Source organism: Streptomyces sp. R-07 (genome assembly GCF_049913175.1).
Classification (GTDB): domain Bacteria; phylum Actinomycetota; class Actinomycetes; order Streptomycetales; family Streptomycetaceae; genus Streptomyces.
Genome location: NZ_CP183978.1, coordinates 5,138,535 through 5,195,341, shown reverse-complemented (window position 1 = coordinate 5,195,341; position 56,807 = coordinate 5,138,535). Strand labels below are relative to the sequence as shown.

Here is a 56,807-nt window from a genome sequence, read left to right as displayed (position 1 = left end):
GCGGGGGTTCGGTTCGGTGACCGGGGTCATGGTGATGCGGTCCTCAGCTCAGTGACTGCTGGTGCAGTGGGTCTGGAGGGTGTCGTAGGCGCGCACCGCACGGTGCGGGACGTCGTTCTGGCAGACGGTGGTGGCCGGGTCGAGGCCGTCGCGGGAGGGCCCGTAGCAGGAGGTGGCGGCCGAGGCCGGGGAGGACGCGAACAGCAGGCCGGACGCGGCGAGCGCGAGGGCCGAACCGACGGTGGCGAGCTTGCGGGTCAGTGCGTTCACGGGTGACTCCTCGTCCGGAAGTCGTGGGCGGCGGGCGGCCGTTGGGCTGTGCTGGGGCACACGCTGCCAGTCCCGCCCGCTGTCCCGGGCGTCCCGGCCGTACCGTCTCCGTCCCGTCGGCGGGGCCGGTACGGCCGGGGGTCCCAACGTTCGAGGCAGCGGGAACGGACGGGAGACGACGTCCCGTCGGGTTCACGGGACGGGCCCGGGGGGCGAGACAGGAACGGGACACCCGTACGCCCGTGCCGTGGGACGTCCCCGTCGCCCGTCGTCCGTCGCCGTCGCCCGTCGCCGTCGCCCGTCGCCGTCGCGCGGGAAGCGCCCGGGACGCCCCCCGGGCACGCAAAAGGCCCCCGGCACCCTTGCGGGTGGCCGGGGGCCTCTCGGGCTCAGTGCGTCAGTGCACCGGGACGACCTGCTTCTCCTCGGCGAAGTGGCACGCCGAGAGGTGCGCGGCCGGGGTGTCCTGGCCCTGGAAGCGCTGCGGGATCGCGAGCAGCGGCGTCTCCTGGGAGCAGCGCTCCTCCGCCTTCCAGCAGCGGGTGCGGAAGCTGCAGCCCGACGGCGGGTTGGCCGGCGAGGGGACGTCACCGGTGAGGATGATCCGCTCGCGGTGCGCGCGGGCCTCCGGGTCCGGCACCGGCACCGCGGAGAGCAGCGCCTGCGTGTACGGGTGCGTCGGGTGCTCGTAGATCTGCTCGTCCGTACCGATCTCGGCCATCTTGCCGAGGTACATGACGCCGACGCGGTCCGAGATGTGCCGGACGATCGACAGGTCGTGCGCGATGAAGAGGTAGGAGAGGTTGAACTCGTCCTGGAGCTTCCCCATCAGGTTGATGACCTGCGCCTGGACGGAGACGTCCAGGGCCGAGACCGGCTCGTCGCAGATGATGATCTCCGGGTTGAGCGCGAGGCCGCGGGCGATGCCGATGCGCTGGCGCTGACCGCCGGAGAACTGGTGCGGGTACCGGTTGATGTACTCGGGGTTCAGACCGACGACGTCGAGCAGCTCCTGCACCTTGCGGCGCCGGTCGCCCTTCGGGGCCACCTCGGGGTGGATGTCGAAGGGCTCGCCGATGATGTCGCCGACCGTCATGCGCGGGTTCAGCGAGGTGTACGGGTCCTGGAACACCATCTGGATGTTGCGGCGGACGGCCTTGAGCGCGCGCCCGGTCAGCTTGGTGATGTCCTGGCCCTTGTAGAAGACCTCGCCGGCGGTGGCCCGCTCCAGGTTCATCAGGAGCTTGGCGACCGTGGACTTGCCACAGCCGGACTCGCCCACGATGCCGAGGGTCTCGCCCTGGTAGAGGTCGAAGGAGACCCCGTCCACGGCCTTGACCGCACCGACCTGCTTCTTGAAGAGGATGCCCTGCGTCAGCGGGAAGTGCTTCTTCAGGTTGCGCACCTGGAGGATCGGCTCACCTCGGCCCACGGGGGCGTCGAGGGCGGCGGCCACGGCCTCGTCGTTCAGGTCAGCCATGGATCGTCTCCTTCCAGAAGTGGCAGGCGCTCTTACGGCCCGGAAGATCCGCGCCGTCCTGCTCGGTGACCGGCACCAGGGCCGGGATCTCCGTACGGCAGATGTCGTCGGCCTTGGGGCAGCGCGGGTTGAAGGCGCAGCCGGTGGGCACCTTGAGCAGGTTGGGCGGCAGGCCCTTGATCGCGTAGAGCTCCTGGCCCTTCTGGTCCAGGCGCGGGATCGAGTCGAGGAGACCGCGGGTGTACGGGTGGGCCGGGCGCTTGTACAGCTCGTGCACCGGCGCCTGCTCGACGATCCGGCCGGCGTACATCACGGCGATCTTGTCCGCGACGTCGGCGACGACGCCGAGGTCGTGGGTGATCAGGATCAGACCCATGTTGTATTCCTGCTGGAGCTCCGCGAGGAGGTCCATGACCTGGGCCTGGACGGTCACGTCGAGAGCCGTGGTGGGCTCGTCGGCGATGATCAGGTCCGGCTCCAGGGCCAGCGCCATGGCGATCATGATGCGCTGGCGCATACCGCCGGAGAACTGGTGGGGGTAGTCGGAGACCCGCGCCTTGGCGGCGGGGATCTTGACCTTGTCCATCAGCTCGACGGCCTTGACCGTGGCGTCCTTCTTGGACATGCCGTGGTGCACCCGGAACATCTCGCCGAGCTGGTAGCCGACGGTGAGGACCGGGTTGAGGGAGGACAGCGCGTCCTGGAAGATCATGGCGATCTTCCGGCCGCGGATCTTCCGGCGCTCCTCCTCGGACATCTTCAGCATGTCCTCGCCGCGGAACAGGATCTCGCCCTGCGGGATCTTGCCGGGCGGCATGTCGAGGATGCCCATGATGGCCTGCGCGGTGACGGACTTGCCGGAGCCGGACTCGCCGAGGACGGCGAGGGTCTCGCCGGCGTCCACCGAGTAGTTGACGCCGTTGACCGCCTTGGCCACACCGTCACGGGTGTGGAACTCGACGTGCAGGTCGCGGACTTCGAGCAGCGGACCGGTGTGGTCGGAACCGCCGCGCGGCGCGGGGACGGCCGCGGTCTTGTCGATGATGCTCATCTTTTACGCCCTCCTCAGCGCAGCTTGGGGTCGAGGGCGTTGCGGACGGCTTCGCCGAGCATGATGAACGCCAGAACGGTGATGCTCAGCATGATCGAGGGCCAGAGCAGGACGTGCGGGGCCACTCGGATCTGGGCGACACCAGCGGAGATGTCGACACCCCACGAGACGGTCGGGGCGGCGAGGCCGAGTCCGAGGAAGGACAGGGTGGCCTCGGCCGAGATGTAACCGCCGAGCGCGATGGTCGCGACGACGATCACGGGGGCCATGGCGTTCGGCAGGATGTGCCGGAAGAGGATCCGGGTCGTGCCGGCGCCGAGGGCCTTCGCCGCGTGGACGTAGTCGGCCTGCTTGACCGTGATCACGGCACCGCGCATGACGCGGGTGATCTGGGTCCAGCCGAGGAACGCGAGGGCGAAGACGACGACCCAGACGGTCCGCTCGACGAAGGCCTGCAGGACGACCATGGCGCCGAGCAGGAAGGGGATGCCGAAGAAGACGTCGGTGAGCCGGGAGAGCAGCGCGTCGATCCAGCCGCCGAAGTAGCCGGAGATCATGCCCATGATGCCGCCGATGACGGTGACGATCACGGTGACGGCGATGCCGACGGTGACCGAGGCACGGGTGCCGTGGATCAGTCGGGCGTAGACCGAGCGGCCCTGGCCGTCGTAGCCCAGCCACTCGGGCGAGCCGATCTTGCCCAGCTCGGGCTTGCTCAGGAAGTGGTGAACCAGGTCACCGGCGGTCGGGGACGCGCTGGTGAAGAGGCTCGGCCACGCCGAGATGAGCAGCAGCAGCGCGATCAGGACCGACGAGATGATGAAGTACGGGTTGCGGCGCAGGTCGGCCCAGGCGTCGCCCCAGAGGCTGCGGGCCTTGTCCTGCTTCGCCGCCGGCGCGGACGCACCCACCGAGGGGGGAGCGATGGCGTCCTCGACGGCTGCGGCGGTCTTGGTCACGTCAGGCATACCGGATCCTCGGGTCCAGGACCGCGTACAGCAGGTCGATGAGCAGGCTGGTGACGAGGTAGACGATCACCAGGATGGTGACGAGGCCCACCAGGGTCGAACCTTCGCGCCGGGAGATCGACTCGGCGATGACGCCGCCGATTCCGTGGATGTTGAAGATCGCCTCGGTGACGACCGCGCCGCCCATGAGGGCGCCGATGTCGGTGCCGAGGAAGGTGACCACGGGGATCATCGAGTTGCGCATCAGGTGGACGCCGATGACACGGCGCCGCGGCAGGCCCTTGGCGACGGCCGTGCGCATGTAGTCGGCGCGCAGGTTCTCCGCCATGGACGTGCGGGTGAGCCGCGCCACATAGGCGAGGGAGAGACCGCCGAGCACAATGGCCGGAGCGATCATCTCGCTCAGGACCGGCTCGGTGCTGACGTTCGGCGCGATCCAGCCCAGGTTGAAGGCGAACACCATCTTGATGATGTAGCCGAGGACGAAGACCGGGATCGAGATGATCAGCAGGGTGAAGATCAGGATCAGGTTGTCGGCCAGGCGGCCGGCGCGCAGACCACCGATGATGCCCAGGCCGATGCCGAAGACCAGCTCGATCGCGAACGCCAGGGCGGCCAGCTGGAGGGTGATGGGGAACGCGTCGCCCAGCACCTCGGTGACCGGCAGTCCGTTACGAATCTGGGTACCGAAGTCCAGGTGCAGGATCATGTCCCGCATGTACGTGACGTACTGCACCGGCAAGGACCTGTCGAGACCGAGCTCATGGCGCTTCGCGGCGAGCGTCGCCGGGTCGGCGCCCTTGTCGCCGAACATCGCCAGCACGGGGTCACCGGGCAGGCTGTGCACCATGAGGAAGATCAGCAGGGTTGTCCCGAGGAAAACCGGGATCATCTGGAGCAGTCGTCGTGCGACATAACGCCCCATCATGCCTCCGTTGAGATGTGACAGTGGCAGGCGACGGGCCCTCCCCCGACAGCATGCCCGTATCCGGGCATGCTGATGTCGTGGAAGGGCCCCCCAGCCGCTGCGTAAGGCACCGTCACGGGACTGGCGATCCGCCAAGTCCCGTGACGGCGTGCGGACTACGCTCGGGTGATTACTTCTTGACCTCGACGCCGGTCAGGATCGGGTCGCCGTCCTGGCCGTAGGCAACGCCCGAAACCTTCTCGGAGAAGCCGGCGTTGACCTTGTAGTACCAGAGCGGGATGGACGGCATGTAGTTCTTGAGGTCCTTCTCGATCGCCTGGTAGGCCTTGACGGACTCGTCAAGGGTGGCGGCCGAGTCGGCCTTCGCGATCTTGGCGTCCAGCTCCTTGTTGGAGAAGTCGCCCTGGTTGCCGCCCGCACCCGTGCGGAACAGGTCCGAGATGAAGTTGGCGTTCACCGGGTAGTCGAGCACCCAGCCGGAACGGTAGAGCGACTTGACCTGCTTGGTCTTACGAGCGGTCAGGTCGGCCTGGAAGTCCGGCTTGCCGTCGCCGACGCACTGGACGCTGGTGGCCTGCTGGATGGAGTTGCAGACAGCGTCCACCCACTCCTTGTGGCCACCGTCGGCGTTGTACTGGATCGAGATCTTGTTGCCCGGGACGCCGCCGCCGGCCTTGATGAGCTCCTTGGCCTTCGCGGGGTCGAACTTGGTGACGCCGGCGCCACCGTCCTCCTGGAAGCCCAGGACGCCCTTCGCGACCCAGCCGGTCGCGGGCTCACGCGTGCCGTTCAGCACCGTCTTGGTGATGGTGGCGCGGTCGATCGCCATGGACAGACCCTGGATGACGCGCGGGTCGACCAGCTTCGGCTTCTTCCACTGGTCGGAGTAGAAGGCGACGGCGATGGTCTGGATCGCGGAGTACGGCTGGTCCACGGCGCGGTCGCCGAGGTCCTGGCGGTAGACCGGGAGGTCCTTCGGGGCAAGCTGACGCAGGACGTCGACGTTGCCGGACTTCAGGTCCTCGTACGCGGCCTCGAGGGTGGTGTAGTTCTTGAAGACCACACCGCCGTTCTTCGCCTTGTTCGGGCCCTTGTAGCCGTCGAACCGGGTGATCTCGATCTTCTTCTTGTGGTCCCAGCTCTTGAACTTGTAGGGACCGTTGCCGACCGGAGCCTGGCCGCGCTCCTTCGCGCTGAGCTTGTAGAAGGAGTCCGGGAGCGGCGCGAAGACGATGTAGGCGAGCTTGTGACCGAAGTACGGAACGGCCTTCGAGAGCTCGATCGTGAAGGTGTTCTCGTCGACGACCTTCAGACCCTCGAGCTTGTCGGCGGTCTGCTTGGCACCCTCGGCGTCGGGGTGGACCTTGTCGTAGCCCTTGATGTCCGCGAACCAGGACGCGAGGCCCTGGGCGTTCTTCAGGCTGGCGTTCCAGTTCCACGCGTCCACGTAGGACTTGGAGGTCACCGGAGTGCCGTCGTGGAAGGTCCAGCCCGGCTTGAGCTTGACGGTCCAGGTCTTCGAGTCCGTCGTGGTGACCGACTCGGCGTTGATCATCTCCAGGGAGCCATCGGCCTTGTAGTCGACCAGGGTCGAGAACACGCCGGCCATGACCGCGGAGCCGTTGGACTCCATCGTGTCACCGGTGAGCAGGGGCTTCTCAGGCTCGCCCAGCTCGATGGAGAAAATTCCGTTCGGGTCAACAGCGCCCTTGGCGTCGCTGCCGCCGTCGCTCTTACCCCCGCCACAGGCGGTCGCAGCAAGGGCAACGATGATCGCGCCCGTTACCCACTTGGCGCTCTTGGCACCGCGCATGGGTTCCTCCTCATGAGTCCACTTTGTCACTACAAGAGGGGCACTCCGAGTTTTGCCGACACCCCTGACGGCTTTGGACTCAAGTGCCCCGAGTGTGCTCGTGAGTCGGCACTCCCCACAGTGCGTGACCCATTGACCCGAGCTCAATGGAGCCAACTATTAAGTACGTCCGGGCTGTAAACCACACTTAAGTGGTCTCGTTTTGACAACATCGCCAAGGCATCAGAGACCGAAATCCGGACAAACTGAGCACAGACAGACACCCCCGAAACGGACCGTTAACACACGTACCGGAGAGCGATCGCCGATATGCGGACACCGGCCGTCCGAAATGGAGTTGACGGAACTTGACGAAAAGCCCGGACCCCCACAGTGATCTGTGGGGGTCCGGGCTCGATGCTGACGTCGCGTCAGCCGAGGGCGGCGAAGATCACAGGCGACCGTGATCTACCCCGCCGTCAACGGCAGTATGCGACCTTACTCAGCTGTTCTTGGCGCGGGAAGACGCGCGACCGCGCGCGTTCTGGTCGAGGATGACCTTGCGGATGCGCACGGCCTCCGGCGTGACCTCGACGCACTCGTCGTCGCGGCAGAACTCCAGCGACTGCTCCAGGGACAGCTTCCGCGGCGGGACGATCGCCTCGAAGGAGTCGGCGGAGGCGGAGCGCATGTTGGTGAGCTTCTTCTCCTTGGTGATGTTCACGTCCATGTCGTCGGAGCGGGAGTTCTCGCCGACGATCATGCCCTCGTACACCTCGGTGCCGGGGTCGGTGAACAGGACGCCGCGCTCCTGGAGGTTGGTCATCGCGAAGGCGGTGACGGCACCCGCGCGGTCGGCGACCAGCGAACCGTTGTTGCGGGTCGTCAGCGTGCCGAACCACGGCTCGTGGCCCTCGTGGATCGAGTGGGCGATGCCCGTACCGCGGGTGTTGGTCAGGAACTCCGTACGGAAGCCGATGAGGCCGCGGGACGGGACCACGAACTCCATGCGGACCCAGCCGGAGCCGTGGTTCGACATGTTGTCCATGCGGCCCTTGCGGACGCCCATGAGCTGCGTGACCGCACCCATGTGCTCCTCGGGGACGTCGACCGTGAGGCGCTCGACGGGCTCGTGCGTCTTGCCGTCGACCTCCTTGGTGACGACCTGCGGCTTGCCGATGGTCAGCTCGAAGCCCTCGCGGCGCATCTGCTCGACCAGGATGGCGAGCGCGAGCTCACCACGGCCCTGGACCTCCCAGGCGTCCGGACGCTCGGTGTCGAGGACGCGGAGCGAGACGTTACCGATCAGCTCGCGGTCCAGACGGTCCTTGACCTGGCGGGCGGTGACCTTGCGCTGCTTGACCGCGGACTTGGCGTCCGCGCCCTTGCCCGTGCCACCACGGCCGACGAGCGGCGAGGTGTTGGTGCCGATGGTCATGGAGATGGCCGGCTGGTCGACCGTGATCAGCGGAAGCGCGATCGGGTTCTCCGGGTCGGCCAGGGTCTCACCGATCATGATGTCGGGGATACCGGCGACGGCGCAGATGTCACCGGGGCCGGCGACCTCGGCGGGCTTGCGGGTGAGCGCCTCGGTCATCATCAGCTCGGTGATGCGGACGTTGGAGATCGTGCCGTCCCGCTTGATCCACGCGACCGTCTGGCCCTTGCGCAGCTCGCCCTGCTCGACGCGGAGCAGCGCGATGCGGCCGAGGAAGTTGTCGGCGTCCAGGTTGGTGACGTGGGCCTGGAGCGGGGCCTCCTCGTCGTACACCGGGGCCGGGACGTGCTCCAGGATGGCGGAGAAGAACGGCTCCAGGTTGTCGCTGTCCGCGGGGACCGTGCCGTTCTCCGGCTTGGTCAGCGAGGCGACGCCGTCACGGCCGCAGGCGTAGACGATCGGGAACTCGATCTGGTCCTCGTCCGCGTCCAGGTCGAGGAAGAGGTCGTAGGTCTCGTTGACGACCTCGTCGATCCGGGAGTCCGGGCGGTCCGTCTTGTTGATGCAGAGGATGACGGGCTTGCGCTGCTGGAGGGCCTTGCGCAGCACGAAGCGGGTCTGCGGGAGCGGGCCCTCGGAGGCGTCGACGAGGAGGACGACCGCGTCCACCATCGAGAGACCGCGCTCGACCTCGCCACCGAAGTCGGCGTGGCCCGGGGTGTCGATGATGTTGATCGTGATCGGGGCCCCGCCGTCCTTGGGGTGATACTTCACCGCCGTGTTCTTGGCGAGGATCGTGATGCCCTTCTCACGCTCCAGGTCGTTCGAGTCCATCATGCGGTCGTCGAGCTGCTGGTGGGCGGCGAAGGCACCGGCCTGCTTGAGCATGGCGTCGACGATGGTCGTCTTGCCATGGTCGACGTGGGCGACGATGGCGACGTTACGGATGTCGTGGCGCGTGGGCATGGGTGCTTGCGCTTCTCTCGGATCGTGGGATGCGGCGTCAGTTCCTCGTACGCCCGCCGGGCGGACGCGCCACGGCTATGTCCTATGGTACGGGGCTGCCGCGCAAGGGGCTTCCCCGGCCAAGATCCGAGAGGTGTTACCGGGTGTGCTCAAGGGTGTGGGGGAGGTCGTGCGACCGGGTCAAAGGGCCGACGCGATCCTGCCCGCCGGGATCACCGGCGGGCAAGGAACTTGAGCTGCTTCTGAGGTTGTGACCAGCGGTTTCAGAGCTTTCAGCGGTTTCGTTCGGCTCCCTTGGAGGATTCGGGCTTCTTGAAGCCGATGTCCTGGTAGCGGGGAGCGGCGAGACCCCAGGCCCCTGCGTTCACGAGATCGGCCCTCGCGGCGACCAGCTGCGGGCGCTGGTACAGCGGGATGGAACCGGCCGCGGCCCAGATCCGGGCGTCGGCCTGGCGCACCAGATCGCGGGCCTCCTCCTCGTCGAGCGTCCCCGCCGCCTGGTCGAACAGCTGGTCGATGCGGTCGGTGCCGACCCGGGAGTAGTTCTGCTCGACCAGGAGCGAGCCGTCCGAGGCCGGCTCGGGCTTGGCGAAGATCGGCCGGGCGTCGGTCGCCGGGAAGGCGGAGGCCGGCCAGGAGTAGAGGGCCAGGTCGTAGTCGCCCGAGGCCACGTGGTCCTTGAAGAAGCTGTCGTCGGAGACCTTGGTGACCTCGGTACGGATGCCGACCGCGTCGAGCATCCGGACGATGCGGTCCCCGACCGCCCGCAGCGACTCGGAGCCGGGCCCGGACGGCAGGACGAAGCGGAGGCTGAGCGCCTTGCCGTCCTTGCCGAGGGCCCTGGTCGCCTCGGGGGCCGTCACGGGGGCGGCGGTGCCCCTCGGGGCGTAGGCCCCGGCCATCCCCTGGTCCGGCTTGGCGGCCGACTGGGCGGTGTGGGCGCCGGAGCCGGAGCCGGTGTCGAGCGCCTCGGCGCGGGCGAGGAGCGCGGCGCTCTGGCGGGCGGCGGCGGGGGCCGGCGCGAGGATGTTCGTGCCGTTCTCGGGGCCGTTCGCGCCGATGCCGGGAGCGGTCTCGGCGCGGCGGTCGCCGGGCTTGTCGTCGCCGACGATGTAGAGGCCCTCGTCGGAGGCGGTGTCGCTCGCCTGCTTCTTGGCGTCGGTGGAGCCGCCGGCCTTCTTCTCCGTCTCCTTCTTCTCCGCGGCCTTCCTCTCCGCGGCCTTCTTCTCCGCCTCCTTCTTCTCCGCCTCGCTGCCCGCCTTGGTGCCGGCGGGCTTCTTGGCGGCTCCGCCGGGGACCCAGCCCGCGTCGGCGAGGAGCGCCTGGGCCTCCTTGGTGTCCTGGCCGCCGAGCGCGTCGCTGCTGTCCGCGTACGCCGCCTGCCCGGCGAGGGCGAGGTGGCTGCCGGGGGGCTCCGCGGGGAGGCCGAGCGGCTTCAGTACGGATTCGGCCAGTTCCTGGCGGTTGATGGCGCGGGCCACCGCGCGCCGTACCCGCTCGTCGGCCAGCGGGCCGGACTCGCCGTTCAGCGAGAGCTGGGTGTAGGCGGGCTCCAGGGACTTGCGGACCACGTACTTCGCCAGGGCGTCCTGGGCGCTCGCGTACCGGGCGATGGCCTCCTCGTTCTTCTTGCGGGCGGCCTTGACCTCCTCCGCCTTCTCCTCGTCGGAGCCGTGGGCGAGGGCCCAGGACCTCAGGGCCTTGGAGGGGGTGATCGCGGAGCCGGGGCCGTGGGCGACGGCGGCCTGCGCGCCGTTCCGGCCGGCGTGGGCGTCCCGGAGGGCGAGGGAGATCCGCTCGGCCGTGGACCGGTCGATCTCGGCCAGGTCGAGGGTGCCGGCGGCGAGCGCGGCCGCCCGGTCGGCCCGGGGGACGGCCTTGAGGACGACGCTGTCGAGTTTGGCGGGCTGCCCCCACCAGTGGGGGTTGCGGGTGAGGGTGACGTCGCCGCCCTTCCGGTCGATCGCCTTCAGCAGGAACGGTCCTGCGGTGGCCTTGAGGCTGGTGCGCGCCCCGTCGTTGAAGGCGTTCGGGGAGCCCATCACCTGCTTCGGGTAGAGCGGCGAGAAGAGGGACTGCCAGTCGGCGTAGGGCTTGGCGAAGGTGACCCGCACCTCCAGGTCGTTCTTGCCCCGCTCGATCTTCTCGATCCGCTCGTAGCCGGAGTTGCGGGCGGTCCAGTACGCGGTGTCGCGGCCGCTCAGCGCGCGCCACTGGGCCACGAAGTCGGGGGCGCCGATCTCGCGTCCGTCGCTCCACACCGCCTGCTGGTTGAGCTTGTAGAGGACGACCTGCTTGGGCTCGGTCTCGACGACCTGCGCGGTCTCCAGGTAGTCGGGGTTCAGTTTCGGCCGGCCCCGCTCGTCGAGCGTGTAGAGGGAGGGGAGCACGGCTCCGGCGATGCGCGAGGTGGTGCCGTCGGCGTCGGCCTGGAAGCTGTTGAGCGTGGTGGGCAGCGCGTCGACGGCCCAGCGGAGGGTGCCCCCGTCGGCGACCTTGTCGCGCGTCGCGGGCGCGTTGTCCTGGGCCGCGGCCGGGGTCTCGTCGGCCTCGTCGCCGGAGCTGCAGCCGGCGAGGACGGTGACGGCGAGGACCGCGCTGGTGAGGGCCGCGACGGAGCGGAGCGTGCGGGAGCGGGGGCTCCTGGAGCATGTCCTCCCGCGAGGGGCGCCGATCTGGGACATGACTTGTACCCCTTCGTCCAGATTTATGCCATTTGGAGATGATCAGACCTATTGCTCATACACTGAAAAGGACGGAGCGGATTCGGCCACGGCGACACGGCGGCACGACGGACAAACCCCACTCGTGCGGCCCAATACCGCGGCGGCCGGGCGCTCCGGACGAGTGGAAACCCGTGCACATGGCTTCCCAAGCGGGATGTGACGCGCGACACTCCTGCCGAAGCCGCTCGCGGAAGTGAGGGCAACCCATGTCCGTTCAGGACGATCTGGCGGCCGTCAAGCGTCGCCTGCAGGACCTGGAGCACACGGTCGAAGAGCTGGAGCGCCGCGTCGGTACGGAGCGGGGCGCGCCCCGGGCGCAGACCGCCGGCCGCGCCGAGAGTCTGGTGACCATCCCCGACACCCCGTACGACAGCGGGCTGTGGACGGACACGGACGACGAGGGACTGGGAGCACGCGACCGTCACGCGCCGTAGGACGTACCGGCAACCGACCGTAGGAGGCCCTGTTGGCCACAGGTACGCAACCCCCGACGAGTCACGGAGCGGCGACGGGGGTGCGCTCCCCGGGGCGCGCCTCCATCGCCGCCCGCCATCTGCGCACCGACCGCTGGTGGCTCTCCCCCGCCGCCACGGCCGCCGGACTGCTCGCCTTCGTCGCGTACTCGACGTGGCGGGCCTTCGCGAACGCCCACTACTACGCCGCCCCCTACGTCTCCCCGTTCTACTCGCCCTGCCTCGCGGAGAACTGCGTCCCCATGCGGGGCGGACCGAACTGGGAGGTCTTCGGCAGCTGGTGGGGGCTCTCCCCCGCCCTGCTGATCCTGGTCTTCCCGCTGGGCTTCCGGCTGACCTGCTACTACTACCGCAAGGCGTACTACCGGGGATTCTGGGCCGCTCCCCCGGCCTGCGCGGTCGCCGAACCCCACCGGGCGTACACCGGCGAGACCCGCTTCCCGCTGCTCCTGCAGAACCTCCACCGGTACTTCTTCTACGCGGCGCTGCCGGTCGCCGGGATCCTCACGTACGACACCGCGCTGACCTTCCGGAACGCCGACTACGCGTGGGGCCACGCCGGGCTCGGGACGCTGGTCTTCCTCGTCAACATCGTCCTCATCTGGGCGTACACCCTCTCCTGCCACTCCTGCCGGCACATCGTCGGCGGCCGGCTGAGGCACTTCTCGAAGCACCCCGTCCGCTACCGGCTGTGGACCTGGGTGGGGCGCCTGAACCGGCGTCACATGCAACTCGCCTGGGCGTCGCTGATCAGCGTCGCCGTCTGCGACCTGTACGTGTACCTGCTCGCCACCGGCGCCTTCGACGACCCGAGGTTCTTCTGACATGAGTCCTGTGAGCTCCGTGGAACGGCAGCGGTGGGACGTGGTCGTGGTCGGCGCGGGCGGCGCCGGGCTGCGGGCCGCGATCGAGGCGCGCCGGGCCGGCGCGCGCACCGCCGTGATCTGCAAGTCCCTCTTCGGCAAGGCGCACACGGTGATGGCCGAGGGCGGCATCGCCGCCTCCATGGCGAACGCCAACGAGCACGACGACTGGAAGACGCACTTCCGGGACACCATGCGCGGCGGGAAGTTCCTCAACCAGTGGCGGATGGCCGAACTGCACGCCCAGGAGGCCCCCGAGCGGGTCTGGGAGCTGGAGACCTGGGGCGCGCTCTTCGACCGGACGCCGGACGGCCGGATCTCCCAGCGGAACTTCGGCGGCCACGAGTACCCCCGGCTCGCGCACGTCGGCGACCGCACCGGTCTCGAACTCCTGCGGACCCTCCAGCAGAAGGCCGTGGCGCTCCAGCAGGAGGACCACCGCGAGACCGGCGACCACGAGGCGCACCTGAAGGTCTTCCAGGAGTTCACCGTCACCCGGATCCTGAAGGACGCCGACGGGCGGGTCTCCGGGGTCTTCTGTTACGAGCGGGAGAGCGGGCGCTTCCTCGTCCTGGAGGCGCCCGCGGTCGTCCTCGCGACCGGCGGCATCGGCAAGTCCTTCAAGGTGACCTCGAACTCCTGGGAGTACACCGGCGACGGCCACGCGCTTGCCCTGCTGGCCGGGGCGCCGCTGGTGAACATGGAGTTCGTGCAGTTCCACCCGACCGGCATGGTCTGGCCGCCGTCGGTGAAGGGGATCCTGGTCACCGAGTCGGTACGGGGCGACGGCGGGGTGCTGAGGAACTCCGAGGGCCGGCGCTTCATGTTCGACTACGTCCCCGACGTCTTCAAGGAGAAGTACGCCGAGTCGGAGGAGGAGGGCGACCGCTGGTACGAGGACCCCGAGCACAACCGGCGCCCGCCCGAGCTGCTGCCGCGCGACGAGGTGGCGCGGGCCATCAACGCCGAGGTCAAGGCGGGGCGCGGCTCCCCGCACGGCGGGGTGTTCCTGGACGTGTCCACCCGGATGCCGGCGGAGACGATCCGCCGCCGGCTGCCCTCGATGTACCACCAGTTCAAGGAGCTGGCGGACGTCGACATCACGGCCGAGGCGATGGAGGTCGGACCGACCTGCCACTACGTGATGGGCGGAGTCGCCGTCGACTCCGAGACGGCGGCGACCGTCGGGGTGCCCGGACTCTTCGCGGCCGGCGAGGTCGCGGGCGGCATGCACGGCTCCAACCGGCTCGGCGGGAACTCGCTCTCCGACCTGCTGGTCTTCGGCCGGCGGGCCGGTCTCCACGCGGCGCAGTACGCGATGTCGGGGGCCGGCGGCGGGGTCGCCGAGGAGGACGTGACCGCCGCGCGGGCGGAGGCGCTGGCGCCGTTCGACGGTCTTCCGGAGGGCGGCGGGGAGAACCCTGCCGTGGAGAACCCGTACACCCTCCACCAGGAGCTCCAGCAGACGATGAACGACCTCGTCGGGATCATCCGGCGGGAGGGCGAGATGGCCGAGGCCCTGGAGCGGATCGCCGCACTGCGCGAGCGGGCCCGGCGGGTCGTCGTCGAGGGCCACCGGCAGTTCAACCCCGGCTGGCACCTCGCCCTCGACCTGCGGAACATGCTCCTGGTCAGCGAGTGCGTGGCCCGGGCCGCCCTGGAGCGCACCGAGTCCCGGGGCGGGCACACCCGCGAGGACCGTCCGGCGATGGAGCGGTCGTGGCGCCCGGTGAACCTGCTCTGCCGGGCCGCGGACGGCGGCGGCGTCGCCCTGGAACGGGTGCGCACCGAACCGATCAGGCCCGATCTGCTCGCCCTCTTCGAGAAGGAGGAGCTGGCGAAGTACCTGGCGGAGGAGGAGCTGGACGCATGAGCACGTATCAGGCCCACTTCCGGATCTGGCGGGGCGACACCGACGGCGGGGAGCTGACGGACTACACCGTCGAGGTGCACGACGGCGAGGTGGTCCTCGACATCGTCCACCGGCTCCAGGCCACCCAGACCCCCGACCTGGCCGTGCGCTGGAACTGCAAGGCCGGCAAGTGCGGGTCGTGCTCGGCCGAGATCAACGGCCGGCCCCGGCTGATGTGCATGACCCGCATGTCGGTCTTCGCCCGGGACGAGGTCGTCACCATCACCCCGATGCGGGCCTTCCCGGTCGTCCGCGACCTGGTCACGGACGTCTCCTTCAACTACGCGAAGGCCCGGGAGATCCCGGCGTTCGTGCCGCCCGCCGGGCTCGGCCCCGGCGAGTACCGGATGAAGCAGGAGGACGTGGACCGCTCGCAGGAGTTCAGGAAGTGCATCGAGTGCTTCCTGTGCCAGGACACCTGCCATGTGGTGCGCGACCACGAGGAGAACAAGGAGGCCTTCGCCGGGCCCCGCTTCCTCATGCGGGTCGCGGAGCTCGACATGCACCCCCTGGACGCGGCGGAGGAGGCCGGACTCGACCGGCGGCGGACCGCGCAGGAGGAGCACGGCCTCGGCTACTGCAACATCACCAAGTGCTGCACCGAGGTCTGCCCGGAGTCCATCCGGATCACCGACAACGCCCTGATCCCGCTGAAGGAGCGGGTCGTGGACCGGAAGTACGACCCGCTGGTCTGGCTCGGGAAGACGATCAGGCGACGGAAGGCGTGAGGTCGGGCCGCCGGGCCGCGCTCCGGGTCAGAGCCAGCCCGCGCGGTACGCCGCCCAGTCGCCCTCCCGCGCGGCGAAGTCGACGTACAGGGCGAGGCCGAACCGCTCGCGGCCCGGGTCGGTCCGGCCCAGGCCGAGTCTCGCGCCCTTGACGGCCGCGGCGACCGTCTCCGCGTCCTCGTGGTGGCCGAGGTCGTCCTCGTGGAAGAAGGGGAGGCCCATGAGCAGGTCGGTCGTCTCGGGGGTCGCTTCGAGGGCGAGGGCGGTCTGCTGGGCGACGTACCCGCCGTACAGGCCCTCCAGCGGCATCCAGGTGTCGTACGACATGACGGCGATCTGGTCGACGCGCCGGGCGACCTCGCCGAAGAACTCCTGCGACCACCACTTCTCGCTGCCGCTCAGCGCGCCGTTCACCGTGTGCGCGCCCGGCAGCGGGTCGATCTGGTGGGCGGCGACCGAGAGCGGGACCTTGCGGGCCCGGGTCAGCTTTCCCAGGTCGTCGAGGAGGGAGAGGTAGTCCCGGTCGTCGGAGTGCAGCGGCTCCAGGTCGAAATGGACCCCGTCGAAGCCGGCGTCGAGGATCTGCCGTGCCGAGCCGACCACGGCCCGGCGGGACCCGGCGTCCTCCAGGCGCAGCCCCGTGGGGCCCTCGGTGGCGAGGACGTCACCCAGCCAGGCCTGCACGCGTATCCCGGGCATCGCGCGGTGCACCCCGTCGATCAGCCACTTCGCGCGGGGGTACTTCGCCGCCGGCAGCGTGCCGTCGTGCTCCAGGGGCCCGGCGTGCACGTACAGGTCGCGTATGCCGCTGTCCTTCAACCGCGCGGCGAGGGCCGCGAGGTCGGCGTCCTTCTTCCGCCCGTCGACCCAGGCGTGCCCGATCCAGTAGGCGTCCTTGCCGCGGGTGCGCGCGTCCTCCCTGAGGTCGCCCGTGTAACTGACGCGCAGGGCAAGGGCCCCGAAGAGCGGGGGCACCACGAGCAGCAGGACGAGGCCGAGGACGAACCAGCGCCCCCGCCTCCACACACGCCTCGGCCGTCCGTCCACCCGTGCCCCCCAAGAGCCGTCGCGTCACTGGAACCACCGTAGCGGCGGCTACTGACAGTGACGCCCGGGCGGCCGGAACGGTTTCCGGACGGCAGGGGTCCGGTCGCGGGCGGGCCCAGGTCCGGTCGCGGGCGGGCGGGCCCAGGTCCGGTCGCGACCGGGCGTCAGGCAGACGGTCGACGGGCGTCGGTCCGGTCGCGGGTGACCGTCAGGCCGACGGGCGTCGGTCCAGTCGCGAGCGCGCATACGCGGACATAACCTCCCCTTTGTGACGCGAATAGCCACCCGAGCCCTTCTCGCGGTACTGGTGGCGGCGTGGTGGATCCTCGTGCCCGCCGTACACGGTGCCCACGCCGACGCCCCCGTCGCCCTGTCCCGGGACGGGCAGATCACCGACCGGGTGGACGCCCTCGGCGACCGCCGGGCCTCCGTGGTCCAGGCACTCGACCGGCTCTACGACGACCGGCGGGTCCAGCTCTTCGTCGTCTACGTACGGGACTTCTCCGGGCGCTCGGGCCCGAGCTGGGCCGACGCCACCGCGGAGCGCAACGCGCTCGGCCTCGACGACGTCCTGCTCGCCGTCGCCACCCACGACCGGCAGTACGGCTACTCGGCCGACGCCGGCTCCCGCTTCACCCAGGCCCAGCTCGACGAGGTCGCGCGGACCGCGATCGAACCCGCCCTGCGGCAGAACGACTGGGCCGGTGCCGCCATCGGCGCGGCGAACGGCTACGACGCCGTCCTCGCCGGCCGGCCCGTCCCCACCCCGGCCCTCACCCCCGGGCCCGCCGACCCCGGCGCCGCGGCCGACGACGGCACCTCGGCGACCGACCTCGTGCTGCCCCTGGTCCTCGTCGGCGGCGCGGGGGCCGTGGCGGCCTACGCGTACACCAAACGGCGGCGGCGGGCCGAGACCCGCACCACGCCGCGGGGCGGGCAGGGCTGGGGCCCTCCGAAGGAACCCGTACCGCCGTCCCTGGACGAGCTCGACGGGGAGGCCCGCCGGACACTGGTCGCCACCGACGACGCCGTCCGCACCAGCCAGGAGGAACTCGGCTTCGCGTCCGCCCAGTTCGGCGAGGAGGCGGTGCGTCCCTTCACCGAGGCGGTCGACTTCGCCGAGGAGCAGCTGACGGCCTCGTTCCGGCTGCGGCAGAAACTCGACGACGCCTTTCCCGAGGACGACGCGACCCGCCGGACCATGCTCGACGAGATCCTCCGCCGCTGCGCCGAGGCGAACGCGCGTCTCGACGCCGAGACGGAGGACTTCGACCGGCTCCGCGCCCTGGAGCGCACGGCCCCGGAGGCGCTGGCCGTGGTGGAGGCCGCCTTCCGGGAGCAGACCGGGCGGATCGGCATCGCCGAGGCCGCGCTGGCCTCGATGCGCGAGCGGTACGCGGAGACGGCGGCCGCGCCCGTCGCCGGCGACGTCGAGCAGGCGAAGGACCGGCTCGTGTTCGCGACGACCCACATCAATCGGGCCCGCCAGCAGATCGACGCCGATGACAACGGCGGGGCCGCCGTGCACATCCGGGCCGCCGAGGGCGCCGTGGACCAGACGGCCCGGCTGATCGAGGCGGTGGACCGGCGGGCGCAGGAGCTGGCCGAGGCCGTGGGAAAGCTGCCCGGCGCGCTCGCGGAGACGGACGCGGACCTCGCGGAGGCCCGGGGGCTGCTGAAGGGGACCGCCGAGGGGGTGTCCACGGCCGATCTCCAGGGCCGGATCGCCCGCGCCGAGTCGGTGCTCACCGAGGTGCGGCGCGGTGTGGACGCCGGGCGGTACGACCCGATCGACGCCCTGCGCCGGGTCGAGGAGGCCGACACGGTGCTCGACGAGGCACTGGAGGGCGCGCGGGAGCGCGAGTCGGGTACGCGGCGCGCCCGCGCACTCCTCGATCAGGTGATGCTGACGGGCCGCTCGGCGATCGGGGCGGCCTCCGACTACATCACCACGCACCGGGGCGCGGTGGGCAGCGAGGCCCGTACGCGCCTCGCCGAGGCCCAGCGCCGCTGGGAGAAGGCACGGTCGCTCGCGGCCGCCGACGACCCCCAGGCGGCCCTGGTGGAGGCCCAGCAGGCGGACACGCTGGCGCGGCGCGCCCAGGACCTGGCCGAGCAGGACGTCCGGACGTACGGGAACCCGAACGGCCTGGGCGGTGCGACTGGAGTGGGAGGAAGCGGTGGCGGCGGGCTCGGCGGTGCGGTGCTCGGCGGCATCGTCCTCGGCGGACTGTTCGGCGGTGGACGGGGAGGCGGACATGGGGGGTTCGGTGGAGGTTCGGGGGGCGACGGCGGGGGCGGGGGTTTCGGGGGTGGAGGTTTCGGCGGCGGGCCCGGCAGCTTCGGCGGCAGCGGCACACGCGGTCGGCTGGGCGGCGGAGGCCGTTTCTGAGGACGGCCGTCCTCTCCCTTCCGTCCCTTCGAGGAGATGAGCCATGAGCAGCAAGCAGACCGTTCTCGGCCGGGTCACCCAGCTCGCGAAGGCCAACATCAACGCGCTGCTGGACCAGGCGGAGGATCCGCAGAAGATGCTGGACCAGCTGATCCGCGACTACTCGAACAACATCGCGGAGGCGGAGGAGGCGGTGGCGGCGACCATCGGCAACCTCCGGCTGATGGAGCAGGACCACCTGGAGGACGTGGAGGCGGCGAAGGAGTGGGGCGGCAAGGCGCTCGCCGCGAGCCGGAAGGCGGACGAGCTGCGGAGCGGCGGGCAGACGGCGGAGGCGGACCGCTTCGACAACCTGGCGAAGGTGGCCCTGGGCCGCCAGCTGCAGTCGGAGAAGGAGGCGCGGACGGCGGAGCCGACGATCGCCGCGCAGACCGAGGTGGTGACGAAGCTCAGGACCGGCCTCGACCAGATGAAGGCGAAGCTGGGCGAGCTGAAGGCCAAGCGCGACGAGCTGGTCGCCCGCGCGAAGTCGGCCCAGGCGCAGAACCGGATGATGGACGCCGTGAAGAACGTCGACGTGCTCGATCCGACGAGCGAGCTGAGCCGCTTCGAGGACAAGGTGCGCCGCGAGGAGGCGAAGGCGCTGGGCAAGCAGGAGCTCGCCGCCTCCTCGCTGGACGCCCAGTTCGAGCAGCTGGACGCGCTCGGCGACAGCGCCGAGATCGAGGCCCGGCTGGCCGCGCTCAAGGCCTGATCCGGCGGCTCCTCGCGTACGCGTGAGCGCGCCTCAGAACATGCTGAGGAGCTGTTCCACCGTGGGCTCCGTCGCCCCCTCGCCGTCCGGCAGGGCCAGTTCGAACCAGACGGTCTTGCCGCGCGGGGTGCGGCGCGAGCCCCAGGAAGAGGAGAGCAGCCCGACGAGCTGGAGGCCGCGGCCGCCCTCGTCGGTGTCCCGGGCCCTGCGGCGTCGAGGCTGGACGAGACCGGCGTCCCAGACCTCGCAGACGAGGGTGCGGTCGCGCAGCAGGCGCAGCCGGATCTCCCCCTCGCCGTAGCGCAGGGCGTTGGTGACGAGCTCGCTGACGAGGAGTTCGACGGTGTCGACGAGCGGTTCGAGGTCCCAGGCCGCGAGCTGGGCGCGGGCGAGTTCGCGGGCCCGGCCGACGGAGCGGGGCTCCCTGGGCAGCTGCCAGTCGCCGACCGCCTCGCTGGGCAGCCCCTGGATCCTGGCCATGAGGAGGGCGATGTCGTCCTCGCCGTGTCCGGTGTTCAGGCTGGTGAGGACCCGGTCGCAGACGTCCTCCAGGGGGCGGGCCGGGTCGGTGAGCGCGCGCCGGAAGGCCTGGAGTCCTTCGTCCAGGGGGTGGTCGCGGGACTCGACGAGCCCGTCGGTGTAGAGGGCGAGGAGGGCGCCCTCGGGCAGTTCGACCTCGACCTCCTCGAAGGGTTCCCCGCCGACACCGAGCGGCATCCCGGGGGGTACGTCGAGGAGCAGGGCCTCTTCGCCCGGTTCGACGAGGACCGGCGGGAGGTGCCCGGCGTTGGCGAAGGTGCAGCGGCGGGTGACCGGGTCGTAGACGGCGTAGACGCAGGTGGCGAGGTAGACCTCGGCGAGCTCGGGGCCGCGGTTCTTGTGGGTGCGGGACTGCTGTGCGCCGATCGGTGCGCCGAGGCCGCGGGCGATCTCGTCGAGGTGGGAGAGGACTTCGGCGGGTTCCAGGTCGAGCTGGGCGAGGGTGCGGACGGCGGTGCGGAGTTCGCCCATGGCGACGGCGGCGCGCAGGCCGCGGCCCATGACGTCGCCGATGACGAGGGCGGTGCGATGGCCGGGGAGCTCGATGACGTCGAACCAGTCGCCGCCGACCTCGGTGGCGGCGGTGCCGGGGAGGTAGCGGCAGGCGATGTCGAGTCCCGCGGCCTCGGGGTCGCCGGGCGGGAGCAGGCTGCGCTGGAGGATCAGGGCGCGCTCGTGCTCGCGGCGGTAGAGGCGCGCGTTGTCGATGCAGACGGCGGTGCGGGCGGCGAGTTCGACGGCGAGGGCCCGGTCGCGCTCCCCGAAGGGCTCGCTGCCCTTGGTGCGGGAGAACTGGACGAGGCCGACGACGGTGTCGTGGGCGACCATCGGGACGACCAGGGTGGACTGGACGAGCTCTCCTTCGGAGCCCGGGACCGTCCGGATCCGGCCCGTGCGCAGGGCTCCGGCGCAGGGCGAGTTGAAGGGGTAGCGGTGGACGGCCCCGACCTCGATGGGGACGGGTCCGCAGCAGCCGCTGCCCGGGCCGTGCCCCTCGTCGGTCCTGAGGGGGGTGTCGGAGACGGCGCTGGCGAAGGCGACCCTGCGGAGTTCGGCGCTGCCCGCCCCGTAGCCGACGTCGTGGGAGTTGCCCCAGCGGCCGGGCGGGGCCTCGTCGCCGGTGAGCAGGCCCTGGTAGAGGTCGACGGAGGCGAGGTCGCAGAAGCCGGGGACGGCGACGTCGAGGAGCTCGCGGGCGGTGGCCTCCAGGTCGAGGGAGTTGCCGATGCGGGCGCCGGCCTCGTTGAGGAGGGCGAGGTTGCGGCGGGCGCTGGCGGCCTCCCTGGCCGCGTTGTGGCGGCGGGTGACGTCGATGCCGAGGCCGGCGACGCCGATCGGGCGGCCGGAGCCGCTGTGCACGCGGTAGAGGTTGATGGACCAGTGGCGGCGGTCCCTGGCGCCGGGGGCGGCGCCGACGATCTGGAAGTCGGTGACGGACTCGCCGGTCTCCAGGACCCGCCGGAGGGCGGTGGTCATCCGGTCGGCCTCGGCGTGGCCCAGGTAGTCGTGGACGGTCCGGCCGCGGTGGTCGTCGGCCTCGCCGCCGAAGACGGTGGCGAAGCGCCGGTTGGCCCGCTTCACGGTGAGGTCGGTGCCGAAGAGGAGGAAGCCGAAGGGGGATTGGCCGAATATCGCCTGGGAGGCGGCGAGGTCCGTCTCGATGCGGCGGAGTGCGCGTACGTCGACGACGATGCACAGCGCGGCCCGTTCCCCGGCCTGGGTCTCGCTCGGCATGACGTACATCTCGGCGATGCCCCGGGGCCGGTCCTCGCCGGGCATGCGGAACGGGACGAGGCCCGTCCACTCCTTGCCGTCGAGGATCTCCTTGACCCGCCGGTGGCCGCGCTCGCGCAGGTCGGCGGGCATGAAGGCCTCGACGGGGTCCTTGCCCCTGGCCTCCTCCGCGGTGACCCCGAAGAGGTCCACGGCCCTTCGGCTCCACTGCTCGACGAGGCCGTCGGGCCCGATCGAGAAGGAGGCCACCCGGATGTAGTCATAGATGGAGCCGGGCGGGCTGCTCTGCCACACGACGCCGCCGCTCGCCGTCTCAGGTATCTCGCTCACGCGACCGTCCCCTCCAGCTCACCGCACCGGACCGGCCATGCCCGCAGTATTCAATACGGCAGGCCCCGACGGCACGACGTTCACGATCACAGGGTGGTCTCGTTCGTCCCTCGCCGAGTACCGGTGATCGTTGTCCCACCCTGTTTACTCACCAGGGAGAGCCAGCTCGAACCATACGGTTTTGCCCGTCCTTCCTCTACGGGTTCCCCAGCGGCGTGCGGAACAGGCCACGAGACCGAGCCCTCGACCCCCTTCGTCCTCGGGCCCCGGGACCCGCTCGGTCGGTGGATCCGGAAGCGGATCGGAAACCTCCACCAGGAGCGCCGGCGGATGCGCCGGGTCGGCGCCGTCGGAGCGGGGGCGGACCAGGCGGACCCCGATGGGGCCGGAGGCGTACCGCAGGGAGTTGGTCACCAGCTCGCTGACCAGCAGGACGGTCACATCGCCGAGGGCCTTGTCGAGCTCCCAGGCACGCAGGGTCTCGCGCACCGCGTGGCGAGCCGTGCGCACGGCGTTCGCCTCCGCCGGGAAGTTCCACTCCGCGCGGTCGCCGTCGGTGTCGATCACACCCGATCACTTCCCCAGCCGTGCGTCAGCAGGAAGGTCCATGCCCCCTCCCAAGGGGTCATTTTGGACATACCCGCTATTTGGGACGGGATATCCCGTCGGGGGCGTCAGCGGGCGCACGGTGGCACGAACGGCGTAGGGAGAGTCAGCCGCGCGCTCCGTCGGCGGGGGCCGCCGGGAGTCTCAGCGCGGCCTCGGCGACGGCGGGGCGGTCCTGGTCGAGCCAGTCGACCGAGTCCAGCTCGCGCCGGGAGAGCCAGCGCAGCTCGTCGTGGTCCTCCAGGGGGCGCGGTTCGCCGGAGAGCAGCCGGGCGGTCCACACCCGCAGGACGTATCCGGGCTTCAGCGGCCACTCGCCGGGGATGCGCTCGCCGGGCTCGACCTCCACGCCGAGCTCCTCCCGGAGTTCACGGACCAGGGCCTCTTCCGGGCTCTCGCCCTGTTCGAGCTTGCCGCCGGGGAGTTCCCATCGGCCGGCGAGCTCGACGGGGGCGCTGCGCCGCGCGGCGAGCAGCCGCCCCCGGTCGTACAGGGCGCCCGCGACGACGACCACGACGCCGGCCCCCTGGCCGGGGCCGGCGTCGCGGTGGGGCTCGTGGGGCGCGGCGGGGTCGGTGGTGCGTTCCGTCATGGGCGCGAGCGTAGCCCGGCCCGGCCGGTGCCCGCCGGGGTCAGAGGGCGGGGCTGCCGATGTGCTCGACCCAGTAGAGCTGCTTGTGACCGCGGTCGTCGAGGCTGTCCGCGATCTTCTGGGCTTCGTCCTTGGTCGCGTACCGCCCCACCCGGTAGCGGTTGCCGTTGTCGTCCTGGCGTATGACGAGCCAGGAAAGGACGGGGCCGCTGTCGGTCATCAGACTTCTCCCTCCGCCGGTCCGGGCGCCGCTAAGGATCTCCGGGAAACCGCAATCCGCATATGCCGGAGCTTACGCCTGACCTTCACACAGCGGATACGGGTTTTCACAAAGAGGCACGGATCGGCCGGGAACCGACGGAAGGAGGCCGAAGGTCACGCGCCGGGCGCCGCCGCGGGGACGGTCGGCACCGGCATCAGGACGGGGCCGCCGGCGCCCTCGGGGTCCTTGCGGCAGACGTCCCCGCAGGTGGCGTCGAGCGAGCAGCAGAGGGAGCAGACCGGGCCGGACCGCACGGGGCAGTCGGCGATGTCCGGCAGCTCGTAGGCCGTCTCGCACTCCGCGCAGATGTGGGTGGCCCGCTCGTCGGCGACCTCGGCCCCGGGGCCGTTCACCGTGTTGGGGCGGGCCAGGTAGTAGCGGCCCCTGGTCGCCCAGGCGATGAGCGGGCAGAGCACGACGGCGAGGCCGGCGGCGATGAAGGTGGAGAACGCCTCGGCGTAGGTGCCGAAGAGACCGAAGAAGGCGAGGATCGAGACGACCGAGGCGATGACCATGGCACCGAAGCCGGCGGGGTTCACCGCGTACAGATAGGCGCGTTTGAACTCGATGTACGGGGGGCTCCAGCCGGCCCGCTTGTTGATGACGAGGTCGGCGGCGACGGCCGCGATCCAGGCGATGCCGACGTTGGAGTAGAACCCGAGCAGCTTGTTCAGGGCGGCGAACATGTTCATCTCCATCAGCGTCAGCGCGACGGCGAGGTTGAGGAAGATGTACCAGACGCGCCCGGGGTGACGGTGGGTGACGCGGGAGAAGAAGTTCGACCAGGACAGCGAGCCGCTGTAGGCGTTGGTGACGTTGATCTTGACCTGGGAGACGATCACGAACAGCGCGGCGGCGGGCAGCGCGAACGAGCCGAGCCAGGGCCTCAGCGCCTCGATCTGCGGGGCGATCGGCTCCAGGGCGTGGGTCTTGCCGACGGCCTCCAGGGCCACGAAGGCGAGGAACGCGCCGCCGAGCTGCTTGGCCGCGCCGATCACGACCCAGCCGGGCCCTGCGGCCAGCACGGCGAGGTTCCAGCGGCGCCTGTTGACCTCCGTCCTGGCGGGCATGAAGCGCAGATAGTCGGCCTGCTCGCCGATCTGGGCGATCAGGGAGAGCGCGACGCCCGTGCCGAGACCGAAGCCGATCCACGAGAAGCCCGCTCCCGCGCCTTCCGTACCGCCGAAGGAGGCGAAGGCGCCCCAGGCGTCGGGGGCTTCGAAGGCGAGCACGACGAAGGGCAGCACCAGGCCGACGAGCCAGACCGGCTGGGTCCAGGCCTGCACCTTGGCGAGGGCGCCCATGCCGCGGAAGACGATCGGGATGACGATCAGGGTCGTGAGGAGATAGCCGACCTGCACCGGCAGGCCGACGGCCTGGTGCATGGCCTGGGCCATGATCGAGCCTTCGAGGGCGAAGAAGATGAAGGTGAAGGAGGCGTAGATGAGCGAGGTGAGCGTGGAGCCGAAGTAGCCGAAGCCGGCGCCGCGCGTGATGAGGTCCATGTCCAGGCCGTACTTCGCGCAGGCCCGGGCGATGGGGATGCCGGTGAGGAAGATGAGGACGGCGGCGGTGAGGATCGAGGCGAGGCCGCTGCCGAAGCCGTAGGTGAAGACGATCGAGGCGCCGATCGCGAAGTCGGCGAGGTAGGCGATGCCGCCGAGGGCGGTGCCGGCGACGGTCCCGGGCGACCAGCGCCGGAAGGAGTGCGGGGCGTACCGCAGCGAGTAGTCCTCGCGGCTCTCGTCCGCGGCGAGCTTCGCGTAACTGCGGCGGGGGCCGGCGGGCGGCGGCGCGGCCTCCCCGAGTGCCTGAACGGCCTGGGAGGTGCCCCCAACCGGCTCCGGGGTGGGTGTGGTGACCGTGTCCGTCATGAGGGTTCCTGTCGTCCGACCGGGTCGCGGGTACGGACGAGGAAGGTAGGAGCCGCGCGTGACGGCGGCCGACGGCGCGTGATTGCGGCGCGGTTACGCGACCTGACGCCCCGTTAACTCCTGGTCACAAGCCCCGGACACCCGGCCCCGCTGACCGGTGGGCCCGCCGCCGCCCCCGCCGGACGGCCACCCCGACGCCGGCCCGGCACCACCGAACGGCCACCCCCGCAGCGACCCAGCCCCTCCGACCGTTTGCCCGGCACCGGCCCGGCACCGCCGAACTGTCACTCCGGCACGGGCCTCACCGCACCGGCAGGTGGTAGGAGACGCGGTAGCGGTCCGCCGGGACGACGACGTCGGCCGTCTCGACCGCGCGGCCCGAGGCGTAGTACGTCCGCTCCAGGACCATCACCACGTGCCCCGGCACGCCGCCCAGGGCCAGGAGTTCCTCCGCGAGGCCGGGCCGGGCCCCCACCTCCTCCACCACGTTGTCGACGACCACGTCGATGGCCGCCATGCGCTCGACGACGCCGCAGCCGCCCAGGGGGCCCTCCTCGGGCAGCATGACCGGCGTCCGGCCGGTGACGGCGAGGGGCTCCCAGGAGGTGGAGACCATCATGGGCTCGCCCCCGTCCCGGTACACGTACCGCGTGCGCATCACCCGCTCCCCCGGCTCGATGCCGAGCCGCTCTGCCACCTCGGCGCCCGCCGGCTCCTGCTCGCTGCGCGACTCCCAGGTGCCGCGGGCCCCTTCGGCGGCCTGCTCCTGACGGAAGGGGCTGGCTCCGGACACGGGGCGGTAGCCGGAGCGGGCGATCCGGCGCGGCACGGGACGCTCGCGCACATACGTGCCCGAACCCGAGCGCCCCTCCACGAGCCCCTCGGCCATGAGCACCTTGCGGGCCTCCAGCGCGACGGTGTCCGACACCCCGTACTCCTCGCGGATGCGTGCCTGCGAGGGGAGGCGGGTATGCGGCGGAAGCGAGCCGTTGGCGATCTTCTCCCGCAGATCGCTCGCCACGCGCAGATAGGCGGGCTGCTCACCGAACGTCACTGGACACTCCCCTCAGGTTGACTGACAGCTACAGCCTGACAACCGACGGTCGCGATCCGCAAGCATGGGCCAAAGTTTCACTCGAAGTGATGAAACGCCTGGCTACCCGCGGTCACCCCGGAGGGATGCGGACGAACCCCTTGACCCCTATTGGTCCAGACCAATAGGTTCCTGCCCGCACGCTCCATCCCGCCCCGCACAGGAACGAGCCCATGCGCCCCAGAGCCATGACCAAGCCGGCCTTCGCCTTCGCCGCCGCGGCCGCCCTCGGTCTCCTCGCCACCCTGGCCCCCGCCGCCGACGCGCACCAGCGGTCCCCGCGCACGTCCGCGCAGGCGTCCCCGCGGACATCCCCGCACACGCCCGCGCCCAAGCGGATCGGCTACTTCACCCAATGGGGCATCTACGGCCGGAACTTCCAGGTCAAGGATCTGCAGACGAGCGGCACCGCCGCCAAGCTGACCCACATCAACTACGCCTTCGGCGTGGTCGGCCCGGACGGCACCTGCCTCATGGGCAACGCCCCCGGCTCGGACCCCTGGGCCGACTACGTCCGCCCCGTCGGCGCCGCGAACTCCGTGGACGGCACCGGTGACACCGCCGACCAGCGCCTGGCCGGGAACTTCAACGAACTGCGCGAGCTCAAGGCCGAGAACCCCGGCCTCAAGGTCATGATCTCGCTGGGCGGCTGGAGCGGCTCCGCGCACTTCTCCGACGCGGTGCGCACCGACGCCGGACGCAAGGCCCTCGTCGCCTCATGCGTCGACACGTACATCAAGGGGAACCTGCCCGTCGACGGCGCCCGCGGCGGCGCCGGGGCCGCCGCCGGACTCTTCGACGGCATCGACCTGGACTGGGAGTGGCCCGGCTCGGACGGCGCCCCGGGGAACGTGATCCGCCCGGAGGACAAGCCCCACTTCACCGCGCTCGTACGGGAGTTCCGCACGCAGCTCGACGCCTACGGGCGCTCGCTGCCGCGGCGCGTCCACTACGACCTCAGCGCCTACGTGCCCACCGCCCCCGCCAAGATCGACGCGGGCTTCGACGTCGCGAGGATCATGCGGGACCTCGACTTCGTGAACCTCCAGGGCTACGACTTCCACGTCTCCGGCGAGAAGACCACCGCCCAGCAGTCCGCCCTCTTCGCCAAGGACGACTTCAGCGTCGACCAGACCGTGAGGGCCTGGCTGCGCCGCGGCGCCCCCGCCCACAAGCTCGTGGTCGGCATGCCCTTCTACGGCCAGGGCTGGACCGGCGTGGCCGGCGGCGGCGACGGCCTCGGGCAGCCGGCGACCGGGCCCGCCCCGGCGACCTGGACGGCGGGCTCCGAGGACTACAAGTTCCTGAAGAAGCTGGCGGATTCGGGGACGTACACGCTGCACCGGGGACACCGGAACGGCCACGCGTGGCTCTTCGACGGCACCACCCTGTGGACGTACGACGACCCGACCGTCCTGCGCACCAAGGCGTCCTACATCCGGCAGCGCGGGCTCGGCGGCGCGATGGTCTGGTCCCTCGACGGGGACACCCCGGACGGCGAGCTGATCACCGCCATCGACCGGGGCCTGACCCCGCGCTGACAATCCTCGCCCCCTCCCCATGAGCCGCGGACCGGTACCCCGCCGCTCACGGTGCTCCGGAACGGCGGTCGGTCACGGGCCGCCGTCCCCGGTCCGCCGTCTCCGGTCCGCACACGACGGGGCCGGGCCTCCCTCAGAGGGAGACCCGGCCCCGTCCGCACGGCGAAGCGACCCGCTCAGGCCTGCGTGCCCTCGCCCGCCGGCGGTGTGCCCGTCAGGCCGAGCGAGATCCGCGCCTCCGCGCCCAGGTTCTCGGGAAGGGCGTCCCAGGCGGCGTCGTACGCCTCCCAGTAGGCGTCCGCGTCGGCCGCGTGCGCCAGCTTCGCCCACCGCTTCGAGGCCGCGTCGAGGTCCTTGCGGAGCGCCGCGACCGGGGCCGTGGAGTCGCCGGGCCAGGTGCGCTGTCCCAGGCTCGAGCGGGCCGCGTCGATCGCCACCAGGAGCTCCCCTGCCCATTCCTTGTTCGACGCGAAGTCCTCGTCCGCGTCGTCCTCGGGCTCCTCGTAGACGGCCGTCTCGATCGGGTTCACGGCCGTCAGGAAGAAGGTCTGGTCGAGGGTCAGCGTGGTCTTGTCCGAGCGCACCGAGCCGGAGAACTTCTTCCTCTCACTGGCGTACACGCAGGTCACCGCCCGGTCACCGGCCCGCCAGCTCTCCCTGCTCGGCATGTAGTAGTAGATCGAGACGTCCTTCGGGACCGCCCAGGTGTCCATCGCGTAAGTGGAGTTGACCGTCTCGCAGCGCTCCCCGGCGAGGTCGTCCAGCGTGTCGTCGCCAGGCCACTTGTCGAAGCCGGTCACCTTGAAGTCGCCGGTGACCTCGCCGTCGTGCGGGCGGGCGCAGTCGACGACGGTGACGTCCGTCGTGTAGTCCTCCAGCTTGCCGTCGCCGCTGAAGCACTGCCCGGTCCGCAGCGAGAACGTCGACCTGGCGCTTGCGGCCTCGTCCATGCCCTTCTTGAAGCCGTGCCACGCCGAGCTGAAGCCGCCGGTCGCGAGGCCGACGACGAGCAGCAGGGAGCTGAGGGCGGAGAGCACGATGCCGGCGATCGCGAGCCCCTTGCCCCCCTGGTCCTTCTTCTTGATCTGCGGCAGGGCGACGAGGCCGAGGATCAGGCCGAGGGGCGGGAGGCAGCAGACGATGCCGGACACGAGGGAGGCGACGGCCAGGCCGTTGGTGGAGCGGCGCGGCGGCTGCCCGTAGGGGACGGCGCCGGGCATGCCGGGCTGCCCGTACGGGGTGTACGGCATCCCCGGGGAGGTGTACGGCCCCGGGGCGGGCCATCCCCCGGGCTGCGGGCCGCCTGCGGGCGGCGGGATCGGCGGGGTCGGCTGGCTCGGCTCCACGAGTACGTACTCCTGTTGCGGGCGGGCGATGCGAACAAACGCTCGGTCGCGCATCGTACGGAAGGGGCGGTCGCCCGCAGGCGACCGCCCCCCCTTACGTCAGGTGTGGAACGTGCGGTGTGGGACGTGCGGTGTGGATCAGAACTGCAGGGCCCAGGAGTCGATCTTCCCGGTGTCGTAGGCCGCGTTGTCCGTGACCCGCAGCTTCCACGTGCCGTTGGCGACCTCCGAGGAGGCGTTCACGGTGTACGTGGTGTTGATGTTGTCCGCGCTGCCGCCGGTACCGAAGGCCTTCAGCGTGTACGCCGTGCCGTCGGGGGCGATCAGCTGGACCTGGAGGTCACCGATGTAGGTGTGGACGATGTTCACCGGCACCTGGAGGGCGGCGGGGGCGTTGCCCGTGACGCCGCTGACGGTGACCGGGGACTCGACGGTCGCGTTGTCGTTGATCGCGTAGTCCGCGGTGTTCTCGAACTTCGGGCCGGTGGGCGGCGGGGTGGTGGAACCGCCCACGTACAGCAGCTTGTTCGGGGAGCCGGTGCCGGGGCTGGTGACGACGTTGGGGGTGGCCGCGGTCGTCAGGGCCGTGGAGACCTGCGCCGGGGTCGCCGTCGGGTGGTCGGCCAGGTAGAGGGCGGCGGCGCCGACGACGTGCGGGGTCGCCATCGACGTACCGGAGATGGTGTTGGTGGCGGAGTCGCCGGTGTTCCAGGACGAGGTGATGGAGGAGCCGGGGGCGAAGAGGTCGAGGCCGCTGCCGTAGTTGGAGTAGCTGGCCTTGGCGTCGGTCGAGGTGGTGGCGCCGACGGTGATGGCCTCGGCCACGCGCGCGGGTGAGTGGTTGGCGGCGTTGTCGGTCTCGTTGCCGGCGGCGACCCCGTAGGTGACGCCGGAGGCGATCGAGTTGCGGACGGCGTCGTCGAGGACGCTGTCGACGCCGCCGCCGAGGCTCATGTTGGCGACGGCCGGCTTGACGGCGTTCCGCGTGACCCAGTCGATGCCCGCGACGACCTGCTCGGTGGTGCCGGAGCCGGAGTTGTCGAGGACGCGGACGCCGACGATCTTCGCCTTCTTGGCGACGCCGTACGTGGAGCCGGCGACGGTGCCGGCGACGTGGGTGCCGTGCCCGTGGCCGTCCTGGGCGGTGTTGTCGTTGTCGATGGCGTCGTAGCCGTAGGAGGCGCGGCCGCCGAAGTCGCTGTGGGTGATGCGTACGCCGGTGTCGATGATGTACGCCGTGACGCCCTGGCCCGCGGAGTCCGGATAGGTGTAGCTCTGGTTCAGCGGGAGGGCCTGCTGGTCGATCCGGTCGAGGCCCCAGGACGGCGGCGAGGGCTGGGTGCCGTCGACGTGGAAGACGCGGTTCTGGACGACCTTTTTCACGGCCGGGTCGGCCGCGAGCTTCCGCGCCTGGGCCTCGGAGAGCTCGACCGAGTAGCCGTTGATCGCCGTGGTGTACGTCCGCCTGATCTTCCCGCCGAACTTGGCGGCGACGGCCCGGCCCTTGGCGGTCTCCGCCTGCGCGGACTCGTCGAGGGTGACGATGTAGCTGCCGGGGACGGTGCCCTCGGCGCCGGCGTTCTCGATGACGCCCTCGGGGGCGGCCGGTGCGGCGGCCGCCGGGAGGGCGGTGAGGGAGCCGAGGGCGAGGGCGGCGACGGCGATGGCCGCCGCGGTGGCCGTCCGGCGGCGCGGTGCGCGCATCACTGACATGTGGGGGGTCCTCCTCGTGGGGTAAGGCAGGAGCACGACAGGACTGTGCCTGATCTAGGGCATGGACATGTCAATACGACACGGGAGGCCCGCGCCGTCTCGAACGTCCGGCTGCCGAGCGAAAGATTGACTGATCCATAGGAATCTCACAAGGGCCCTCACAAGGCCGCAACACCCGTGCCACACCGCTGACATGCTGACCCTCATGACCGCCTACGAGTGCCCTCGCTGCCGGATCCAGTCCCCCGTCTCCGCCCTCACCTGGTGTTGTCCGAAGTGCCGCGGCCCCTGGGACCTCACGTTCGCGAGCGCGCCCGTTCCCCTCCCGTCACTCGCCTCACGTGTGAATTCATTGTGGCGTTACGAGGAGGCGCTGCCTCCGCTCCCGTACGGGCCCGAGGTGAGCCTCGGCGAGGGCCGCACCCCGCTCGTCCGTCTCACCGACTCGGTTTCGGCCAAACTCGACTTCCTCATGCCGACCCTGTCCTTCAAGGACCGCGGCGCCGCTCTGCTCGCCGCGCACGCCCGCCGTCTGGAGCCCCGCACGGTCCTCGCCGACAGCAGCGGCAACGCGGGCACGGCGATCGCGGCGTACACCGCGCGGGCCGGGCTCGACTGCGTCGTGTACGTGCCCGAGGGCACCTCCCCGAAGAAGCTGGAGCAGATCCGGGCGCACGGAGCCAGGGTCGTCGAGGTGGCAGGCGACCGCGAGGCGACGGCCCGGGCGGCGCGCGAGGCCGCCGACGAACCGGGCGTGTTCTACGCCTCGCACGTCTACAACCCGTACTTCCTGCACGGCACCAAGACCTACGTCTACGAGCTGTGGGAGGAGCTCGGCGGGCGCCTCCCGGACACGATCGTCGTCCCCGTCGGCAACGGCACCCTGCTCCTCGGCGCCGCACTCGCCCTCGACGAGCTGCACCGCCACGGCCTCACCGACACCCGGCCCGCGCTCCTCGCCGTCCAGGCGGAGGCCGTGTCCCCGCTGGCCGAGGCCTTCCACGCGGGCGCGGAGGACCTCACGCGGCCGGCCGTCGCACGCCCCACCCTCGCCGAGGGCATCGCGATCCCGGCGCCGCCGCGCGCCCGCCAGATCCTGCGGGCGGTGCGGGCGACGGGCGGCACGTTCCTGACGGTGACGGAGGACCAGATCCGCCTCGCCCAAAGGGACCTGGCCCGCCGGGGCCTGTTCGTCGAGGCGACCGGCGTGGCCTGCTGGGCGGCGGTGAGCGCGGCCCCGCCCCGCCCGGGGCTCACCGTGGTGCCCCTGTGCGGGGCGGGCGCGAAGACGGGCCTGGCCCCCTGAACGCGGAGGCCCGGCCCGTCCGGAACCCCCGGTGCGGCTTCGCGGACGGCGGGACCCGTCCCCGAAGCCGCACCGGGGTCACTGAAGCCGCACCGGGGTCACTCACACCCCCGTACGGATCAGAACTCGTCGGCGCCGTTGCGGAGCTCGTACGTCCAGTAGCCCGTCTTCGCGGCGGCCTCGTCGACGGCGAGGCCGCCGGCGGGGGCCTTGACGACGATGCTGCCCTCGGCCGGGCCCTCGGGGGCGAAGAGGTTCACGTTGAACTCCTTCACGACCTTGTTGTCCTCGTGGGCGCCGCCGAGGGCCACGCGCACGTTGGCGTACGCCGGCTCGCCGGCCTTCAGGACGATCGGCGTGGCCGGCTTGCTCTTGGCGACGGCCGGGATGTCCTTGGCGGTCTGGATCGGGCCGAAGGCGATGAGCGGGTACTCGAGCAGGGTGCACGAGCGGGTGGAGGTGTTGGTGGCGGTGAGGACGATGTGCTCGGTCGGGACCTCGTCCGCCTTCGCCGCCGTGACCTTGATGTCGCCGAAGGCGCAGGCCGGGGCCTCGGCGGAGCTCTTCCCGCCGGTGGAGCCGGTGCTGCCGCCGGTGGTCGAGCCGGCCTTGGAGCCGCCGGTGGAACCGGTGGAGCCGCCCGCCGTGGAACCGCCGGTGGACGAACCGCCGGTGGAGCCCGAGCCGCTCTTCGCGGCGGTCTGGTCCGCCGTGCCGCCGGCCGTGCCGTTGTCGCCCGTGCCGGCGGTGGACTGGGCGGAGCTCGCGCTCCCGGCGTCCTTGGCGCCCGCGGCGTCGTCCCCGCCGCCGCAGGCGGTCAGGCCCAGCGACAGGGCGGCGATGGCGGCGGCGGCCAGGACGGTGTTCTTGCGGTGGTTGCGCATGGTGGTACTCCCCCGTTGACGCGATCGGTCGGCGCACGCGCTCGGTGCGTGTGCGTCGCTGCACCGGCGCGGTCTCCCCCGGTGCTGTATCCAGCTTCCCGTCCCGCGCTGCCGTCCCGCTTGCGTACCGCTAACGATCCGCTGACAGCCGCGAAAGGTGCGCCGCCGCGCGCGCCGAGCCCTCGGTGAAACCGGCCGCGTCGGCCGCGACGATCGCGCGTTCCAGCTGGTCAGCGGCCTCTTCGACCCGGCCGATGCCGGCCAGTGCCTCGCCCCGGACGATCTGCAGCTGGGCCTGGACGACCACCGCGTCGGGCGCGACCAGTTCCCCGGCGCGAAGGGTGTGCGCCAGCGCCGCCTCGTACTCCTCCGCCTTCAGGCAGTGGCCCGCCAGGTGCTGGAGGGTCAGCACCTGGGTGGACGGGTGGCCGGTGCGGTCGGCGAGCGAGACCGCGTGCAGCATGAGCAGCCCGGCCCGCTCGTGCTCGCCGGTCGCGTCCAGGACGGCGGCGTAGTTGACGTAGGCGATCGCCTCGCTGATCGGGTCGCCGACCCGGGCGGCCAGGCCGGGCGCCTTCTCCAGGTGGACGAGCGCCTCGGCGTTCCGTCCTTCCTCGTGCAGGATCCAGCCGAGCAGGGCACGCGCGCGCGACTGCGCGTCGAGGTCGCCGGCCGCCTCGGCCGAGGCGAGCCCGGCCTCCAGGAGCGGCGTCCAGCCGTCCCCGATCCGCATGAGCATCAGCGGCCACTGCACGAGCGCGAGCCGCCAGGCCCGGTCGTGCATCCCGAGGGCGGCCGCGGCGGCGACCGCGCCCTCCAGGGCGGGGCGCTCGGCCGCGTACCAGTCGAGCGCGGCCGTACGGTCCTCGAACTCCCTTGTCGAGGCGGGCCGTCGGGCGTCGGCGGGCAGCGAGTAGCAGGGCTGTGAGCCCGGTTCGGCGGCGGCGTCGGCCGCGAGGCCCGTGTACAGGTAGTGGTCGAGGAGCCGGGGCAGGCCCTCGGGGTCGGCCTGCGGGGCGAGATGGCGGGCGTAGAGGCGCACCAGGTCGTGCGGCATCCAGCGGCCGGGGACGGCCTCGGTGAGCAGGTGCGCGGCGGCGAGCCGGTCCAGGTCGGCGGAGGCGTGCCCGGGTGTCGTCCCGGCGAGCGCGCCCGCCGCGAAGCGGTCCAGGTCGGAGCCGGTGTGCAGACCGATCGCACGGAACAGCCGGGCGGCGGACTCCGGCAGTTGCTGCACGGTGAGGTGCAACGCGGCGGACACGCCCCGGTCCTCGACGTCGAGCAGCATCAACCTGCTCTGCTCGTCGGCGAGTTCGCCGACCATCGCTTCGAGCGTCCACTGCGGCCGCTCGGCCAGGCGGGCCGCCGTCACCCGCAGGGCGAGCGGCAGGCCGTCGCAGAGCCGGGCGAGGCGGGTCGCGGCGGCCGGTTCGGCGGCGACCCGCTCCTCGCCGAGGACGGTGGTGAGCAGGGCGGCCGAGGCGGCCGGCTGCAGGTGTCCGAGGGGCACGGGGCGGGCGGCGTCGGAGGCGACGAGGCCGCCGAGCCGGTCGCGGCTGGTGACGACCGTCGCGCACTGGTCGCCGCCGGGCAGCAGCGGCCGGACCTGCTCGGAGGAGCGGGCGTTGTCGAGGACGACGAGCAGCCGGCGCCCGCCGGTGAGGGAGCGGAAGAGCGCACCGCGCGCGTCGACGGTCTCCGGGACCTTCTGCGGCGGGACGCCGAGGGCGAGCAGGAACTCCCGCAGGACGGCGGCGGTCTCGGGCGCCGGGGTGTCGCTGAAGCCGCGCAGGTCGGCGAAGAGCCGCCCGTCGGGGAAGTCGGCGCGCCGCTCGTAGGCCCAGTGGACGGCGAAGGCGGTCTTGCCCACGCCGGCGGGTCCGGTGACGAGGCAGACCGGGCCGTCCCCGGCGCGGACGGCACGGTCGAGCGCGGCCATCTCGGCCGCGCGCCCGGTGAAGCCGCGCGGCGCGCGCGGCAGGCCCTCGGGCGCCGGGGCCTTGACCTCGGCGGCGGGCCGGGGCACGGAGACGGGCGCGGCGGAACGGAGCAGCGTCGCGTAGGCCTCGCTGAGCGTCTCGCCGGGGTCGACACCCAGCTCCTCGGCGAGCAGCCGCCGGGTCCGGTGGTACCAGTCGATCGCGTCCGACTGGCGGCCGGAGCGGGCGAGCGCCAGCATCAGCGCGGCCGCCAGGGACTCGCGCAGCGGGTGTGCGACGGCCTCGGTACGGAGGACGGCGGCGGCCCTGCCGTGCTCGCCGAGCTGCCCGTACGCCTCCGCCAGCGCCTCCACCGACGCGAGCCGCATCTCCTCGAGCCCCCCGGCGGCGGCCTCCAGCGGCCGGCTGTGCACCGTCCCGGTCAACGCGGGCCCCTGCCAGTACGACAGCGCCTCCCGCAGCATCCGCACCGCGTCGGCGGGCCGGCGCTGCACGCCGGCGAGCCCGACGAGCTCCTCGAAGCGCTGGGCGTCCACCAGGGTCTCCGGCATCCGCAGCACGTACGCCGACCCCTGGGTGGCGAGCTCGACCCCGTACGCCTCGGCACCGTGCTCGGCGAGCAGCGCCCGCAGCCGCGAGACGTGCCCCTGGAGAACGGTCTTGGCGTGCGTGGGCGGCTCCTCCTCCCACAGCGCGTCGATCAACCGACCGACGTTCACGGCGCTGTTGGGCCGGAGCAGGAGCATGGCGAGCAGACTGGACCGCTTGGCGGGCCCCAAGGCTACGTCCCTGTCCTCCGTCACCAGCGCAACGGAGCCGAGCAGCCGGAACTCCACCTGTATACCTCCGCGGTCACTCTCCCCCATTTTCCGAGGTAGTCGAGGATACGTGGACGAGACGACCCCCCGCGCCGGGGCGAGGCCCCTCCGTCACCTCCGGCGGGTGGCCACGGTCACATCGACCCGGGGCGGCTTCACCTGATTGCCCCCGCCGCGTTGCCCCCCACCCGCCCCGGCCCTCGCATGGAGTGGGGGACGTGAGCCCGCACGGGGCCTCCGGAAGGCAGGAAAGGGAGCTATGTACGTACGCAGCATCTACGCAACGGGTGATCCGGCCGAGCTCGACGGGGTCGCAGAGGCGCTCCGGACCGAGGGGCGCGAGCTGCTGTCGGCGCAGCCGGGCTATCGCGGGATGGGGCTGTTCGTCGACCGCGAGCTCGGCAAGCTCCTGGTGGGATCGTGGTGGGACGACGAGGCCTCCCGGCAGGCCAGCTTCGAGAAGCTGGGCAAGCGGCGGAACGAGCTGCTGGCGCCCTTCGCGCAGACCACGATGGTCGACAACTGGGAAGCGGCGGTCGCCCGGCGCGCAGAGGACATCGGGCCCGGCGGGGGCTTCCGACTGGTCCGCATGAACGTCGAACCGGCCGACATCGACCAGCTGGTGGCCACGTTCCGCGACACCTCACTGCCCAAGGTCCAGAAGATCCCCGGCCTCGACGGCATCTCCCTGCTCGTCGACCGCGACCGGGGCAGAGCCGCCGTCGGCGCGCTCTACGGCGACCGCAACGCACTCGTGGCGTCCCGCGGCGCGGTCGCGGCGGTCCGCGGAGAGGCCACGGCGAAGGCCCGCGCGACCACCACCAGCCTGGAGGAATTCGAGGTGGTCCTCGCCACGGCGGTCCCCCACACCTGACCCCACCCACCCGGAGCCGCCCCGGTCACACGAAAGGGGCCGAACTCGACGAGTCCGGCCCCTTCCGCTCTGCCTCAGACGTTGAAGCGGAACTCCACGACGTCGCCGTCCTGCATGACGTACTCCTTGCCCTCCATGCGGGCCTTGCCGGCCGCGCGGGCGTCGGCGACCGAGCCCGTGTCCACGAGGTCGGCGAAGGAGATGACCTCGGCCTTGATGAAGCCCTTCTGGAAGTCGGTGTGGATGACACCGGCCGCCTCGGGGGCCGTCGCGCCCTGCTTGATCGTCCAGGCGCGGGATTCCTTCGGGCCGGCCGTCAGGTAGGTCTGGAGGCCGAGGGTCGCGAAGCCGACGCGGGCGAGGGTGGCCAGGCCGGGCTCCTCGGCGCCGACGGACTGGAGGAGCTCCATGGCGTCCTCCTCGTCGAGCTCGGCGAGGTCCTGCTCCAGCTTGGCGTTGAGGAAGATCGCCTCGGCCGGGGCGACCAGGGCGCTCTGCTCGGCCTTGAAGGCGTCGTCCGTCAGCTCGTCCTCGTCCACGTTGAAGACGTACAGGAACGGCTTGGTGGTGAGGAGGTGGAGGTCGTGGAGGAGCTCCGCCTTCTCCGAGCCCTGGACGATGCCCTGCGAGAAGAGGGTGTCGCCCTTCTCCAGGATCGCCTGGGCGGCCTCGACGGCGGCGACCTTGGGCGCCGTGTCCTTCTTGATCCGCATCTCCTTCTGGAGGCGCGGCAGGACCTTCTCGATCGTCTGGAGGTCCGCGAGGATCAGCTCCGTGTTGATCGTCTCGATGTCGTCCTTCGGCGAGACCTTGCCGTCGACGTGGACGACGTTCTCGTCCTTGAAGGCGCGGATGACCTGGCAGATCGCGTCCGACTCGCGAATGTTCGCGAGGAACTTGTTGCCCAGGCCCTCGCCCTCGCTCGCGCCGCGCACGATGCCCGCGATGTCGACGAAGTCGACCGTCGCCGGGAGGATGCGCTGGGAGCCGAAGATCTCCGCGAGCTTGGTGAGGCGGGTGTCGGGGACACCGACGACGCCGACGTTGGGCTCGATCGTGGCGAACGGGTAGTTGGCCGCCAGCACGTCGTTCTTGGTCAGGGCGTTGAACAGGGTCGACTTGCCGACATTCGGCAGACCGACGATTCCGATCGTGAGCGACACGGTGGCGACTTCCTGAAGTGTGGATGGTGGGCCGATCCCCCAGTTTACGGGCGGGCCGAACCGGCCAGTGACGCCGACCTTCGGTCGTTCTCGGGGGCAAGGTCACCCAAAGGGCGTGTCCCGGACCCGGTTCCCGCCCTCTTCCGACCTACGTTGGTCGGGTGGAGCAGCACAGGACAAGTCAGCCGCAAGGCCGCCGAAGGCCGCAGACCCCCGCCACGCCGCCGGTCGCACCGCCCGGCGCGCTCGTGGAGGGCGCGGCCGTCTACCGCGTGACCGGCAGAGCCGGGCGCGCTCCCGGACGCGCCCGCGTGGAGCGGGCCGGACCGGCCGTCCCCGGGGACTCCCCGGGTCGCGCTTCCGGGCGGCCCGCCGGGCGCCGACCCGTGCCGCCCGTCGTCCTCGCCCTGCGCCGGCTTCCCTCGCCCCGCCTCACCGGGCTCGGCGCCGGGCTCTTCGCCGCCGCCGTCATGCTGGCCCTCGGTCTCCTCGACCAGCTCCTGTTCGACGGCTCCCCCGTCGTCTACGGACTGCTGTTCCTGCCGGTCAGCGCCCTGACCGCGCTCTGGGTCCGCACCGCCGACCTGGTCACCGCCCCGATCGGCGTGCCCATCGCCTTCGCCGTCGGCGTCGTCCCCATCGCGGGCGGCACCGGCGGTATCGGCGGCCAGGCCATGGCCGTCGTGACCGCCCTCGCCGTGCACGCCGGCTGGCTCTACGGCGGCACCCTCGTCGCCGGTGTCATCGCCAGCGTCCGCAAGGTGCGGGACATGGGGCGCCGCCATCAGCGCCCCGCCGCCCGGACGGCTCCCGGTGCCGGGACCGGCGAGGGGCCGGGGGGTCGCACCCCCGCCGCCGGCCGCCGGCCCGTCGCGTAAACCGGGCCCCGCTCCCTCAGACCGGCCTGGCGGCCGTCCCCGCCGCCATCCCCGCCCCCACGATCCCCGCGTTGTTCTGGAGCTCCGCCGGGACGATCTCCGCGCGGATGCCCTCGATCAGCGGCAGGAACTTGTCCGCCTTGCGGCTCACGCCGCCGCCGATGATGAAGAGCTCGGGCGAGAAGAGCATCTCGACGTGCGCGAGGTACTTGCGCAGCCGTCGGGTCGCCCAGTGCTCCCAGGTGAGGTCCTCGTCCTCCTTGGCCTTGGTCGAGGCCCGGGTCTCCGCGTCGTAGCCCTTGAGCTCCAGGTGGCCCAGCTCGGTGTTGGGGACGAGGCGCCCGTCGACGAAGAGGGCGGAGCCGATGCCCGTGCCGAGGGTCAGCAGGATCACCGTGCCCTTGCGGCCCCGGCCCGCGCCGAAGGTCATCTCCGCGATCCCGGCCGCGTCCGCGTCGTTCAGGACGGTCACCGGGAGCCCGCCGAGGCGGTCGCCGATCAGGGTGCCGGCGTCGACGCCGATCCAGGACTTGTCGACGTTCGCGGCCGTACGGATGGTGGAGCCGGTCACCACGCCCGGGAAGGTCACCCCCACCGGCCCGGTCCAGCCGAAGTGCTCCACGACCTCGGCGACGCAGCCCGCCACACCGTCGGGTGTGGCGGGCTGCGGGGTCAGTACCTTGTGGCGCTCATCGGCGAGCGCACCGCGCTCCAGGTCCACGGGGGCGCCCTTGATGCCCGAGCCGCCGATGTCCACTCCGAAGACGTTCATGGACCCCACGGTAAGGGCTGGCGCGCCGCGCTACTCCTTGACGGGCGCGGCCGCCGCGAGCTTCTCCGCCTCGGCCCGCAGGTCCTTGTTGCGGAGCTCCTTGGGCAGCGAGAAGGTCAGGGACTCGTCCGCCGTCTTGACGATCTCCACGTCCGCGTAGCCGCGCTCGCCGAGCCACTCCAGGACCTCCTGCACGAGGACGTCCGGGACGGAGGCGCCGGAGGAGAGGCCGACGCTGGTGACGCCCTCGAGCCAGGCCTCGTCGATCTCGCTGGCGAAGTCGACGAGGTACGCGGCGGGGACGCCGGCCTGCTTGGCGACCTCGACCATGCGGATCGAGTTGGAGGAGTTCTTCGAGCCGACGACGATCACCAGCTCGGCCTGGCCGGCGAGCTCCTTGATGGCGGTCTGACGGTTCTGCGTGGCGTAGCAGATGTCGTCGGACGGCGGGGAGATCAGCTGCGGGAACTTCTCCTTCAGCGCGTCGACCGTCTCCATCGTCTCGTCGACCGAGAGCGTGGTCTGGGAGAGCCAGACGACCCGGGAGGGGTCGCGGACCTCGACCTTGGCCACGTCCTCCGGGCCGTCGACCAGCTGGATGTGGTCGGGGGCCTCGCCGAAGGTGCCGATGACCTCCTCGTGGCCCTCGTGGCCGATGAGGAGGATGTCGAAGTCCTCCTTGGCGAAGCGGACGGCTTCCTTGTGGACCTTGGTGACCAGCGGGCAGGTGGCGTCGATGGTCGCGAGCCGGCCCGTGCGGGCCTCCTCGTGGACGGTCGGGGCGACGCCGTGCGCGGAGAACATCACGATGTTGCCGGGCGGCACCTCGGTCGCCTGGTCGACGAAGATCGCGCCCTTCCGCTCCAGGGTCTGGACCACGTACTTGTTGTGGACGATCTCGTGCCGGACGTAGATCGGCGCCCCGTACTGCTCCAGGGCCTTCTCCACGGCGATCACGGCACGGTCCACGCCCGCGCAGTAGCCGCGGGGAGCGGCGAGCAGGACACGCTTCGGGCGGTTCGTCGCGGGGGCGGACTCGGGCGTCGGCGCGGGCGTTGCAGTCATGCGTCCCATCGTAAGGCCGCGTCGGTGGGCGCTCGGAGCGGCGCCGTGGCTGAAACTGGCGCCATGGCTCAGGAGACGCAGGTGGCGGAGCACGAGGGGCTGCGGCGGAATCTCGGATTCCGCGACCTTGTCGTGTACGGACTGCTGTTCATCGCCCCCATGGCGCCGGTCGGCGTCTTCGGCACGCTCGACGCGAAGTCGCACGGGGCCGTCGCACTGGTGTACGTCGTGGCCACCGTCGCCATGGCGTTCACGGCGTTCAGCTACGCCCAGATGGTGCGGGTCGCACCGCAGGCCGGTTCCGTCTTCACGTACGCGCGCAAGGGCCTCGGGGAAGGGCCGGGATTCATCGCCGGGTGGATGGCGATGCTCGACTACCTGCTGATCCCGGCCGTCGCCTACCTCTTCGCGGGCATCGCGATGGAGGCGCTGGTCCCGGAGGTGGACCGGTGGGTGTGGACCGGGATCGCCGTGGTGGTCACCACCCTGCTGAACCTGTGGGGCGTACGGGCGGCGGCCCGGGTCGGCTTCGCGGTGCTCGCGATGGAGATCGTGGTCCTCCTCGTCTTCGTCGTCTCGGCCGTGGTGGTGCTCGTACGGGACGGGGCACGGCGCGACTGGTGGTCGCCGCTCACCGGCGACGTCTCGTTCTCGCTCGCCGCCGTGGTGGGCGCGGTGTCCGTGGCCGTCCTGTCGTACCTGGGCTTCGACGCGATCGCCTCCTTCGCGGAGGAGGTCACCGGCGGGTCGGCGAAGGTGGCGCGGGCGGTGCTCTTCTGCCTGGCCCTCGCGGGCGTCCTCTTCGTGGCGCAGTCCTGGCTGGTCGCGCTCCTCGAACCGGTCTCCTCCGCCGAGCTCGCCGCCGACCCGGGGAAGCAGGGCTCGGCCTTCTACGACGCCGTCGACGCCTCGGTCGGCGGCTGGCTGCACGACCTGGTGGCCGTCTCGAAGGCGATCGGCGCGGCCTTCGCGGCACTCGCGGGACAGGCGGCGGGCGGCCGGCTGCTGTTCGCGATGGCCCGCGACCGGCGCCTTCCGCACCTGCTCGCCCGCACCGACAGCGGCGTCCCGCGCGTGGCGCTGCTCGTGGCGGCGGCGGTGACGATGATCGCGGCGCTGTGGGCGGCGCGCCGGGACGACGGCCTCGACCATCTGGTCTCGGTGGTCGACGTCGGCGCCCTGACCGCCTTCGTCCTGCTGCACGCGAGCGTGGTCGGCTGGTTCGCCGTACGGCGGGCGGAGGGGCCGCCGCACTGGCTGAAGCACGTCGTCCTGCCGGTCGTCGGCGCGGCGATCCTGATCGCGGTGATCGTCGAGGCCTCGGCCGCCGCGCAGGTGGTGGGCGTGGTGTGGCTGGGCGTGGGGCTCGTCGTCCTCGCCGTCCAGGGCGCGACCCGGACGACCACGCGCGCGTGACCTCAATCTGCGCACCCTGAAGCCTCCCCCCGCGCGCGTGAGGCCGATCGGCCTCATCCGGTCTTCCCCGCGGAATGTGTGCCCTTCGGCCTCCCCGCGCGCGTGACGTCGATCGGCACATCCCGGCCTCCCCGCGCGCATGACGTCGATCGGCGCGGTGCGGACGCGCCGCGTGCGTCCCGCCTTGTGCGTCGGGCCGCGTGCGTCGGGACAGGTGGTCGCGCCGCCGTGCGGCCCCGCCCTCGTGCGCCCCGGACCGCCGCGCGCCCCTGACGTTGTCGTACCGCGCGGTTACGCTCGGTCCATGGGTCTGACTACGTCCGCCGAAGCGCCGCTTCCCGTCGGTGAGGTCTCCCGGCTGATCGGGGGGTGGATCGACCGGCTCGGGGCGATCTGGGTCGAGGGGCAGATCACGCAGCTGTCGAGGCGCCCGGGCGCCGGGGTCGTCTTCCTGACGCTGCGCGATCCCTCGTACGACATCTCCATCGGCGTCACCTGCTACCGCCAGGTCTTCGACGCGGTCGCGGACGTCGTCTCGGAGGGTGCCCGGGTCGTCGTGCACGCCAAGCCCGAGTGGTACGCGCCGCGCGGGCAGCTGTCGCTGCGGGCGGTGGAGATCAAGCCGGTCGGGATCGGCGAGCTGCTCGCCCGTCTCGAGCAGCTGAAGCGGAGCCTCGCCTCGGAGGGGCTGTTCGCGCTCGACCGGAAGAAGCCGCTGCCGTTCCTGCCGCACCTCGTCGGCCTGGTCTGCGGCCGCGCCTCGGCGGCCGAGCGGGACGTCCTGGAGAACGCGCGCCGTCGCTGGCCCGCCGTCCGCTTCGAGGTGCGGAACGTGGCGGTGCAGGGCGTGAAGGCGGTCCCGCAGGTCGTCCAGGCGGTCAAGGAGCTGGACGCGCACGAGGACGTCGACGTGATCATCGTGGCGCGGGGCGGCGGCAGCGTCGAGGACCTGCTGCCGTTCTCGGACGAGCAGCTGATCCGGGCGGTGGCCGAGTGCCGTACGCCGGTGGTGTCCGCGATCGGGCACGAGCCGGACTCGCCCCTGCTCGACCTGGTGGCGGATCTGCGCGCCTCGACGCCGACGGACGCGGCCAAGAAGGTCGTCCCGGACGTCGGCGAGGAGCTGGACCGGGTGCGGGGGCTGCGCGACCGGGCGCTGCGGACCGTACGCGGCCTGCTGGAGCGGGAGGAGCGCGGCCTCGCGCACGCGCTCGCGCGGCCCGTCATGGAGCATCCGCAGCGCATGGTCGAGGTCCGCGAGGACGAGCTGGCGGCGCTCCTCGCGCGGAGCCGGCGGGTCCTCGGGCACCTCCTCGACCGGGCGGACTCGGAGCTGTCGCACACGCGCGCGCGGGTCCGGGCGCTGTCGCCGGCCGCGACGATGGAGCGGGGGTACGCGGTGCTCCAGCGGTCGGACGGGGCGGTGGTCCGCTCCCCCGAGGAGGTCGCGGAGGGCGAGGAGCTGCGGGCCAGGGTCGCCGAGGGCGAGTTCACGGTGCGGCGCGTGGCCGACCCGGCCTGAGCGGGCCGGCGGGTCGGGAAGAGAACGGACACGGAGGATGGAGCGGCAGATGGCAGCGGGTACGGGTACGAGCACGGACGCGGGCGCGGAAGAGGCGGCCCTCGGATACGAGCAGGCGCGGGACGAGCTGATCGAGGTCGTCCGGCGGCTCGAGGCGGGCGGGACGTCGCTGGAGGAGTCCCTCGCGCTCTGGGAGCGCGGCGAGGAGCTGGCGAAGGTCTGCCGGCGCCGGCTGGAGGGGGCGCGGGCCCGGCTCGACGCCTCGCTGGCGGCGGAGCGGGCGGCCGAGGCGGAGGCGGAGGGCGGGGACGAGTAGCACCGCGCCTCGTCTCAAAGGGCCCGGACCAGGCGTCTCAAGGGGCCCGGCCAGCCGCGTCGAGGGCCCCGGACCAGGCGCGCCGAGGGCCCCGGACCAGGCGCGCCGCACGGCTCGCGCCGTACCGGCGTAGACTCCGAGTGAAGCGGATCACTATCCGGATGGATTAGTTGAAACTTCACCAATCATGCGCGTACTGTCGAGACATCGCTTGAACCCCGTACGAGCGACCCCCCTTTGCAGTCCGGAAGGTACGCAGCATGTCTCTCGCCCTTGACGCCGTCGCCCAGGACCTCCTCTTCCGTGAGGCCCGCACCGCCAACACCTTCACCGACGAGCCGGTGACCGACGAGCAGGTCCAGGCGATCTACGACCTGGTGAAGTACGGCCCGACCGCCTTCAACCAGACCCCGCTGCGCATCACCCTGGTCCGCTCCCCCGAGGCCCGCGAGCGCCTGGTCAAGCACATGGCCGAGGGCAACCAGGCGAAGACCGCCGCCGCCCCGCTGGTCGCGATCCTCTCCGCCGACAACGAGTTCCACGAGGACCTCCCGGCCCTGCTCCCGCACTTCCCGCAGGCCAAGGACATGTTCTTCGCCGAGCGCCCGGTCCGCGAGGGCTCCGCGCTGCTGAACGCCGCCCTCCAGGCCGCGTACTTCATCGTGGGCGTCCGCGCCGCCGGCCTGGCCGCCGGCCCGATGACCGGTCTGGACTTCGCCGGCCTCCAGAAGGAGTTCCTGGACGACGACCACACCCCGCTGATGGTCGTCAACATCGGCAAGCCGGGCGAGGACGCCTGGTTCCCGCGCTCCCCGCGCCTGTCCTACGACGAGGTCGTCACCACCGTCTGAGCCTGACGGAACGCGAGAAGGGCCCCGCACTCATGGAGTGCGGGGCCCTTTCCGTACGTGTGGGTGTCAGACCTTCTTCGACTGGAGCGAGCCCGCCATCTCGGCCAGCCGCTCGAAGGAGGCCGTGCCGGTCACCACGGTCGTCGCGCCGTTATCCGTGCGGACGAGCGCGTCGTACTTCGGGCCCTCCCAGCGCTGCCACACCCGGCCGGCCACCATCTGGGTCTTCCCGGTGTTCTTCGCCTTCTGGGTCACCTCGGGCACGAACTTCCCCGGTTCGGCCGTCGACTGGTTGACGGCCACGTACTGGGTGTCCGGGGAGAGGAATCCCAGCTGCCAGGCGTCGGCCTTGTCCCGCTTGTACGAGACGACCGTCGCCTTCCAGCCCTCCCCGAGACCCTCGGGGGCCAGCACCGGATAGGGCGCCGCCCGCTGGGCCGTCAGGAGCTCGACCCGGTAGTCCTTCGCCTTGACCGGGTCCGCGCCCTCGTCGTGCGGGATGAAGAGATACATCACGCCCGCGGCGACCATGATCACCCCGAGGGACTGGAACATCCCGCGTACCGTCTGCCTACCTCGCATACCTGCCACGCCCACCATGGTCGCATCATGGTGTTGTGCTCATACGTGGGCCCCTCTGCTCATTTTGTCGACGTACCGATAGAGTCGCAGCACCCTCTTTTTTCCGGCCGTCGCCGTACAGAAAGGTGCGTTCCGATGACCGAGCACCACCATCTTCCGCCCGAGCTTGTCGTTTCTCCCGAGGCGCCCGACCGCAACCTCGCCCTGGAGCTGGTCCGGGTCACCGAGGCCGCAGCCATGGCCGCCGGCCGCTGGGTCGGCCGCGGCGACAAGATCGGCGCGGACGGGGCGGCGGTCAACGCCATGCGGACCCTGATCTCCACCGTCTCGATGAACGGCGTCGTCGTCATCGGCGAGGGCGAGAAGGACGAAGCCCCGATGCTGTTCAACGGCGAGCGGGTCGGCGACGGCACCGGCGCCGAGGTCGACATCGCCGTCGACCCGATCGACGGCACCACGCTCAACGCCAAGGGCATGCCGAACGCGATCGCCGTCCTGGCCGCCGCCGACCGCGGCACCATGTTCGACCCGTCCGCGGTCTTCTACATGGACAAGCTGGTCACCGGCCCCGAGGCCGCCGACTTCGTCGACATCAACGCCCCCGTCTCGGTCAACATCCGCCGGGTCGCCAAGGCGAAGAACTCCGCGCCCGAGGACATCACGGTCGTCATCCTGGACCGCCCCCGTCACGAGGGCATCGTCAAGGAGATCCGCGAGACCGGCGCCCGGATCAAGTTCATCTCGGACGGCGACGTCGCCGGTTCGATCATGGCCGTCCGCGAGGGCACCGGCGTCGACATGCTCATGGGCATCGGCGGCACGCCCGAGGGCATCATCTCCGCCTGCGCCATCAAGTGCCTCGGCGGTGTCATCCAGGGCAAGCTGTGGCCGAAGGACGAGGCCGAGCGCCAGAAGGCCATCGACGCGGGCCACGACCTGGACCGGGTGCTCTCCACGAACGACCTGGTCAGCGGCGACAACGTGTTCTTCGTCGCCACCGGCATCACCGACGGCGAGATCCTGCGCGGAGTGCGCTACCGCGCCGAGACGGCGACCACGCAGTCGCTGGTCATGCGCTCGAAGTCCGGCACGATCCGCCAGATCGACTCGACGCACCGGCTCTCGAAGCTGCGCGCGTACAGCCAGATCGACTTCGACCGGGCCAAGTAACCGTCCGTCCGGACGGACGGCGACGGCACGAAGAGGGGCGCCCCCATGTGCGGTGGGGGCGCCCCTTCCCGTACGGACCGGGGGAAAGCTCCGTGCTTCCGTCAGCCCGCCTGGGCGATCCGCTCGGTCGCGGCCGCCTTCCGCAGCTCCACCTCACGCCGACGGCGCCGGGCGAGGACGACACGGCGCTCCGCCGCCGTGAGCCCGCCCCACACCCCGTACGGCTCGGGCTGGAGCAGCGCGTGCTCCCGGCACTCGACCATCACGGGACAGCGCGCGCAGACCCGCTTGGCGGCCTCCTCGCGGGCGAGCCGCGCGGCGGTCGGCTCCTTGGACGGCGCGAAGAAGAGCCCGGCCTCGTCCCGGCGGCACACCGCCTCCGCGTGCCAAGGACCGCCCTCGTCCTCCCGGGCAGGGACGCGCTGAGGGGGTACGGCGGCGACCTGGAGGGGCTGATGCGGCGGTTGCAGCACGGTCTACTCCTGACGACGGCTTCGCGAGCGAGCGGCGATGCACCAGCCCTACCCGCTGTGCGCGCGCCTATGCACTGCGTGCCGCGCCGTTCCGCACTGCGGATACCCGAGGGCGAATTCCGGTCACCCCCGGGACCCGGCCCCCGAAGACCGGAACCGGAGCCCGGCATCCGTGCCCGGCGTCCGTGCCCGGCGTCAGTGGCCGGCGTCAGTGGCCGGCGTCAGTGGCCGGCGTCAGTGGCCGACGCTCGTGCCCGACGCCCGGCGTCAGTGGCCGAGGTGCTTGCGGAGCTTGCCCTGGAGGTCGGTGATCCACTTGCCGCGCTTGGGTCTCGCCTCGACGTTCCCGAAGACCGAGTAGCCGTTGATCACGACGACCGGGGCCTGCGGGTCGACCCCTTCCAGGGTCACGACCTCGAAGTTCCCGAAGATGCCGCTGCCGCTGCCGCGCAGGCTGATGTTCTCCGGGACCCGCACCTCGACGTTGCCGAAGATGGAGGTGGCGTTGATCGTGGTCAGCCGCTGGGCGAAGATCGCCTCGGTCAGGTCGACCTCGATGTTCCCGAAGAGCGCGAAGGCGTTCGTCCGGCGGCTCACCCGCCAGCGGCCCTTGCGGGTGGTACTGGAGAAGATCGCGACGAGGTTGTCGGCGGGGCCCTCGGGGTCGTCGGAGCCCCAGGCGAAGGCGGGTTCGGCCTCGCGGGCGGTCCGGGCGCCCGGCAGGTCGCGGACGATCGGCTCCAGCTCGCCGACGGTCTTGGCCCGGTAGACCGCGTCGATCCGGTCCGAGTGCTCCTCCGCGTCGAGGCGTCCCTCGGCCAGGGCGTCCCTGAGGATGTCCGCGATCCGGTCCCGGTCCGCGTCCGAGGCCCGCAGCGAGCCCTGCGGATCGGCGAAGGCGGGCTCGGTGAGAGCGGGCTCGGCGGGGGCGGCCGGCCGCTGCGGCTGCGGCTGCTTCTCGGGTTCGGGCTGCTTTTCGAGGTCCACGGAGTCAGCGTAGCGAAACGCGATAGATCGCAACCAGGGGGAGACACCCTGGTCCCGTCCCCTAGGGGATGCCCCCGGCACGGCGCCCCGGCACCGCATCCGCCACCCCGCCCCGCCACCCCGTCCCGGCACCCCGCCCGGGCGCCGAACCGGCGCGCGGGACCGGCGGGTCGAAGCCACGCCGGAATCCCGTACCTACCACCCGACACCGCCCGATCCACCGCCCGATCCCCACCCGTTCCACCGCCCGACCTGCCGCCCGACCGCCGCCGTCTCCCTGCCGGCCGGAGGTCCGGCCGTAGGGAAACACGCCATTCCGGTGCGGTCCCGGCGGCCAGTGAGCCTTACCTCACAGGATCCGGACCGCCCCCGCGTCATACGCTGGACAGCGGCGCCGCCAACGGAGGCGGTGCCGCTGTCTGCCGAGTGAGGAATGGCCGCCGTCATGCCTGAGTTTGCGTACTCCGATCTGCTCCCCCTGGGAGAGGACACCACGCCCTACCGCCTGGTGACCTCCGAAGGTGTCTCCACCTTCGAGGCCGACGGGCGTACGTTCCTCAAGGTCGAGCCGGAGGCGCTGCGCAAGCTGGCCGGGGAAGCCATCCACGACATCCAGCACTTCCTGCGCCCGGCCCACCTGGCCCAGCTGCGGCGGATCATCGACGACCCGGAGGCCTCGGGCAACGACAAGTTCGTCGCGCTCGACCTCCTGAAGAACGCGAACATCGCCGCCGCCGGCGTGCTCCCCATGTGCCAGGACACCGGCACCGCGATCGTCATGGGCAAGCGCGGGCAGAACGTGCTGACCTCCGGCCGCGACGAGGAGGCCCTGTCCAAGGGCATCTACGACGCGTACACCAAGCTGAACCTGCGCTACTCGCAGATGGCCCCGGTGACCATGTGGGAGGAGAAGAACACCGGCTCGAACCTGCCCGCGCAGATCGAGCTGTACGCGACCGACGGCGGCGCGTACAAGTTCCTCTTCATGGCCAAGGGCGGCGGCTCGGCCAACAAGTCCTTCCTCTACCAGGAGACCAAGGCGGTCCTCAACGAGGCCTCCATGATGAAGTTCCTGGAGGAGAAGATCCGCTCGCTCGGCACGGCCGCCTGCCCGCCGTACCACCTGGCGATCGTCGTCGGCGGCACGAGCGCCGAGTTCGCGCTGAAGACCGCGAAGTACGCCTCCGCGCACTACCTGGACGAGCTGCCCACCGAGGGCTCGGCCGAGACCGGCCACGGCTTCCGTGACAAGGAGCTGGAGGAGAAGGTCTTCGAGCTGACGCAGAAGATCGGCATCGGCGCGCAGTTCGGCGGCAAGTACTTCTGCCACGACGTCCGTGTCGTCCGTCTCCCCCGCCACGGCGCCTCGCTGCCCGTCGCGATCGCCGTCTCCTGCTCGGCCGACCGTCAGGCCGTCGCGAAGATCACCGCCGAGGGCGTCTTCCTGGAGCAGCTGGAGACCGACCCGGCGCGCTTCCTGCCGGAGACGACCGAGGAGCACCTCTCCGCCGACGAGGACGTCGTGAAGATCGACCTCAACCAGCCGATGGACGAGATCCTCGCGGAGCTGACCAAGTACCCGGTCAAGACCCGGCTGTCGCTGAGCGGCCCGCTGGTCGTGGCGCGCGACATCGCGCACGCCAAGATCAAGGAGCGCCTGGACGCGGGCGAGGAGATGCCGCAGTACCTGAAGGACCACCCGGTCTACTACGCGGGCCCCGCGAAGACCCCCGAGGGCTACGCCTCCGGCTCCTTCGGCCCGACGACGGCCGGCCGCATGGACTCGTACGTGGAGCAGTTCCAGGCGGCGGGCGGCTCGAAGGTCATGCTGGCCAAGGGCAACCGCTCGCAGCAGGTCACGAACGCGTGCGGCGCGCACGGCGGCTTCTACCTGGGCTCGATCGGTGGCCCGGCGGCCCGTCTCGCGCAGGACTGCATCAAGAAGGTCGAGGTCGTCGAGTACGAGGAGCTCGGCATGGAGGCGGTCTGGAAGATCGAGGTCGAGGACTTCCCGGCCTTCATCGTCGTCGACGACAAGGGCAACGACTTCTTCCAGAACCCGGCGCCCGAGCCGACCTTCACGCACATCCCGGTGCGCGGCCCCGGTCTCGGCTGACCGTCCCGGCTTCCGGAACCCCCTGGTCCGCCCGGACCGGGGGGTTTCGTCGTGCCCGGTCGTCGATCTTCGCTCAGAAAGTGGCTACCGACCGGTAGCCCTCTCGTCACCTACTGGCCAGTATGGGTCGCGAGCATGTCAATCACTGAGCCGGTTCGACCTCTCGGGAGCCCCCCATGCCCTCCGTGCCCTCCGTGCCCTCCGCCAAGGCCACCGCCACGGCCGCCACCGCCCTCGGCCTGACGGCCCTCCTCGTCGTCGGCGCGGCGCCCGCCGCCTCCGCCGCCGACCCGGACACCCACCTCACGTCGGCCGCGGCCCTCGCGGACGTCGACTACACGACCTGGCGCCGCGACGTGGCGGCCGTCGTCGCCGAGGCCCGCCCGTACATCGAGGCGCGCGCCGAGAACGCCGGCCGCGAGAAGCAGGCCATCGTCCTCGACATCGACAACAGCTCCCTGGAGACGGACTTCCACCCGTTCTGGGAGCTGCCGACCCCGGCGATCGCCGACGTGCGCACGCTCGTCCGCGACGCCCACGCGCGCGGGGTTGCCGTCTTCTTCGTCACCGCCCGGCCCGGGATCATCTACTCCCTGACGGACTGGAACCTGAAGAAGTCCGGCTACCCGGTCGACGGCCTGTACGTGCGCTCGCTTCCCGACCTGTTCTCCGAGGTCAGCGCGTACAAGACCGAGAAGCGCGCCGAGATCGAGGCCAAGGGCTACACGATCATCGCGAACATCGGGAACAACACGACCGACCTCGTCGGCGGCCACGCCGAGCGCACGTTCAAGCTCCCGGACTACGGCGGCAAGCTCTCGTAACGGGCTCAGCGCGTGGTGATGTGGAACTCCATCCGCTCGTAATCCCCGTCCGGGGTCGTACGGATGTAGCCACGCGCGTCCTTGAAGTCGCCCGTGCCGCCGGTGACGGCGACGTCGTAGGCGGCCGGCGTCTCGTTCGTGGTGTCGAAGGTGGTGAGGGCCTGGGCGGTGAGCTGTCCGCCCGGACCGCCGTTCAGGACGAAGGTGCCGACGCAGTTCACGTCGGCCTGGTCCCCGGAGACGCGCACCACGGCGCAGGTCGCGCCGTCGCGGCCGACCTTTTCTCCGCCCTTGGTCTTGTACAGGTCGTCGGCGATCGTGAAGACGTCCCCGACCTTCGGCGGCGGACCGCTCTCGTCGGCTCCCGCGGCCGGGACCTCCTTGGCGTAGAGCGTGAACTCGAACCCGTCTCCGTCGTCGGCGGAGACGGGCGCGGCGGCGGTGAAGGAGACGGCCGCGACGGCCGCGACCGTGCAGACGCCGAGCGCGCCGGTCCTCCTGAAGCTGCGGATCATGTCCTGCCTCCCGTGGGATGGGGTCCCCCTCGGCACGCTTCACATTGTCCGGCGATCACCGCCGTCTCGCCCGTTCGGCGCAATCCCGGGCCGCCCGGTCGGGGATCATGGGCGCCATGCCAGAGAGAGCACGACCGATGCGTACGGCCGTCCCCGCCGCCCTGGTGGCGGCGGCCGGGCTGCTGCTGACCGCCTGCGGGACGACCGCGAAGCCCGACACCACGGCGGCCCCGCAGAAGACCACCGCCACGAAGACCACCGCCCCCGCCGCCACGCTCGGCGGCCCCGGGACGGCCTGCGTGCTACCCGTCTCCTTCGGGCTCGCGGCGGACTGGAAGCCGGAGGCGATCAAGAACCCGGAGGACCCGGAGTTCGCCGAGCTGACCCGGCAGGGCCCGGCCGTCATGCGCTGCGAGGTCGACGCCAAGCCCGCGGGGAACATCGGCTACCTGCGGGTGTGGACGGCCGCGAAGGGCCCCGCCCGGGCCGCTCTCGAGGGCTTCGTGAAGGCGGCGGACAAGCCCTCCGCCATCAACTACCGCGAGACGCAGGCGGGCGCGCTGGCCGCCACCGAGGTCACGTACACGACGCACAGCGAGCTCACGGACGAGACCAAGGAGGAGCGGGCCTTCGCGGTCACCACCCCGAAGGGGACGGTCATCGTCCACCTCGGCGGTCTCGACACCGAAGAGCACCGCGCGATGCTCCCCGCCTACGAGCTGGCGAAGAGCACGACGAAGGCGCTCTAGACACTCTGGACACTCAAGACGCGCAAGACGCTCTGGACATGACCGTGGCCCCCGTCCCGCACCGGACGGAGGCCACGGCGTTCCTGAGGAAGGCCTTACACGAAGGGGCCTTACACGAACTTCTGGTTCGCGGAGCCGTCGCAGGTCTGGAGCCGGATCGGCTCCTTCGCCGCGCCCTGGGTGAGGCACAGCCCGGCCGAGGCGGCGGGGCGGAGGGTGGCGCCGTCACGGATGAACTTCTGGTTGGCGGCGCCGCTGCAGTTCCAGATGATGAGCGCCTTGCCGGCCTGGTAGACGGCGCCCGGCACGTCCAGGCAGCGGTCCTGGGTGAGCTGGGTGTGGACGGTCTGCCGCGTGGAGTCGTACCACCAGCCCTGGTTGCGGCCGCCGTGGCAGTCCCAGCCGAGGACGGCGGTGCCGTTGGCGGACTCGGCCGCGTTGACGTCCATGCAGTTGCCGGTCGCCTGGTTCTTCAGGGGCTTGTACGCGTCGTCCCAGGCGACCGGGAAGAGCGTCGGGGTGCCGGAGGAGTTGACGTCGGCGCAGCTCGCCTCGCGCAGGCCCGAGTTGTAGATCTGGGTCAGGCAGGACGCGAAGGCGCCGTGGCCGCTCTTGTTGGGGTGGAAGGACTGGCGTACGGAGTTCTCGTCGAGGCCGCCGGGCTTGGAGAGGTCGATGTAGAGGCCCCGGGCCCAGGTGTCCTCCATGCAGACCTCGTGGCCGTTGAAGAGCCGCGAGTTGTCGAGGAAGACGGCCCCGGTGTCGGCGGCGACCGTGCGCATGCCGCGCTCGAAGGCGGGAACGGCGGTGTTGCGGCCCCACTTGGTGTCGGAGTCGTATCCCATGCCGCCGCAGATCAGCTTGCCGGGGAAGTTCGGGTTGTCGTAGAAGTCGGGGCCGATCGGGCTGGGGTAGCCCATGACGACGAGCTTGTAGTCGCCGTCGGCGTATCCGGCGTCGCGCATGACGGTCTTCAGGTCGCGGACCGTCTGCTCGACCTTGGGGACGAGTCCGTCGACGCGGGCCTGCCAGCCGGGGGCGTACTTGGGCTCGCAGGTGCCCTGGATGAGCACGTAGCGCTCGACGCAGTCGGTCATGACGGGCCCGAACTGCAGGTCGTCGTTGGCGCCGGCGACGAGCAGGACCATCTTGATCCGGGTGTTGCGGGCCTTGACCGCGAGGTTGTCGCTCTGGACGAGCTCGTCGGCGTACTGCTTGGAGCCTCCGATCCGGATGTTGCCGGTGTACGCACCGGAGCAGGCCACGTTGAAGGTGAGGTCCGCGGGGATGCCGGTGCGGTGGATCGCGGCGTCCGGGGAGCGGTGGCACCAGTTGGTGGGCCCGTTGGTCGGGGACTCGTACGTGCCGACGCCCTCGCCGGAGATCTCGCTGTCGCCGAGCGAGATCAGGCCGGTCCTGCGCTCGGCGAGCGGGCGCTCCTCGGGGCTGCCGTAGATCTTGGTCGCCTCGGCTGCCCGGATCGCCTCCAGCTCGGGAGAGAGCGGTACGGAGGTGATTCCGGTCGTCGTGCTCGTGTCGGCCGCGCCGGCGGGGGCGGCGGCGGTCATGCTGCCGAGGGCCGCCGCGGCGGCGGCGACGGCCGCGACGGGCCAGCGGAGTCTGTACCTGGTGCGCTTCACTGCGCCTCCTGGAAGTGGGGTTACCCACGGTTTTTACTGGCCGGTACGCGCCTTGGGAATACATCGAACAAGACAAGTGCTCATCTTCTATCGGAGGTTGACAGACCATGAGCAACGAAGACGGCTACCGGATCGAACACGACTCCATGGGCGAGGTGCGGGTGCCCGCGCACGCCAAGTGGCGGGCCCAGACCCAGCGGGCGGTGGAGAACTTCCCGATCTCGGGCCAACACCTGGAGCGCGCCCACATCGAGGCCCTGGCCCGGATCAAGGCCGCCGCCGCCAAGGTGAACGCCGAGCTCGGGGTGATCGAGAAGGACCGCGCGGAGGCCATCGTCTCGGCGGCGGAGGAGGTCGCCGAGGGGCGCTGGGACGAGCACTTCCCCGTGGACGTCTTCCAGACCGGCTCGGGCACCTCGTCCAACATGAACACCAACGAGGTGATCGCCACCCTCGCCACCGAGCGGCTCCCCGAGGGGCGCGAGGTCCACCCCAACGACCACGTCAACGCCTCGCAGTCCTCGAACGACGTCTTCCCCTCCTCCATCCACATCGCGGCCACCGGCGCCGTCACCCGCGACCTGATCCCCGCCCTCGATCACCTGGCCGCCGCCCTGGAGCGAAAATCGGCCGAATTCACGTCGGTGGTGAAGTCCGGCCGTACGCATCTGATGGACGCCACCCCGGTCACCCTGGGCCAGGAGTTCGGCGGCTACGCGGCCCAGGTCAGGTACGGTGCCGAGCGGCTGCGCGCCGCGCTCCCCCGGCTCGCGGAGCTCCCCCTCGGCGGTACGGCGGTGGGCACCGGCATCAACACCCCGGCCGGCTTCTCCGCGGCCGTCATCGCGGAGGTCGCCCGCGCGACCGGGCTGCCGCTGACCGAGGCCCGCGACCACTTCGAGGCCCAGGGCGCCCGCGACGGCCTGGTGGAGACGTCCGGGCAGCTCCGGACCATCGCCGTCTCCCTCACCAAGATCGCCAACGATCTGCGCTGGATGGCCAGCGGCCCGCGCACCGGCCTCGCCGAGATCAACCTCCCCGACCTCCAGCCCGGCTCCTCGATCATGCCCGGCAAGGTGAACCCGGTGATCCCCGAGGCGGTCCTGATGGTCGCCGCGCAGGTGACCGGAAACGACACCACGGTGGCGGTGGCGGGAGCGGCCGGGAACTTCGAGCTCAACGTGATGCTGCCGGTGATGGCGAAGAACCTCCTGGAGTCCGTACGGCTGCTCGCCAACGCCTCCCGGCTGCTCGCCGACCGCACGGTCGACGGGATCACCGCGAACGTGGAGCGCGCCCGCGAGTACGCCGAGTCCTCGCCGTCCGTGGTCACCCCGCTGAACAAGCACATCGGCTACGAGGAGGCGGCCAAGGTCGCGAAGAAGTCCCTCGCCGAGCGGAAGACCATCCGCGAGGTGGTCATCGAGTCCGGCTACGTCGAGCGGGGCGACCTCACGGTCGAGCAGCTCGACGAGGCGCTCGACGTGCTGCGGATGACGCACCCGTAGGACCGTCCTGACGCGGAAGCGGCGCCAGGTGACCGGCCGGTAGCGACCGGCCGGTAGCCGACTCCTCCGTGATCTGTGCCGCAGCGGTCGTGGGAGCGCGCCCCTAAGATCTGCGCATGACAGGATCGGGCGGCTCTCCACACTGGGCGCCGGGGGAGCACATCCTCTGGCGCTACCGCGGCAACGGCACCGGCGCGGTGCACATCTGCCGGCCGGTGACGGTCGTCCAGGACACGCCTGAACTGCTCGCGGTCTGGATGGCGCCCGGCACCGAGTGCGTCCGGCCCGTCCTCGCCGACGGCACCTCCGTGCACGACGAGCCGCTCGCCACCCGGTACACCGCCCCGCGCACCACCGAGCGCGCCCGCTGGGCCGGCAGCGGGGTGCTGAAGCTGGCCCGGCCCGGCGAACCGTGGTCGGTGTGGCTCTTCTGGGAGCGTGGCTGGCGCTTCCGCAGCTGGTACGTGAACCTGGAGGAGCCGCGGACCCGTTGGTCCGGCGGCCTCGACTCCGAGGACCATTTCCTCGACATCTCCGTCTACCCCGACCGCAGCTGGCTGTGGCGGGACGAGGACGAGTTCGCGCAGGCCCAGCGCTCCGGCCTGATGAGCCCCGCTCAGGCCGCCCGGGTGCGGGCCGCCGGGGAGCGGGCGGTGGAGCGGATCAAGACGTGGGGGACGCCGTTCGCGGACGGTTGGGAGGAGTGGCGGCCCGATCCGGCATGGCGGGTCCCGGAGCTGCCGGCGGACTGGGATCGCACTCCGGTGCACACGGCGCCGTGAGACCCTTGATGCGCCCCCGGGGTTCAAACGTAGGATCGTCCTCCGCACGGCAGAGACGCACCGGACTCCACGACGGACCGACCGAACAGCACGTCAACGACTCAGCACAGCGCAGGACCTGACCAGAAGTCATCCACGAGGGGGAGAGCAGTGCCGGACGTGCGCCCGGGTGTTCCGACCCCTGCCGTTGCCGCAGCTCGCGGAACGTCCAGATCCGCTGCATACGAGGGGTTTACC

47 protein-coding genes and 1 pseudogene (1 of these 48 only partly in view) are annotated in these 56,807 nt (G+C 71.4%); 20 read left to right on the top strand and 28 right to left on the bottom strand.

What is annotated here, in order from left to right; translation table 11 throughout:
• The 9 genes from ACN9M0_RS23905 to ACN9M0_RS23865 all read right to left on the bottom strand — a co-directional run.
• Nucleotides 1-30, bottom strand: partial view of a peptidoglycan recognition protein family protein gene (locus tag ACN9M0_RS23905; protein ID WP_426404168.1) — the start only. The gene continues 1,044 nt to the left of window position 1, outside the view; only the first 30 of its 1,074 coding nucleotides appear in the window; it begins with the start codon at nucleotides 28-30; its stop codon lies beyond the left edge, outside the window.
• An 18-nt stretch (nucleotides 31-48) separates the two neighbouring features.
• Entirely contained in the window at nucleotides 49-270 is a 222-nt protein-coding gene (locus ACN9M0_RS23900; protein ID WP_366036316.1) for a hypothetical protein, read from the bottom strand.
• A 397-nt stretch (nucleotides 271-667) separates the two neighbouring features.
• On the bottom strand, nucleotides 668-1,750 hold the full coding sequence (locus ACN9M0_RS23895; protein WP_366036315.1) for an ABC transporter ATP-binding protein: 1,083 nt from the start codon (nucleotides 1,748-1,750) through the stop codon (nucleotides 668-670).
• Complete coding sequence (locus ACN9M0_RS23890; RefSeq protein ID WP_366036314.1) at nucleotides 1,743-2,801, bottom strand: ABC transporter ATP-binding protein; 1,059 nt, start codon at nucleotides 2,799-2,801, stop codon at nucleotides 1,743-1,745. Before ACN9M0_RS23890 ends, ACN9M0_RS23895 begins: the two co-directional genes overlap by 8 nt.
• Nucleotides 2,802-2,815: 14 nt before the next feature.
• Entirely contained in the window at nucleotides 2,816-3,769 is a 954-nt protein-coding gene (locus ACN9M0_RS23885; protein WP_366036313.1) for an ABC transporter permease, read from the bottom strand.
• Entirely contained in the window at nucleotides 3,762-4,694 is a 933-nt protein-coding gene (locus tag ACN9M0_RS23880) for an ABC transporter permease (RefSeq protein ID WP_366036379.1), read from the bottom strand. Before ACN9M0_RS23880 ends, ACN9M0_RS23885 begins: the two co-directional genes overlap by 8 nt.
• Before the next feature lie 172 nt (nucleotides 4,695-4,866).
• The gene (locus tag ACN9M0_RS23875) at nucleotides 4,867-6,510 is read right to left on the bottom strand and encodes a peptide ABC transporter substrate-binding protein (protein WP_366036312.1); all 1,644 of its coding nucleotides are present in this window, start codon (nucleotides 6,508-6,510) and stop codon (nucleotides 4,867-4,869) included.
• A gap of 481 nt (nucleotides 6,511-6,991) precedes the next feature.
• Complete coding sequence (typA, locus tag ACN9M0_RS23870) at nucleotides 6,992-8,893, bottom strand: translational GTPase TypA (RefSeq protein WP_366036311.1); 1,902 nt, start codon at nucleotides 8,891-8,893, stop codon at nucleotides 6,992-6,994.
• Nucleotides 8,894-9,165: 272 nt separating this feature from the next.
• Nucleotides 9,166-11,577 (bottom strand): ABC transporter family substrate-binding protein, encoded by a 2,412-nt coding sequence (locus ACN9M0_RS23865; RefSeq protein WP_426404167.1) that lies wholly within the window; start codon nucleotides 11,575-11,577, stop codon nucleotides 9,166-9,168.
• A 248-nt stretch (nucleotides 11,578-11,825) separates the two neighbouring features.
• Between ACN9M0_RS23865 and ACN9M0_RS23860 the strand changes: the two genes are divergently transcribed.
• From ACN9M0_RS23860 to ACN9M0_RS23845, 4 genes are read left to right on the top strand one after another with little or no spacing between them, the layout of a single operon-like run.
• The gene (locus tag ACN9M0_RS23860) at nucleotides 11,826-12,053 is read left to right on the top strand and encodes a hypothetical protein (RefSeq protein ID WP_366036309.1); all 228 of its coding nucleotides are present in this window, start codon (nucleotides 11,826-11,828) and stop codon (nucleotides 12,051-12,053) included.
• A gap of 32 nt (nucleotides 12,054-12,085) precedes the next feature.
• The gene (locus ACN9M0_RS23855) at nucleotides 12,086-12,916 is read left to right on the top strand and encodes a hypothetical protein (RefSeq protein WP_366036308.1); all 831 of its coding nucleotides are present in this window, start codon (nucleotides 12,086-12,088) and stop codon (nucleotides 12,914-12,916) included.
• A 10-nt stretch (nucleotides 12,917-12,926) separates the two neighbouring features.
• The gene (locus ACN9M0_RS23850) at nucleotides 12,927-14,828 is read left to right on the top strand and encodes a fumarate reductase/succinate dehydrogenase flavoprotein subunit (RefSeq protein WP_399701237.1); all 1,902 of its coding nucleotides are present in this window, start codon (nucleotides 12,927-12,929) and stop codon (nucleotides 14,826-14,828) included.
• Nucleotides 14,825-15,595, top strand: a complete 771-nt coding sequence (locus ACN9M0_RS23845) for a succinate dehydrogenase/fumarate reductase iron-sulfur subunit (RefSeq protein WP_366036307.1) — start codon at nucleotides 14,825-14,827, stop codon at nucleotides 15,593-15,595. The genes ACN9M0_RS23850 and ACN9M0_RS23845 overlap by 4 nt, the downstream gene beginning before the upstream one ends.
• 27 nt (nucleotides 15,596-15,622) lie before the next feature.
• Here the strand turns inward: ACN9M0_RS23845 and ACN9M0_RS23840 are convergent.
• Nucleotides 15,623-16,761: pseudogene (locus ACN9M0_RS23840) on the bottom strand (hypothetical protein).
• Nucleotides 16,762-16,910: 149 nt separating this feature from the next.
• On the opposite strand from ACN9M0_RS23840, the gene ACN9M0_RS23835 reads away from it, so the two are divergent.
• Nucleotides 16,911-19,034, top strand: a complete 2,124-nt coding sequence (locus ACN9M0_RS23835) for a TPM domain-containing protein (RefSeq protein WP_426404166.1) — start codon at nucleotides 16,911-16,913, stop codon at nucleotides 19,032-19,034.
• Between the two features lie 43 nt (nucleotides 19,035-19,077).
• The gene (locus ACN9M0_RS23830) at nucleotides 19,078-19,788 is read left to right on the top strand and encodes a PspA/IM30 family protein (RefSeq protein WP_366036304.1); all 711 of its coding nucleotides are present in this window, start codon (nucleotides 19,078-19,080) and stop codon (nucleotides 19,786-19,788) included.
• A 33-nt stretch (nucleotides 19,789-19,821) separates the two neighbouring features.
• Here ACN9M0_RS23830 and ACN9M0_RS23825 read toward each other — a convergent pair whose 3' ends face one another.
• The 6 genes from ACN9M0_RS23825 to ACN9M0_RS23800 form a co-directional block, all read right to left on the bottom strand.
• Nucleotides 19,822-22,392 carry a SpoIIE family protein phosphatase gene (locus tag ACN9M0_RS23825; protein ID WP_426404165.1) on the bottom strand — a complete coding sequence of 857 codons (2,571 nt, stop codon included), beginning with the start codon at nucleotides 22,390-22,392 and terminating at the stop codon, nucleotides 19,822-19,824.
• 144 nt (nucleotides 22,393-22,536) lie between these two features.
• A complete protein-coding gene (locus ACN9M0_RS23820; protein ID WP_366036302.1) occupies nucleotides 22,537-22,959 on the bottom strand; it encodes an ATP-binding protein in 423 nt (140 codons plus the stop codon).
• Nucleotides 22,960-23,104: 145 nt separating this feature from the next.
• Nucleotides 23,105-23,590: a (deoxy)nucleoside triphosphate pyrophosphohydrolase gene (locus tag ACN9M0_RS23815; RefSeq protein WP_399701133.1), complete on the bottom strand. Its 486-nt coding sequence runs from the start codon at nucleotides 23,588-23,590 to the stop codon at nucleotides 23,105-23,107.
• Nucleotides 23,591-23,630: 40 nt separating this feature from the next.
• The gene (locus ACN9M0_RS23810) at nucleotides 23,631-23,810 is read right to left on the bottom strand and encodes an SPOR domain-containing protein (protein ID WP_366036300.1); all 180 of its coding nucleotides are present in this window, start codon (nucleotides 23,808-23,810) and stop codon (nucleotides 23,631-23,633) included.
• A gap of 155 nt (nucleotides 23,811-23,965) precedes the next feature.
• A complete protein-coding gene (locus ACN9M0_RS23805; RefSeq protein WP_426404164.1) occupies nucleotides 23,966-25,726 on the bottom strand; it encodes a purine-cytosine permease family protein in 1,761 nt (586 codons plus the stop codon).
• Between the two features lie 301 nt (nucleotides 25,727-26,027).
• Entirely contained in the window at nucleotides 26,028-26,780 is a 753-nt protein-coding gene (locus tag ACN9M0_RS23800) for a GntR family transcriptional regulator (protein WP_366036298.1), read from the bottom strand.
• A 212-nt stretch (nucleotides 26,781-26,992) separates the two neighbouring features.
• Here ACN9M0_RS23800 and ACN9M0_RS23795 point away from each other — a divergent pair, with 212 nt between their 5' ends.
• Nucleotides 26,993-28,360, top strand: a complete 1,368-nt coding sequence (locus ACN9M0_RS23795; protein WP_426404163.1) for a glycoside hydrolase family 18 protein — start codon at nucleotides 26,993-26,995, stop codon at nucleotides 28,358-28,360.
• A gap of 176 nt (nucleotides 28,361-28,536) precedes the next feature.
• Here the strand turns inward: ACN9M0_RS23795 and ACN9M0_RS23790 are convergent, their stop codons facing one another.
• A complete protein-coding gene (locus tag ACN9M0_RS23790; protein WP_426404162.1) occupies nucleotides 28,537-29,706 on the bottom strand; it encodes a DUF4190 domain-containing protein in 1,170 nt (389 codons plus the stop codon).
• A gap of 138 nt (nucleotides 29,707-29,844) precedes the next feature.
• Nucleotides 29,845-31,419, bottom strand: coding sequence for a S8 family peptidase (locus ACN9M0_RS23785; protein ID WP_399701140.1), 1,575 nt, complete (start codon nucleotides 31,417-31,419; stop codon nucleotides 29,845-29,847).
• Between the two features lie 193 nt (nucleotides 31,420-31,612).
• Between ACN9M0_RS23785 and ACN9M0_RS23780 the strand changes: the two genes are divergently transcribed.
• Complete coding sequence (locus ACN9M0_RS23780; RefSeq protein WP_366036294.1) at nucleotides 31,613-32,725, top strand: threonine synthase; 1,113 nt, start codon at nucleotides 31,613-31,615, stop codon at nucleotides 32,723-32,725.
• A 119-nt stretch (nucleotides 32,726-32,844) separates the two neighbouring features.
• On the opposite strand, the gene ACN9M0_RS23775 is transcribed toward ACN9M0_RS23780, so the two are convergent.
• Nucleotides 32,845-33,609: a DUF4232 domain-containing protein gene (locus tag ACN9M0_RS23775; RefSeq protein WP_366036293.1), complete on the bottom strand. Its 765-nt coding sequence runs from the start codon at nucleotides 33,607-33,609 to the stop codon at nucleotides 32,845-32,847.
• A gap of 130 nt (nucleotides 33,610-33,739) precedes the next feature.
• Entirely contained in the window at nucleotides 33,740-36,385 is a 2,646-nt protein-coding gene (locus ACN9M0_RS23770; protein ID WP_366036292.1) for an AfsR/SARP family transcriptional regulator, read from the bottom strand.
• A 241-nt stretch (nucleotides 36,386-36,626) separates the two neighbouring features.
• Here ACN9M0_RS23770 and ACN9M0_RS23765 point away from each other — a divergent pair, with 241 nt between their 5' ends.
• On the top strand, nucleotides 36,627-37,241 hold the full coding sequence (locus tag ACN9M0_RS23765; RefSeq protein ID WP_366036291.1) for an antibiotic biosynthesis monooxygenase: 615 nt from the start codon (nucleotides 36,627-36,629) through the stop codon (nucleotides 37,239-37,241).
• Between the two features lie 74 nt (nucleotides 37,242-37,315).
• Here the strand turns inward: ACN9M0_RS23765 and ychF are convergent, their stop codons facing one another.
• Nucleotides 37,316-38,404: a redox-regulated ATPase YchF gene (gene ychF / locus ACN9M0_RS23760; protein ID WP_366036290.1), complete on the bottom strand. Its 1,089-nt coding sequence runs from the start codon at nucleotides 38,402-38,404 to the stop codon at nucleotides 37,316-37,318.
• A 161-nt stretch (nucleotides 38,405-38,565) separates the two neighbouring features.
• Between ychF and ACN9M0_RS23755 the strand changes: the two genes are divergently transcribed.
• Entirely contained in the window at nucleotides 38,566-39,282 is a 717-nt protein-coding gene (locus ACN9M0_RS23755) for a DUF6542 domain-containing protein (protein WP_366036289.1), read from the top strand.
• A gap of 16 nt (nucleotides 39,283-39,298) precedes the next feature.
• On the opposite strand, the gene ppgK is transcribed toward ACN9M0_RS23755, so the two are convergent.
• Complete coding sequence (gene ppgK / locus ACN9M0_RS23750) at nucleotides 39,299-40,054, bottom strand: polyphosphate--glucose phosphotransferase (RefSeq protein WP_366036288.1); 756 nt, start codon at nucleotides 40,052-40,054, stop codon at nucleotides 39,299-39,301.
• Between the two features lie 30 nt (nucleotides 40,055-40,084).
• Nucleotides 40,085-41,128, bottom strand: coding sequence for a 4-hydroxy-3-methylbut-2-enyl diphosphate reductase (locus tag ACN9M0_RS23745; protein ID WP_426404161.1), 1,044 nt, complete (start codon nucleotides 41,126-41,128; stop codon nucleotides 40,085-40,087).
• 54 nt (nucleotides 41,129-41,182) lie between these two features.
• Between ACN9M0_RS23745 and ACN9M0_RS23740 the strand changes: the two genes are divergently transcribed.
• The 4 genes from ACN9M0_RS23740 to ACN9M0_RS23725 all read left to right on the top strand — a co-directional run bounded on the left by ACN9M0_RS23740 (nucleotide 41,183) and on the right by ACN9M0_RS23725 (nucleotide 45,224).
• Complete coding sequence (locus ACN9M0_RS23740; protein ID WP_399701157.1) at nucleotides 41,183-42,535, top strand: APC family permease; 1,353 nt, start codon at nucleotides 41,183-41,185, stop codon at nucleotides 42,533-42,535.
• Between the two features lie 304 nt (nucleotides 42,536-42,839).
• The gene (gene xseA, locus ACN9M0_RS23735; protein WP_366036285.1) at nucleotides 42,840-44,057 is read left to right on the top strand and encodes an exodeoxyribonuclease VII large subunit; all 1,218 of its coding nucleotides are present in this window, start codon (nucleotides 42,840-42,842) and stop codon (nucleotides 44,055-44,057) included.
• Between the two features lie 49 nt (nucleotides 44,058-44,106).
• Entirely contained in the window at nucleotides 44,107-44,373 is a 267-nt protein-coding gene (locus ACN9M0_RS23730) for an exodeoxyribonuclease VII small subunit (protein ID WP_366036284.1), read from the top strand.
• A 260-nt stretch (nucleotides 44,374-44,633) separates the two neighbouring features.
• The gene (locus ACN9M0_RS23725; RefSeq protein ID WP_366036283.1) at nucleotides 44,634-45,224 is read left to right on the top strand and encodes a malonic semialdehyde reductase; all 591 of its coding nucleotides are present in this window, start codon (nucleotides 44,634-44,636) and stop codon (nucleotides 45,222-45,224) included.
• A 66-nt stretch (nucleotides 45,225-45,290) separates the two neighbouring features.
• Here ACN9M0_RS23725 and ACN9M0_RS23720 read toward each other — a convergent pair whose 3' ends face one another.
• Nucleotides 45,291-45,824 (bottom strand): DUF4245 domain-containing protein, encoded by a 534-nt coding sequence (locus ACN9M0_RS23720; protein ID WP_366036282.1) that lies wholly within the window; start codon nucleotides 45,822-45,824, stop codon nucleotides 45,291-45,293.
• A 117-nt stretch (nucleotides 45,825-45,941) separates the two neighbouring features.
• On the opposite strand from ACN9M0_RS23720, the gene glpX reads away from it, so the two are divergent.
• On the top strand, nucleotides 45,942-46,976 hold the full coding sequence (gene glpX / locus ACN9M0_RS23715) for a class II fructose-bisphosphatase (RefSeq protein WP_366036281.1): 1,035 nt from the start codon (nucleotides 45,942-45,944) through the stop codon (nucleotides 46,974-46,976).
• Nucleotides 46,977-47,077: 101 nt separating this feature from the next.
• Here the strand turns inward: glpX and ACN9M0_RS23710 are convergent, their stop codons facing one another.
• Nucleotides 47,078-47,449, bottom strand: coding sequence for a WhiB family transcriptional regulator (locus ACN9M0_RS23710; RefSeq protein ID WP_366036280.1), 372 nt, complete (start codon nucleotides 47,447-47,449; stop codon nucleotides 47,078-47,080).
• Nucleotides 47,450-47,716: 267 nt separating this feature from the next.
• Nucleotides 47,717-48,436 carry a DUF1707 SHOCT-like domain-containing protein gene (locus ACN9M0_RS23705; RefSeq protein WP_366036279.1) on the bottom strand — a complete coding sequence of 240 codons (720 nt, stop codon included), beginning with the start codon at nucleotides 48,434-48,436 and terminating at the stop codon, nucleotides 47,717-47,719.
• Nucleotides 48,437-48,881: 445 nt separating this feature from the next.
• On the opposite strand from ACN9M0_RS23705, the gene ACN9M0_RS23700 reads away from it, so the two are divergent.
• Both ACN9M0_RS23700 and ACN9M0_RS23695 read left to right on the top strand, forming a co-directional pair.
• Nucleotides 48,882-50,552, top strand: a complete 1,671-nt coding sequence (locus ACN9M0_RS23700) for a fumarate hydratase (RefSeq protein ID WP_366036278.1) — start codon at nucleotides 48,882-48,884, stop codon at nucleotides 50,550-50,552.
• 176 nt (nucleotides 50,553-50,728) lie between these two features.
• Nucleotides 50,729-51,376, top strand: a complete 648-nt coding sequence (locus ACN9M0_RS23695; RefSeq protein ID WP_399701170.1) for an HAD family acid phosphatase — start codon at nucleotides 50,729-50,731, stop codon at nucleotides 51,374-51,376.
• A gap of 5 nt (nucleotides 51,377-51,381) precedes the next feature.
• On the opposite strand, the gene ACN9M0_RS23690 is transcribed toward ACN9M0_RS23695, so the two are convergent.
• Complete coding sequence (locus tag ACN9M0_RS23690; protein WP_366036276.1) at nucleotides 51,382-51,891, bottom strand: dirigent protein; 510 nt, start codon at nucleotides 51,889-51,891, stop codon at nucleotides 51,382-51,384.
• A gap of 116 nt (nucleotides 51,892-52,007) precedes the next feature.
• Here ACN9M0_RS23690 and ACN9M0_RS23685 point away from each other — a divergent pair, with 116 nt between their 5' ends.
• A complete protein-coding gene (locus ACN9M0_RS23685; RefSeq protein WP_426404160.1) occupies nucleotides 52,008-52,640 on the top strand; it encodes a lipoprotein in 633 nt (210 codons plus the stop codon).
• A gap of 110 nt (nucleotides 52,641-52,750) precedes the next feature.
• On the opposite strand, the gene ACN9M0_RS23680 is transcribed toward ACN9M0_RS23685, so the two are convergent.
• The gene (locus ACN9M0_RS23680) at nucleotides 52,751-54,280 is read right to left on the bottom strand and encodes a ricin-type beta-trefoil lectin domain protein (protein WP_426404159.1); all 1,530 of its coding nucleotides are present in this window, start codon (nucleotides 54,278-54,280) and stop codon (nucleotides 52,751-52,753) included.
• 107 nt (nucleotides 54,281-54,387) lie between these two features.
• Here ACN9M0_RS23680 and ACN9M0_RS23675 point away from each other — a divergent pair, with 107 nt between their 5' ends.
• Nucleotides 54,388-55,788 carry a class II fumarate hydratase gene (locus tag ACN9M0_RS23675; RefSeq protein ID WP_426404158.1) on the top strand — a complete coding sequence of 467 codons (1,401 nt, stop codon included), beginning with the start codon at nucleotides 54,388-54,390 and terminating at the stop codon, nucleotides 55,786-55,788.
• Nucleotides 55,789-55,904: 116 nt separating this feature from the next.
• Nucleotides 55,905-56,570 carry a cytidylyl-2-hydroxypropylphosphonate hydrolase gene (gene fomD, locus ACN9M0_RS23670; protein WP_426404157.1) on the top strand — a complete coding sequence of 222 codons (666 nt, stop codon included), beginning with the start codon at nucleotides 55,905-55,907 and terminating at the stop codon, nucleotides 56,568-56,570.
• The last annotated feature ends 237 nt before the right edge of the window (nucleotides 56,571-56,807 follow it).

Excerpts from the sequence above, each read along its gene's own strand:
- ACN9M0_RS23695 (WP_399701170.1), top strand. The coding sequence starts at position 50,729 with ATGCCCTCCGTGCCCTCCGTGCCCTCCGCCAAGGCCACCGCCACGGCC.
- ACN9M0_RS23830 (WP_366036304.1), top strand. The coding sequence starts at position 19,078 with ATGAGCAGCAAGCAGACCGTTCTCGGCCGGGTCACCCAGCTCGCGAAG.
- ppgK (WP_366036288.1), bottom strand. The coding sequence starts at position 40,054 with ATGAACGTCTTCGGAGTGGACATCGGCGGCTCGGGCATCAAGGGCGCC.
- ACN9M0_RS23795 (WP_426404163.1), top strand. The coding sequence starts at position 26,993 with ATGCGCCCCAGAGCCATGACCAAGCCGGCCTTCGCCTTCGCCGCCGCG.
- ACN9M0_RS23775 (WP_366036293.1), bottom strand. The coding sequence starts at position 33,609 with ATGCGCAACCACCGCAAGAACACCGTCCTGGCCGCCGCCGCCATCGCC.
- ACN9M0_RS23730 (WP_366036284.1), top strand. The coding sequence starts at position 44,107 with ATGGCAGCGGGTACGGGTACGAGCACGGACGCGGGCGCGGAAGAGGCG.
- ACN9M0_RS23780 (WP_366036294.1), top strand. The coding sequence starts at position 31,613 with ATGCTGACCCTCATGACCGCCTACGAGTGCCCTCGCTGCCGGATCCAG.
- ACN9M0_RS23690 (WP_366036276.1), bottom strand. The coding sequence starts at position 51,891 with ATGATCCGCAGCTTCAGGAGGACCGGCGCGCTCGGCGTCTGCACGGTC.
- typA (WP_366036311.1), bottom strand. The coding sequence starts at position 8,893 with ATGCCCACGCGCCACGACATCCGTAACGTCGCCATCGTCGCCCACGTC.
- ACN9M0_RS23685 (WP_426404160.1), top strand. The coding sequence starts at position 52,008 with ATGCCAGAGAGAGCACGACCGATGCGTACGGCCGTCCCCGCCGCCCTG.
- ACN9M0_RS23845 (WP_366036307.1), top strand. The coding sequence starts at position 14,825 with ATGAGCACGTATCAGGCCCACTTCCGGATCTGGCGGGGCGACACCGAC.
- ACN9M0_RS23805 (WP_426404164.1), bottom strand. The coding sequence starts at position 25,726 with ATGACGGACACGGTCACCACACCCACCCCGGAGCCGGTTGGGGGCACC.
- ACN9M0_RS23895 (WP_366036315.1), bottom strand. The coding sequence starts at position 1,750 with ATGGCTGACCTGAACGACGAGGCCGTGGCCGCCGCCCTCGACGCCCCC.
- xseA (WP_366036285.1), top strand. The coding sequence starts at position 42,840 with ATGGGTCTGACTACGTCCGCCGAAGCGCCGCTTCCCGTCGGTGAGGTC.
- ACN9M0_RS23880 (WP_366036379.1), bottom strand. The coding sequence starts at position 4,694 with ATGGGGCGTTATGTCGCACGACGACTGCTCCAGATGATCCCGGTTTTC.
- ACN9M0_RS23745 (WP_426404161.1), bottom strand. The coding sequence starts at position 41,128 with ATGGGACGCATGACTGCAACGCCCGCGCCGACGCCCGAGTCCGCCCCC.
- ACN9M0_RS23890 (WP_366036314.1), bottom strand. The coding sequence starts at position 2,801 with ATGAGCATCATCGACAAGACCGCGGCCGTCCCCGCGCCGCGCGGCGGT.
- ACN9M0_RS23815 (WP_399701133.1), bottom strand. The coding sequence starts at position 23,590 with ATGACGGAACGCACCACCGACCCCGCCGCGCCCCACGAGCCCCACCGC.
- ACN9M0_RS23810 (WP_366036300.1), bottom strand. The coding sequence starts at position 23,810 with ATGACCGACAGCGGCCCCGTCCTTTCCTGGCTCGTCATACGCCAGGAC.
- glpX (WP_366036281.1), top strand. The coding sequence starts at position 45,942 with ATGACCGAGCACCACCATCTTCCGCCCGAGCTTGTCGTTTCTCCCGAG.
- ACN9M0_RS23765 (WP_366036291.1), top strand. The coding sequence starts at position 36,627 with ATGTACGTACGCAGCATCTACGCAACGGGTGATCCGGCCGAGCTCGAC.
- ACN9M0_RS23865 (WP_426404167.1), bottom strand. The coding sequence starts at position 11,577 with ATGTCCCAGATCGGCGCCCCTCGCGGGAGGACATGCTCCAGGAGCCCC.
- ACN9M0_RS23875 (WP_366036312.1), bottom strand. The coding sequence starts at position 6,510 with ATGCGCGGTGCCAAGAGCGCCAAGTGGGTAACGGGCGCGATCATCGTT.
- ACN9M0_RS23785 (WP_399701140.1), bottom strand. The coding sequence starts at position 31,419 with ATGTCAGTGATGCGCGCACCGCGCCGCCGGACGGCCACCGCGGCGGCC.
- ACN9M0_RS23675 (WP_426404158.1), top strand. The coding sequence starts at position 54,388 with ATGAGCAACGAAGACGGCTACCGGATCGAACACGACTCCATGGGCGAG.
- ACN9M0_RS23740 (WP_399701157.1), top strand. The coding sequence starts at position 41,183 with ATGGCTCAGGAGACGCAGGTGGCGGAGCACGAGGGGCTGCGGCGGAAT.
- ACN9M0_RS23720 (WP_366036282.1), bottom strand. The coding sequence starts at position 45,824 with ATGGTGGGCGTGGCAGGTATGCGAGGTAGGCAGACGGTACGCGGGATG.
- ACN9M0_RS23700 (WP_366036278.1), top strand. The coding sequence starts at position 48,882 with ATGCCTGAGTTTGCGTACTCCGATCTGCTCCCCCTGGGAGAGGACACC.
- ACN9M0_RS23860 (WP_366036309.1), top strand. The coding sequence starts at position 11,826 with ATGTCCGTTCAGGACGATCTGGCGGCCGTCAAGCGTCGCCTGCAGGAC.
- ACN9M0_RS23725 (WP_366036283.1), top strand. The coding sequence starts at position 44,634 with ATGTCTCTCGCCCTTGACGCCGTCGCCCAGGACCTCCTCTTCCGTGAG.
- ACN9M0_RS23885 (WP_366036313.1), bottom strand. The coding sequence starts at position 3,769 with ATGCCTGACGTGACCAAGACCGCCGCAGCCGTCGAGGACGCCATCGCT.
- fomD (WP_426404157.1), top strand. The coding sequence starts at position 55,905 with ATGACAGGATCGGGCGGCTCTCCACACTGGGCGCCGGGGGAGCACATC.